We start from the raw sequence: 56733 nt of genomic DNA on the forward strand, positions 1-56733 counted from the left end.
GGACGTGATCGGCTTTATCCGCATAGGTTCGGTCCTGCTTCCCATTCTCGCCGGCAGGTCCGGTTTGCTGGCCAGGCAATTGGTGGAGCCCGAAACCTTGGTCGGATTCGGGGATCCTCTGTTCGAAATCGAGCCGCTGTCATGATTGCCACCTCGAACACCGTCACATCGTCGCGCGAAATCGTTCCTGCCACTAAGGGCCGGGCCAGGATCTCCTGCATCGGCACCCGATCTTTCCTGCTCGAAGCGCCTGGCGAATTCGATCTGCCTGCGCAGCGGTGGATCTGGGCTCTGGCGCAAACGGTGAAGGGCTGGGCTGATATAGCGGAAGTGATCCCGGGGATGACCAATCTTCTGGCGATCTTCAAGGAGACGCCTGAGGACCCCGAACTAGTGACGGGTCGGCTTCTTGAGGCATGGAACAAGGCCGGGAGCCTCGACCTGGCAGGAAAGATCATCGAAATCCCCGTTCACTATGGCGGCACCTCTGCGATCGACCTTCCCGCGATCTGCGATTTTTGCGGCTTGAGCGACCGTGAGGTCGTGCGCATCCACTACGAGGCCAGTTACCGCGTCTTTGCCTTGGGAAGCGCCCCAGGTTTCGGCTACCTGCACGGGCTTGATCCGCGCATCTACATGCCGCGCAAGACCGTTCCGTCGCTCAGGATGGAGAAGGGCAGCGTGACGATCGGGGGGATGCAGACAGGCGTTGCGATGCTGACAGGTCCGAACGGGTGGAACTCGCTCGGCCACGCGAATCTGCAGATGTTCGATCCGGCCTCCGCGACGCCAGCCCTGATGGCGCCCGGCGATACGGTGCGCTTTCTGCCGGCAAGGATCGAGCTATGATCGAGATCATCGAAACCGGTCCGTTCAATACCATCCAGGATCTTGGTCGTCCCGGCTATCGCGACATCGGCGTCACGGCCAGCGGTGCGATGGATCCCCTTGCCGTGAAGATCGGCAATATCCTCGTTGGCAACGACGACGACGCGGCAGCGATAGAGGTTCAGACCTTTCCGTTCAAGCTGCGGTTCGAGACGGGTGGCATCTTTACCGTCACGGGCGCGGATAGCAGCCCCACGCTGGACGGACGGGAGCTGCGTTCCTGGTACACCCACGTCGCCGAGCCGGGTCAGTTCCTGGAGGTAAGGCAGCCGCCCAGGTTAGCGCGCGCCTATATCCTGTTCCGCGGAGGGCTGGACGTGCAGGTGCTCATGGGCTCGCGCAGCACATCCCTGCGCGGTGGCTTCGGCGGCAATGCCGGTCGAGCACTCGTCAAGGGCGATCAGATTGAATTCGGCATGCCTTCGGACGCACTCCCCCCGCCGCCAAGCGGCCTTGCGGTCATCGAGCCGGCGGTGGCTCTGCGTGATGTCTTTCCGGCCCTGGCCGACGGCGTGCTATCCATCCGTGCGATCGTTGCCGGCGAACATGAGCTGTTCGCCTCGGAAGGCGAGGCCTTCTGGGGCCAGATCTGGCGCATATCATCAAGCAGCGATCGCACCGGTTATCGACTGTCCGGCGAACCCATAAGGCCGATGGCAACGGTTGAGATGCGTTCGCATGGCGTGGTGCCTGGCGTGGTCCAGGTCCCGCCCGGCGGCGAACCGATCATTCAGATGAGCGACGCCAATACCGCGGGCGGCTACCCCAAGATCGCCGGCGTCGTCGAATGCGATCTCTGGCGGCTCGGTCAGGCACGGATCGGAAGCCGGTTGCGGTTCGTCCGTTCGACGCATGCCGAGGCACGTGCGGTGGAGCAGGCTGTAACCCGCTACGTCGAGGATATCAGGCAGACGTCGCAGATGGTCAAGCGTGCTTTGAGGGCAATGGCCTGACGGCAATTTCAACGATCAAGGGGAGGAAGCGGTGAAGATCGATCTGAATTCCGACATGGGTGAAGGTTTTGGTCCCTATCGGCTATGCGATGACGAAGCGATGATGAAGATCGTCTCATCGGCCAACATCGCCTGTGGTTTTCATGGCGGTGATCCGGAGACGATGGCGCGCATGGTTCGTCTCGCCAAGGAGAATGGCGTGGGCATCGGCGCGCATCCGGGCCTGCCGGATCGCGCCGGCTTCGGCCGCCGCGAGATGCCGTTCCAGCCGGACGAGCTTCGGCAGCAGATGCTCTATCAGCTTGGCGCATTGACCGCCATCGCCCGAAGCGAAGGCATGACCGTCGGACATTTCAGCTTTCATGCGGCCATGGGCAATATGGTCAATCGCGATCCAGCGCTCGCCGATCTGATGATGAACGCCATTGCCGCGGTCGATCCGCGCCTCGTCGTGTTTGTGACGCCTGACAGCGAAATCGAAAGGGCGGCAAAACGCGCGAAACTTAGGACGTTGGCGTTGTTCCTGGCCGACCGCGCCTATGATGCCGCTGGCAGGCTCGTTTCCCGCGGTCTGCCGGGCGCGCTGGTCAAGGACGAAGCTTCCGTACGGGCGCGAGTACGCCGTTTCCTCACCGATGGAACCGTCGAGGCAATCGACGGCACGGCGCTTAAAATGCCGGCGAGATCGGTCCTCGTACACTCCGATACGCCCGGTTCGCTGGAGCTTGCCCAAATTATCCGCAACGAAATCGAGGCCTCCGGAGCCAGCCTCGCGCCTGCCGCTGAGCTTGCATCCTGATTGCCTCCGGCCACCAAGTTTTTCATTTCCACCGAAAGAACACGCCAATGCCCTCTACAGCCGATCGCCTGAAGAATGTTTCCATCTCCGCTTCCGCCGCCATGACCCAACGCGCCCGCGAACTGGCCGCCAAAGGCATCAAGGTCGTCAGTCTTTCATCCGGGGAGCCGGATTTCCCGACACCGGCCCATGCGGTCGAGGCAGCGCATGCTGCCGCACTCGGCGGAGATACCAAATATCCGCCGATGGATGGTACGCCGGCGCTGAAGGCTGCGATTAGCCGAAAATTCAAGCGCGACAACAACCTCGATTACGATGCAAGCCAGATCGTCGTTTCCGGCGGCGGCAAGCAGGTGATTTTCAACGCGATGCTGGCCACCTGCAATCCGGGCGACGAGGTCGTCATTCCCACGCCGTCGTGGGTCAACTATGCCGATATCGTCAAGTTTGCCGGCGGCGTGCCGGTCGCCGTGCCGTGCTTGGAGCAGGCCGGGTTCAAGTTGCGTCCGGAAGACCTCGAGGCGGCGATCACGCCGCGCACCAAATGGCTGCTCCTGAATTTTCCGAACAACCCGACTGGTGCTGCCTGCTCGCGCGCGGAAATGGCAGCGATTGCGCAAGTCATGCTGCGCCATCCCAATGTCTGGATACTCACCGACGATATCTACGAGCACCTCGTTTACGACGGGTTCGAATTCTGCACGATCGCCGATGCTGAACCCAGGCTCTACGAGCGGGTCCTGACGATGAACGGTGTCTCCAAGGCCTATGCCATGACCGGCTGGCGCTTAGGATACTGCGCCAGCGGATCGAAGGAATTGATTGCCGCGATCAGCAACGTCAACGGTCAGAACAGCGGCGGTATCGCAACCGTCACGCAGGCGGCGGCGATCGCAGCGCTGGACGGGCCGCAGGATCTCCTGAAGGAGCGGGCGGCGATCTACAGGGAAAGACGCGACTTCGTGCTCGATCAGCTGTCGAAGGTCGAGGGACTGCGTTGCCACAAGCCGGAAGGCGCCTTCTACATCTATCCCAATATATCCGGCCTGATCGGCAAGACCACCAGAGGCGGACGCAAGATCGAGACGGACGTCGATTTCGTCATGGCGCTGCTCGATGAGCATCATGTCGCGACCGTGCAGGGCTCCGCCTACGGCATGAGCCCCTATTTCCGCATCTCCTACGCGACGAGCATGGAAAAGCTTGGCGAGGGCTGCGCCCGTATCGCTGAATTCTGCCGCGATATGCGCTGACCAATGATTCCACACGCTTCCGACCCGGTTTACGGGTCGGAAGGAGGCGTTCCAAAGCTCTAAAACTTCAATTGCTCTGTCAGTTCGACGAGGATGTCTTTGACGGCGAATGCCGGCTCCGACAGCGAGTTCTGATCGGACGTGCAAAGCGACAGCGTTTCCTCGATTCGCGGAGAGATCAGCCGGCAGACGAGAGGCTCGCTCGATTCCGAAACGATGCGGTCGGCGATCGCTTTCGGCATGATGGTCGCGCCAAGCCCGCTTCCGACGGCGCGCGCCAGGGTGCGCACGATCTCGACTTCGGCCACGACCTTCAGATTGATGCGGCTGCGCGTAAAGGCGGCATCGACGGCGCGGCGCACGAAATTATAAGCCGGCGGCAACAGCATCGGCATCCCATCGAGGGCACTGACGGGCACGGGTTTCTGGTCTGAATCAATTGCGAAATTGCGATGGGCAACGAGGTAGAATTCCTCCCTCAGGATCGGCTCGAACCGCACACCCTTGATCGGCCCCGTGCCGTGGATCAATGCCATTTCCAGCCGGCCGGTCATGATCATCTGGCTATAGGTCTGACCAACGCTCTCCGTCAGATGAAGCAGAATGCCGGGGTGCCTCTTTCGTGTCTCCGCCAGAAGATCGACCGAAAGCGTGGCGGCGCTGCTGAAAGGCACAAGACCGACCGAGACGCGTCCCGCAAGCGAATTGCCGGCGGCGGCGGCATCGGCTTGCGCCTGTTCCATCTGACGCAGAATGATCTGCGCGTGCCGATAAACCGCGTGTCCGGCATCGGTCATGCTGACGCCCTGCTGGCTTCGGATCAGGAGTTTCTGGCCGAAATGTTCCTCGAGCGCCGCCAATTGCTGACTCAAAGCCGGCTGCGCGAGATGCAGGATATCGGCGGCCCGCGTGATGCTGCCGCTATCGACGATGGCGATGAAGGATTTGAAGCGTCTGATATCCATGGCATTCGTACTGTTCTGTCTTGCCGGGCATGTTTGCAGACACGGATCTCTTTTGCAACGCGGGCCAATGTCGGCAACTCTACGGATCGCTGCAAAAGTGACGCAATGACCTTCGGCTTTAGCCGGCTTGCTAGCGGCCGGCACGTCTCCATAAAACTTGCTTATTACTCCAAAAGTAATCGGTCTTAGGCAAGGAGTTGAAGCTCCGCTAATGTCCACAGCAACAAAAAGGGGATCATAATGCCATTCTCCGATTACAAGACCGCGCTGGTCACCGGCGCTTCCTCCGGTATCGGTGCCGCAGTGGTCGAGCGACTTTGCCGCGAGGGTATCGAAGTGCATGCGATCGCCCGCAGCGCCGGTGCCCTGAAGGAACTGGCCGAGCGCACGGGATGCATCGCACACGTCATCGATGTCACGGATCGTGCCGCAATCGCTGCTCTTGCGAGCAGCGTAGAGTTCGACATTCTGGTCAACAACGCCGGCGTCGACCGACCGAAGAAATTCCTTCAGGCTGACGAAGAGGACATCGATCTCCTCATCGATGTCAATCTTCGCGCCGTGCTGCACATCTGCCGTCTGGTCGTGCCGGGGATGGTCGCTCGCGACCGCGGGCATGTCGTCAACATCTCCTCGATCGCCGGAAACTACAATTTCGGCGGCAACTCCACTTACCATGCCGTCAAGGCTGGCGTTGCCATGCTGTCGAACCAGCTGCGCATCGATGCATTCGGCAAGCGTGTCCGGATCACCGAGATCTGCCCCGGCCGCGTCGCGACCGATATCTTCAACCACGTCCATGGCGATGACCCGAGCGTGCGCGAGCGTTTCATCGACGGGTTCGAGCTGCCTCAGGCGGCCGATATCGCCGATGCGATCGCCTTCGCGATTTCGGCGCCGGTCGCGGTCAATATCGGCCACATGGAGATTACCCCCACATTGCAGGTGATGGGCGGCCTGCAGACGGCAAAGCCCGAGACATCCGCCGCCACCTATGATGCGGAAGGTGCGAAGCGGTGAGCGGATTCGATCTGTCGGCCATCCTGAAGAATCCGGACTACGTTGCGATGCTCTTGCAGGGCATCGAGATGACTTTCTTCATCTATATCGGCTCCTGGCTCCTTGCGATGACGCTGGCCATTCTGCTTTTTGCCCTTCGCGTCTCGCCGCTTCGCATCGGTGATCCGATCGTGAAAGCCTACGTCTCATACCATCGCAACGTGCCGACGCTGGTGCAGCTGATGTTCTGGTATTTCGGGATCTATACGCTGATGCCGCAAGGCGTCACCGAATGGCTTGCCGACCACAATGCCGAGGCGATCTTTGCCGTCATAGGTCTAGGACTGTGCCAGGCCGCCTATTTCAGCGAGGATTTGCGCTCCGGGCTACGATCAGTCAGTCCAGGACAGATGGAGGCGGCCAAAGCGCTCGGGCATGGCTACATCTCGGCCATGCGCTTCGTCATAATGCCTCAGGGCATACGCAACTCCCTGCCGCCGCTCATCAATCATAGTGTGTCGCTGTTCAAGAACAGCAGTCTCGCGATCGTCATCGGTGCGTCGGAACTTACGCATGCCGTCAAGGAAATCGACAATGTCAGTTTCCGAACCTTCGAGATCTATCTGATCGGTACGGTCATCTACCTGTTCTTCTCCCTCATCATCATGGCCTTCGGCGCATATATCTCCTTGCGCAGCGATCCGGTGCGGAGGGCGCGCGCGTGATCCAGGATATCATCAAGATCATCCATGATTATTGGCTTCTGCTGCTGATCGGCCAGTATCCCAATGGCCCGCTGGGCGGCCTTACCAATACGCTGATCCTTTCAGCGCTGGCCATCGCACTCGCGTTCCCCGTCAGCATTCTGCTTGCCATGGCTCGCCTTTCCAGATGGGCGGTGCTCAGATGGCCCGCAACTGGCCTCGTCTACATCACGCGCGGCGTTCCTTTGCTGATGCTGATCCTGTGGTGCTATTTCATCGTTCCGCTTTGGACGGGGGCGGATGTCCCGAGCTTTCTGATCATGCTGGTAACGCTCGTAATCTATGAGGGCGCGTTCTTAAGCGAGGTCGTGCGGGCCGGCATCGTCTCGCTCGGTCAGGGGCAGATGGATGCTGCGAGAGCGCTTGGTCACGGTTACATCGGCGCGATGCGCTTCGTGATCCTGCCGCAGGCGCTCTACAACATGATCCCGAGCATGATCTCGACCTTCGTCTCGACGATCAAGGACACGACGCTCGGCTACATCATCAACGTGCCGGATCTGACTTTCGCGGCAAGCCAGGTGAACAACCAGCTTCTGTCGCAACCCTTCCAGGTCTTCTTCATCCTCGCCGTGGTCTATTATGCGCTCTGCTGGAGCCTGACCCACGTCGCAAACAGCGTCGAACGGCGAATTGCTCGCCGGCGAGCCGGGCCCCGGAAGATACGCCTGCGCAGCGATGTCGTTCCCTTAAAAACATTCACGGAGCAGCTATGAGCATCCCAGTTCCCGCACCGCAGGACGGCGCTCGGGAGATCCGTCTTCACGCGGTCTGCAAGAGCTACGGTCATTACCAGGTGTTGAACAACATCAATGCCGATGTCAGCCGCGGCGAAGTCGTCGTCATTTGCGGGCCGTCCGGCTCCGGCAAGTCGACCCTGATCCGCACGATCAACCGGCTGGAGGAGATCAATAGCGGTTCGATAGATTTTGAAGGAAAGAATATCCATGCCGCGATGGGTGCCGCCGAGCTCAATCGGCTGCGCAGCCGGATCGGTTTCGTCTTTCAGAATTTCAACCTTTTTCCCCATTTGTCCGTCGTCGACAATGTTTCGATGTCGCCGATCCGGGTCAAGGGCGTGCCGGCGAAAGTGGCGCGCGACAAGGCGCTTGCATTGCTGGATCGCGTCGGTCTTGCCGAAAAGGCGAATGCCTATCCAGGCCAGCTCTCAGGCGGCCAGCAGCAACGCGTGGCCATCGCCCGCGCCCTCGCAATGGAGCCGCCCGTCATGCTCTTCGACGAGCCGACGAGCGCGCTTGATCCCGAGATGGTCGGCGAAGTCCTTAGTGTCATGAAAAGCCTGGCGGCCGAAGGAATGACCATGCTCTGCGTCACCCATGAAATGGGCTTTGCCCGCGACGTGGCCGACCGGATCTGGTTCATCGATGCCGGCGAGATCCTGGAGACTGCGCCTCCAGAAGAGTTTTTCAAGAATCCATGTCATCCCAGGGCTCAGCGCTTTCTTTCGGATCTGCGCCACTAAGCACCTGAAATCAATAACAAGGAGAACAGCAATGAACTGGAAATGCTTCACCGTGACATTGGCGCTTTCCGGCGTCGCCATTGCCCAGCCTGCCAAGGCAGATCAGCTCGACACCATCATATCGGCAAAGACGCTGCGGTGCGCGACCTATGCCGACGTGCCGCCGTTTTCCTCGCCCGACCCGAAGACCCGGGAAATGGTCGGCTTCGACGTCGATCTGTGCCGGGCGATTGCAAACGAACTGGGCGTGAAGGCCGAGATCAAGCCGATCTCGGTCGAGGCGCGTGTTCCCGAAGTGAAGCTTGGCCGCGTCGATATCACGGTTGCCAACCTTGCCTATACGCTGAGCCGCGCGGAACAAATCCAGTTCAGCGACCCCTATTATATCGCCAAGGAAATGCTCATCGTTCCGGCGGATGATGCCGGCAAGACGAAGGCCGATTTCGAAGGCAAGCGCCTTGCCTCGACCAAGGGCTCGACTTCGGAACTGGCAATCAAACTCAACAAATCCGACCCACTGACCTTCCAGGATACCGGGTCCGCCTATCTTGCCGTTCAGCAGGGCAAGGCGCGCGGTCTCGTCGCCAATACCATGACGACGACGCTGCTTGTCAACGAATCCAAGACGAAGGGCAAGCAGATGCGCATGATCGAGGAACCCATGCTGCTGGAGCCAGTTGGCATCGGTATGCAAAAGGATCAGCCCGCGCTGACCGCAAAGATCAACGAAATCCTGCACACGCTCGACGGTAAAGGCGAGATCAACAAGATCTGGGAAAAATGGCTCGGTCCGAACACCGAGTACAAAATGACCCGTACCGAAAAGGTCGTCCCAATCACCGAATTGAAGTTCGACCCTATCCCCTGACGACGAGCGGTTTAGCCCGTCAGTTCATCCATCAAAATTGTCATCAATAACAGGCGGTGGGCGCGCCCGCCGCCGGCTTAACCATGGGAGGTTTCCGTGACCCACATCAAAGATATTGCTAAGCGCCCGAGCAAGGCCGATATCGACGCGCTCGCCAAATTCTCGCCCGCAACGATTCATGAGGCTCAAGGTCGCCGTGGTGCGCTCTCCTCGCGGCTGAAGCCGGTGGACTACCGAATGAAGCTTTGCGGCCCGGCATTCACGGTCAAGTGCGCGCCGCGTGACAACATCATGCTGCAGCTTGCGATCAACTATGCCAAGCCGGGTGATATCATTGTCGTCTCCGCGGGCGAATACGAGGAAGCCGGCTCCTTCGGCGATGTGCTCGCCAATGCCTGCCTTGCCAAGGGCATCGGCGGTCTCGTGACCGATACCGGTGTGCGTGACACGCTGCAACTGAGAGAACTTGGATTTCCGGTGTTCTCGCTCAGCGTCTGCATCAAGGGCACGGTCAAGGAAACGATTGCTGCCGTCAACGATTCGGTCATCGTTGGCGGAGAGATCATCAATCCCGGCGACATCGTCATTGGCGACGCCGACGGACTGGTCATCGTTCGCCAGGAGGAGGCGCAGGAGGTCGCCCGGCTCTCACAGGCTCGCGACGAGGCTGAGGCTGGATACATCGAGGCCTATAAGCAAGGAAAATCGGTCATCGAAGTCAGCAAGCTTGAACCCGTGCTGAAGGCTAAAGGCCTCATCGTGGGTATCTGAGCGGCCGGCGTTTGAAGTTTCTACAGCCAACCGCATAGGCGGCGATTCCATTGGCGGCAGATTGCCGCCGCCGTGGCCGCCTATGACTCTATAAGGCGCTCGGCGCTGAACTTGTCCGTTATCAGCGTATCGATAACTCCAATCCTCAGGGCGCCGGCGATTGCCGCGGTCTTCTTCGCTCCGCCGGCAAGCGCGATAACCCGATCGACCCGTTCGAGATCTTCAAGCGGGAAGCCGATGACACGCTCGTCGAGTGGTGTCTTGACAGGTTTTCCGTCCTTGTTGAAGAACCGCAGCGATATATCGCCGACGGCACCTGCTTCGGCAAGATCGGCGAGCTCCCGCGACGAGAAGATGTTGCCGGATCTCGCCAGAAGTTCCGACGGCTCCACGGCCCCTATGCCGACGATGGCGAGCGTGATGCTGCCGAAAAGATCCATGGTCTCCCGCACGAACGGATCCGCCTGCATCAGGAGTTTGGCCTCGCGGGAGGTCGTGACGCCCTGTACTGGAAGAAGCTTCGGCTCGGCGCCGGTCAGTCGGGCGAGGCGGGTGGTCAGCTGGGTGGCATGGGTTTGGACCGACGGGTCGCCCATGCCGCCAAGCGTCTGCACGACGTACTTGGCCTGGGCGCTCTTCTGCGGATGAATGTTTTCCACCATCCTGAAGATCGTCTGGCTCCAGCTCGACACGCCGATGATTTCGCCGGGCGCAAGCGTCACCTCCAGAAGATGCGCGGCAGCTTCGCCGATCCGGGCCATGATGGCACCGTCCCGGTCCTCGGTGCATTCGACGACGATCGCCTCCGGGAGCCCGTACTTCTCGCGCAGCGCTCCTTCGAGATCGCTGTAGGTGCCGACGGGCGGAATGACGCTTGTGCGCACGATGTCTTCCGCCTCGGCCCGCTTCAGCATTCGCGACACGGTTGCCTGCGACAGGCGAAGGTGCTGCGCGATGTCCGCCTGCCGCTTGCCCTCTATGTGGTACATCTGGGCAACTCTTGAAATGAGGCGGAGTTCGTTAAGGCGAGCCATCGTTGATCCCGGGGTGAATTTTTATTCACCTTTAACCGGAGTTGTGCGCAACGTCGAGCGGGCCAGCGCATCATTCCACCTGTTCAAGAGGCCCGTACTTTCGATGTTTTCCGGCTCAATGACCTTATTGTTTCTCGGAAGCGCCGCGATGGCATCGAGATCCGGCCACAGGCCTATCGAAAGACCTGCAAGATAGGCTGCCCCAAGCGCCGACGCTTCCGGCGCCTCGCATTGGATGACAGCGTGTTTTACCAGGTTTGATACGCACTGCATGAGAAAGCGGTTCTGGCTCGGGCCGCCGTCGACGTAAAGCGTGCCGAGGTCGCCACCGCTCTGTGCCCGCATCGCCGCAATCACGTCATGAACCTGGAAAGCGATCGAGTCGGTGACCGAGCGCGCCATCTGCGCGCGGGTTGTGCTGAAGTTGATCTGCGAGAAAAGGGCGCGGGCGTCGGAATTCCAGTAAGGTGCGCCCAGTCCGACGAAGGCTGGCACGAATCCCGGGCCGTCCGGTTCGGCGGTGGCTGCAAGGTCAACGAGGGCAGCAACATCCGGGAGGCCCAGAATGCCGGCCATCCATGGCAGGCTCGCGGCGCACACGAGGATATTGCCTTCGAATGCGAAGGTCGGTTGTCCGGCGATGCGCCAGGCGACCGTTGTGGTGATGCCATTGCGCGGTCCGATGAAGCGCGGAAGAGTGGTCATGACAGAGGACCCCGTTCCGAAGGTCGCCTTGCCGTCGCCCGGGGTGAAGGCTCGGTGGCCAAACAAGGCGGCGTGACTGTCGCCGATGGCCGACCTGATTGGCGTGCCGTCCGGAACGCCGGCAAGACCAAGCGTCGTTCCGAAGTCCGAGGAGCTGTCGAGCACCTCGGGAAGGAGCCGGATATCGACCCCGAAAATCGCGCCCAATTCCCTGCTCCAGGCTTGGGCCTCAAGGTCGAACAACTGGCTTCGCGCGGCATTTGAAGCATCACAGACATGCTTGCGACCGCCGGTGAGGCAGTGAATGAGCCAGCTGTCGATCGTGCCGATGCGGACCTTTTTTCCGTGCGCGACCCGATCGAGAAGCCATCGGAATTTCGGGCCGGGAAACATCGGATCAAGGGGGAGGCCGGTCAGCGCCTCCACGCGCTTGAGATGTCCATCCGCGATGAGACGTTCGCAGTCCGGCGCCGTGCGCCGGCATTGCCAGCTCAATACCGGTCCAAGCGCTTTGCCCGTTTCGGCATCCCAAATGGTGACGGATTCCCGTTGATTGGAGATTGCTATCGCTTCGATTGTCGCGTTGGGCGCGCCTTGCAGGCATAGTGCGATCGCTTCACAGACGGATGCGTAAATCCGATCGGGATCCTGCTCGACCCAACCGGGCTGCGGATAGGAGATGCCTACCGGAGCCGAGCCTCTAGCAATGATGTCTCCGTTCTCGGAGACCAGTACCGCCTTGGAATTGGTGGTTCCCTGGTCGATTGCCAGAATGGCCCGCATCATATCCTCCACCGGAGCATGGTGCCGAAACGTGTGAGTGGTTCTCGGGCGACATCATGCTCTACTTCTTTGATTTTGGAGCGGATTCAGATTCTAGGCGGATTCGGCCTAAAATCATCCGGCTCTAACGATAAGGCCGGGGCGGCAAGCCGCCCCGGCTTGAATGCACGCTGTTCGTCTACTTGCGCTTGATAAGCGCTTGCGCGGCATCCGCAATAGCCGAGGGGGCCATGCCGAATTCGTCGAGCAGGAATTCGGCCGAGCCGGTCGGCGCATAGATGCCGGGAACGCCGAGGCGCGTCATCGGCACGGGGACGTTGTCGACGACAACCTCGGCCACGGCGGATCCCAGCCCGCCAAAGATCGAATGTTCTTCCGCCGTCACGATGGCGCCGGTTTCCCTGGCGGCCGCAATGATGGCATCCTCGTCGATTGGGCGAACCGTGGCGAGATTGAGCACCCTGGCCTCAATGCCGCGTTGTGCGAGAATATCGGCGGCCTTCATCATGCGATGGGTCAGCGTTCCGTTTGCGATCAGCGTGACATCGGAACCTTCACGCAGGAGATTGGCCTTTCCAAGCTCGAACTTGTGGCCTTCCGGCAGGAGGTCGGGCACGCCGACGCGCGACAGGCGCAGGAAGCAGGGGCCATTGTAGCTTGCCGCCCATTCCACCGCCGCCGCTGTCTCGATGCGGTCGCAAGGCGCGATCACGGGGAGGTTGGGCAGAACGCGCGTCCAGGCGAAATCCTCGATCGAGTGATGGGTCGGGCCAAGCTCGCCATAGGCCATTCCGGACGAAATGCCGACGAGCTTGACGTTGGCATTCGAGTAGGAGATGTCGGCCTTGATCTGCTCGAGCGATCTGCCTGTGAGGAACGGCGAGGCGCCGCAGACATAGGGGAGGCGTCCGCCGTTTGCGAGACCCGCGCCGACGCCGACCATGTTCTGCTCGGCGATGCCGACATTGACCAGGCGATCGGGGAATTTCGACTTGAAGCCGCCAAGCTTCGAGGATCCGACCGAATCGTTGCAGACTGCCACGATCGTTTCATTCTCGACCGCGAGGCGCTCGAGGGTCGATGCGAAAGCGTCTCGGCAGTCATGGAGCTTGGGTGCATTCACAGGCGCGTTCATTAAAGTGCCTCCGACAATTCTGCCAATGCGACTTCGTATTGTTCTTTATTCGGAACCTTGTGGTGCCAGTCGACACGATCCTGCATGAAGGAGATCCCATGCCCCTTGTTGGTATGGGCCACGATGCAATGGGGGCGATCGCTTCGGTGTTCGAGCGCCGGGACGACCTCATGCATGTTGTTGCCGTCGATTTCGCTGACGTTCCAGCCAAAGGCTTCGAGCTTCGGACGAAGAGGTGCTATGTCGTTCGTATCCGAGAGCGCGGCACCTTGCTGGAAACGGTTATGGTCGACAATCAGGGTGAGATTATCCAGCCGGAACTGCGCCGCGGCCATGATCGCTTCCCAATTGGAGCCCTCCTGCATCTCGCCGTCGCCGGTGATGACATAGGTATGGTAGCTAGCGCCCGATAGTTTGGCTGCCTTGGCCATGCCGACCGCGACCGGCAGGCCGTGCCCAAGAGGACCAGTATTGGTTTCGACGCCCGGCACCTTGTTGCAATTGGGGTGGCCATTGAGCCGCGAATGCGGCTTCAGGAAGGTCGAGATTTCGTCTTCCGGAATGAAACCGCGTTTTGCCAGCGTGACATAGAGCGCGCATGCCGTATGTCCCTTCGACAGCACAAACCTGTCCCGATCGGGATGTTTCGGCTGATCCGGCCAGACGCGCAGCACGCGGAAATACAGTGCGGTCAGGAGATCGATCACGGACATCTCGCCGCCGACATGTCCGGCCCCTGCCTCGTAGACTGCCTGGAGGTCTCGCAGACGTATCTGGCGAGCAACGCGTTCAAGTTCGGAAGGCTCCATCATTTCCTCGTGTGAATAAATATTCATCTATTTATATTTTTGCACAGAAGGATCGTTAGTCAAGCCCCCATGGAGAGCTTGTTGTCAAAACAGGTCGAAAAGACTCGGTTGACAGGGCTAATGCGAGTTGGTAATGAATTTTCCAGCATATGTGAATAAATATTCTAGCTTGAAAACCTAGCCGGCAGGCATGGCAGCTAGCCGCAGGTCCCAGGGAGGAATGATGGTGGCGATCGACGTCAATGAACACAGCCGTCCGTCCGTGGCGTGGCTGAGAAAGCTCGCCGGCGCGACCGGACCGCTTGTCGGATTGCTCGCTCTTTGCGTTTTCTTGAGCCTCAGCACCGATGCGTTTCTGTCGCTCCGCAACGGCCTCAACATTCTCGATCAGATCACCGTGCTCGGAATCATGGCTGTCGGTATGACCTTCGTCATCCTGATCGGCGGCATCGACCTTTCCGTTGGTTCTGTTCTTGCGCTGGCCATGATGGTCATGGGCTGGACGGCAAATATTGCCGGCTTGCCGCTTGTAGCCGGGATTGCAGTCGCACTTGTCGCCTCTGCGGTAAGCGGACTGATCGTCGGACTTCTCGTTACCCTTTTCAGGGTCCCGGCCTTTATCGCGACATTGGCGATGATGTCGGCTGCGCGCGGCGTCGCGAACATGATCACGGACGGCCAGCAGATCGTCGGATTTCCCGACTGGTTCATGATGCTCGCGATCGATCGGCATTTCGGTGTGCTGACGGCAACGGTCTTCCTGATGCTCGCGGTCGTCGCCGTGGCCTGGGTGTTCCTTCACTTCCGCTCCGAGGGGCGCATGCTCTATGCCGTGGGCGGCAATCCGGAAGTGGCTCGTCTTGCCGGCATCAATGTCCAGCTCGTGACGATTGCGGTCTATGTCGCAAGCGCAGTGCTCGCCGGTCTGGCCGGTATCGTGCTGGCGGCTCGTCTCGATTCCGTTCAGCCGTCCAGCGGCTTTGGATACGAACTCGACACGATTGCGGCCGTCGTCATTGGCGGCACTTCGCTCTCCGGTGGATCCGGTGGTATCGGCGGCACGCTGATCGGTGTCCTGATCATCGGTGTCCTGCGCAACGGCCTCAATCTGCTCAACGTCTCGCCATTCCTGCAGCAGGTCATCATCGGCATCGTCATCGTACTTGCGGTCGGTGCGGAAACGATCCGCAGGCGGCGGGCCTGATATTCGGATCCACGTCCGGCGGATCCCAACGATTTCCTCTCCGAAAGGTTTGGAGCGGATCATTTGCCCGAGGGGGAGGATAGCCCAAGGGTTCACAAAAAAAGGAGGAAATGAAATGAAACTTGCGCGCATTCTTCTGGCCTCGGCCGCCGTGCTGGCGATGTCATTGGGCTCTGTTCAGGCAAAAGACACCAAGAAGATCGGCCTGGCCGTCGCAAATCTGCAGGCAAACTTCTTCAACCAGATCAAGCAGTCCGTCGAGGATGAGGCCAAGAAGCGTGGCATTCAGGTCGTGACCGTGGATGCCAAGGGCGATGGTCCGACGCAGATCAACCAGATCCAGGATCTGCTGACCCAGAATATCGATGCTTTGATCTATATTCCGGCCGGTGCCGCGGCTGCAACCGTTCCCGTCAAGCTTGCCAAGAATGCCGGTATTCCGGTCGTCAACGTCGACCGCAACGCCGACGGCGCGCCTGGCGACACCTTCCTTGCAACAGATTCCGTCGCGTCCGCCAAGGGCGTTTGCGACTACATCCTCAAGCAGGCCGGCGGCAAGGGCAAGATGGTGATCATCCACGGTCAGAAAGGCACCACGCCTGAAGTCGACCGCAGCAAGGGTTGCGCTGAATCGTTGAAGGCAAATCCAGGCGTGAAGGTGGTTGCCGAACAATATTCCAACATGTGGGCCCAGGACGAGGGCTTCCAGATCATGCAGAACATGCTGCAGGCAAATCCGGATGTATCGATCGTATTTGCTCAGGCCGATGCACTTGCGCTCGGCGCCGCACAGGCGATCAAGGTTGCAAACCCATCCCAGAAGATCGTTGTCGGCGGCTTCGACGGCGATACGGCAGCTCTGGAAGCGCTCAGCAAGGGTGTTTTCGACGTGACCGCGACACAGCAGACGCAGAAGATGGGCCGGGATGCGGTCGCCAATGCCGTCAAGCTCGTCGCCGGCGAGAAGGTGCCTGCGGTGCAGCTGATGGACGCCACACTGACGACCAAGGAAAACGTGGCCGGCTTCATCGCCAACCATCCGTAATCGTGCTGAAATCTCGAGGAGGTGTGCCGTGACTGAGCCCGTTCTTTCCCTGAGGGGCATATCCAAGCGCTATGGACCGCTTCAGGTGGTGAAGAATGTCAGCCTTGATGTTTATCCGGGCGAGGTGGTCGCGCTTCTCGGCGAAAACGGCGCCGGCAAGTCGACCTTGTCGGGCATTATCGCAGGTTCGCGCATACCCTCCGAGGGAACAATGACATGGCTGGGGCAGCCCTATGCCCCAGCCACTCCACGTGAGGCGATCGACAAGGGCGTCGTCCTGATCCATCAGGAATTGCAGCTCCTGCCGCATCTTTCGATCGCCGAAAATGTCTTCATCGGGCGATGGCCGATGAAGAGCGGAGCTGTCGATCGCCCCCAGATGGTTCGGCGTGCGCAGGAACAGCTTGCCCGCCTTAATTTACATATACCGGCGACGCGAAAGGTCGCGGGCCTGTCGACTGCCAATCAGCAGCTCATCGAAATCGCCAAGGCATTGGCGCTCAATGCCAAGCTGCTGATCCTCGACGAACCAACCGCCGCTCTTGGCGGGGCGGAGACCGAGGCCCTGTTCGAGCAGGTAAGAAAGCTTCGGTCCGAAGGCGTCGGCATCATCTACATCTCCCATCGCATGGAAGAGATCAAGCAGATCACCGATCGCATCGTCGTCCTGCGCGATGGCGAGCGCGTCCAGGAGTTTGCCGACAGTGCCACCCCCGTTCGTACCATCGTCGAAAGCATGGTCGGCCGTTCGCTGGACCGGATGTTCCCGGCTCTTCCCGAACCGACGGATCGCCCTGTTCTGCAGGTCGGTGGACTGAGTTCGCCTGACGGCTCCTTCCGGGACGTGACGTTCGATGTTCGCGCCGGCGAGATCCTCGGCATTGCCGGGCTGGTTGGTGCCGGCCGCACCGAACTCGTCCGCGCCATTTCCGGTGCCGATCCGATCAGCGCCGGCTCGATCAAGCTGGAGGGTGAAGAGCTCAAGCTCCGCGATCCCGCCGATGCGATCGCCAAGGGCATCGTCATGGTGCCCGAGGATCGCAAGGAGCAGGGCCTCGTCGTCGGCCATCGCATCAGCGAAAACATCATCTATGCCAACCTCGACAAGCTTGGCGGGCGTTGGATCACATCGCGCATCAAACGTGCTTTCGCCGAAAAGGCTGTGGCGAAATTCGGCGTCAAAGGCCGGGCCGAGCAATATGCCTCGGACCTGTCGGGCGGCAACCAGCAAAAGGTCGTCATCGCAAAGTGGCTGATGCGTGACCCCAAGGTCGTCGTCCTCGATGAGCCAACCCGAGGCATCGATGTCGGCGCGCGCGCCAGCATCTACGACATCATCGTCAACCTCGCAAAGCAGGGGGTGGCCGTCATCGTCGTCAGCTCCGATCTCGAAGAGGTTCTCGGCGTATCGAACCGCATTCTCGTGCTCGCCCAAGGCAAGCAGGCAGGTATCTTGAACCGTGACGAGGCCAATGACGTCTCGGTCATGGAACTGGCGACAATCTAGACAAACAGAAAGGAAGAGCGGTGTCCGACATCACTCTGAATGCCTCGAAGCTTTTCGATCTCAGTGGACAGGTCGCGCTCGTGACCGGAGCCGGAAGCGGGATCGGGCAGCGTATCGCCATCGGTCTTGCCCAATGCGGCGCCGACGTCGCGCTTCTGGACCGTCGATCCGACGACGGCTTGGCGAACACGGCTTCGCATATCGAGGCGGCCGGCCGCCGCTCTCTCCAGATTGCGGCCGATGTCACCAGCAAGTCCTCTCTCGGGGAGGCGGTTGCGCGCACTGAAGCGGAACTTGGAGCCTTGACGCTTGCAGTCAATGCCGCCGGCATCGCCAATGCCAATCCCGCGGAGGAAATGGAAGAAGACCAGTACCAGACGCTGATGGACATCAACCTGAAGGGCGTTTTTCTGTCCTGCCAGGCGGAAGCGCGCGCGATGCTGAAGAACGGACGCGGATCGATCGTCAATATCGCCTCCATGTCCGGCGTCATCGTCAATCGCGGCCTGAGCCAGGCCCATTATAACGCCTCCAAAGCCGGCGTGATCCACATGTCGAAGTCGCTGGCGATGGAGTGGGTCGGTCGCGGCATCCGCGTCAACACCATCTCGCCGGGATATACGGCGACGCCGATGAATACGCGTCCGGAAATGGTTCACCAGACCAAGCTCTTCGAGGAACAGACGCCCATGCAGCGCATGGCAACGGTCGATGAGATGGTCGGACCTGCCGTCTTCCTGTTGTCGAATGCCGCGAGCTTCGTGACGGGCGTCGATCTGCTCGTCGATGGCGGCTTCTGCTGCTGGTGATGCGATGAAGAAACTGATTGCCGGCAACTGGAAAATGAACGGTCTCGCCTCCTCCCTGGCTGAGATCGAGGCGCTGAAGGGAATAACGGGCGAGGCGGCGTGCGACATCGTTGTCTGCCCGCCCTTCACGCTGGTGGAAAAGGCGGTCGAACGGGCGCGAGGGTCGAGGATTGCCGTTGGGGCACAGGATTGCCACGCGCAGATCTCAGGCGCCTATACCGGAGATGTTTCTGCCGAGATGCTCGCCGAAATCGGCGCTCGCTTCGTCATCCTCGGACATTCCGAACGCCGCTCCGCCTACAAGGAAATGGATGCCGTAGTCGCGGGCAAGGCTGCTGCGGTTCACAGGGCGGGGCTGATGAGCATTATTTGTGTCGGCGAGGCGCGCACAGAACGGGACGACGGAAGGGCGATCGAGGTGGTTCGTGCTCAGCTTGAAGGCTCGATTCCCAACACCGCAACCAGTTCGAACACGACGATCGCCTATGAACCAGTATGGGCGATCGGAACAGGACTGGTTCCGACCCTCGAGCAGATCGAGGAGATGCATTCATCTATCCGCCAGGCGCTTGAAAAGCGGCTGGGAGAAGATGGACAGGGTGTCAGGATCCTCTATGGCGGCTCGGTCAAAGCGTCGAACGCAAAGGCGATTTTCGGCGTTCGCAACGTTGATGGCGCTTTGGTCGGGGGTGCGTCTCTGAAGGCATCGGAGTTTGCCGGGATTATCTCGGCTGCCGTTTGAAGTCGCCAGTAACAGGCAGGGCGATCGGCCATTGAGCTGACGCCTGCTGTGGCTGTCACCGCGAAAGGAATAGGAAATGCAGCGTTTCGAAAACAAGACCGTCGTCATCACCGGTGCAAGCCGCGGCATCGGGGCTGCGATCGCCCGGCGGTTCGCACGCGAAGGTGCCAATCTAGTGGTCTCGGCCAACGAGGATTCCGTCCATGCGGTCGCCGATGCGATCAAGGCTGACGGCGGAAAGGCGATTTCCTTCGTCGGCGACGTGACGGACAAGGCTAGCGTGAAGGGCCTTTACGACGCTGCCGAGGCGGCTTTCGGCGCCGTCGATGTCTCCATCCAGAATGCCGGTGTCATCACCATTGCCCGCGTCGAGGATATGACCGAGGGCGAATGGGATAAGGTCATGGCGGTCAATACCAAAGGCGTCTTCCTCTGCGCCCAGGAGGCGATCGCCCGCATGCGCAAGCATGGCCGTGGCGGCCGCATCATCAATACCGCCTCCGGCCAGGCGCGCGACGGCTTCATCTACACACCGCATTATGCGGCATCGAAGATGGGTGTCGTCGGCATTACCCAGAGCCTTGCCAAGGAAGTCGCGACCGAAGGCATTACCGTGAACGCCTTTTGCCCCGGCATCATCGAAACCGACATGTGGGCCTATAACGACCAGGCTTGGGGCAAGCTTTTGGGCAATTACGGCCCCGGCGAACTCATGAAGGAATGGGTCGAGGGCATTCCGATGAAACGGGCCGGATCGGGCGAAGATGTCGCCGGTCTCGTCACTTTCCTTGCCAGCGACGATGCGGCCTATATCACCGGCCAGACGATTAATGTCGATGGCGGCTTGATCATGTCGTAGTTCGACAACGAGGAACGGTGCGTTCATTGGGCGGATCGGATTCTCGACGATTCGGCGATCAAAGCCTCTTGCGGAATGAGGCATTGATCCCTTATCTTCCACTTGTTCTCAGGGCGGGGTGTAATTCCCCACCGGCGGTATGGGGAGTTTCCTCGAGCCCGCGAGCGCCTTCCGAGCTTTCGGAAGGGTCAGCAGATCCGGTGAGATGCCGGAGCCGACGGTCATAGTCCGGATGGAAGAGAGCAACGCAGGAGACGCCGCGTCGTGGTGGCGTTCACATGCTTGTTCGCCCAAGGGAAAATGGTGGCCTTAACCGGCCATGCACGCCGCTCCAAACGGCAACCCTTGAAAGGCAGGAAAATGGCAATTTCGAAAATTGAAGATGCGATCGCTGCGATTGCGCGGGGCGAGATCATTGTGGTTGTCGATGATCGCGACCGCGAAAACGAAGGCGATCTGGTGATTGCCGCGGAAGCGGTCACACCGCAGGCGATCGCGTTCATGATGAACCATGCCCGCGGTCTCATCTGCGTTCCGATGGAGGGCGAGAGGCTCGACGAACTCGACATTCCGTTGATGGTGCCGCGCAACACGGAAGTCCTCAAGACCGCTTTCACCGTTTCGGTCGACTACATCCCGGAAACCACGACCGGAATATCTGCCGCTGACAGGGCGGCAACCGTTCAAGCCCTTATCAGGGATGGATCGCGTCCGGAGGAATTTGCCCGTCCCGGTCATATCTTTCCGCTTCGCGCGCATCCAAACGGCGTCCTGTCGCGTCCGGGGCACACGGAAGCAGCCGTGGATCTGGCCCGGCTTGCCGGCCTTTCGCCGGCCGGCGTCATCTGCGAAGTAGCGAATGACGACGGCACGATGGCCCGCCTTCCAGAGCTCGAAGTTTTCGCCGAGCGGCATGGCCTCCATCTTGTGACGATCGAAGATCTGATTGCCTACAGGGCTGCAAGCGCTCCCTTCAAGGCTGCCTGATCGTTCTGATACAGCCTATCCCGATCCTGCTGGGTCGATGCTTGTGGAAGGCTCTCCTACGCTCGTCGAGGATAAAGGAGGGCCTTCTTCAGCCGATGGATATGCCCGGCGCCGATCCCGCAACAGCCGCCGACCATCGTCGCGCCGGCATCGACCCACGAGCAGGCGAAGCGCGAATAGGCGTCATCATTCAGATCCTCTCGGGTCTTATGAAGGCCTTCGTTGGCGGCCGACTCGCCTTGTTCTCCCTCGAAAGCATTGGCATAGACGCCGATCTGGAGATTGTTGCCGCCCTGCTTGAAAACCTCCGCTGCCGCATCGACGGCCTTTCGCATGACTTCCGGTTTGCTGCAGTTGAACAGGAGTGCGTCGGCGCCGGATGAGGCAGCCCAGCGAGCCGCATCCTCGACCGACTCGCCGGAGCGGAGCTTGGGCGAGGCGCCGTTTCTTTGCGCGGCATCATCCGCCAGCGTGAAGGAAATCCAGAACGGCTTTCCTGTTTCAGCGACCGCAGTCCGAACCGCGTCTGCCTCCGCGATCAGGCTGAGGGTTTCGCCGAGCCAGACATCGACATAGGGGTCGAGGTTCTCGACCAGAACCTTGAGATAGTCCTGTACCCGTGACGGATCGAAATTCTGCGGCTCGTAGGAGCCGAAGATCGGGGGCAGCGAACTGGCGACCAGGACCTTTCGATCCTTGCAGGCATTGGCGGCGTCGCGCGCCAGCCGTCCGGAAAGGGCGATGAGATCGGCTCCTTCCTTCCAGAACCGCTCCTCGCCAATATGGAAAGGGACGAGTGCGTAGCTGTTCGTTGTAATGACGTCCGAGCCGGCGGTTATGAATTCGTCATGCACTTGCCGGACAATGTCCGGCGAATTGACGAGCGCCAGCGCCGACCATTCCGGTTGCTTCAGTTCCGCGCCGAGACGCAACAGTTCGCGGCTCATGCCGCCATCGAGGATCAAGGGTTTGCTCATGAATGGGATCTCCAGAATGACTCGGATCTGCAGAGAGGTTTGATCTCTCCTTCGCGCCGTGGGTTAGCGCCGCACCGGCACCTGCGCCTCCAGGAAACGGAAGCTTCGCGCGATGATGGCTGTGATGATGAGATAGAAGACGGTGACGACAACAAGCGGTTCGTAGACCAGCAGGGTGTCCTGGCGAACTTTTGTGGCAACGGCGTAAAGGTCCATCACGGTGACGGTGAAGGCGAGCGGTGTTGCCTTCAGCTGCATGACGATTTCGCCGCCGATCGTCGGCAATGCGATGCGGATGGCGCGCGGCAGCCAGATGCGTCGGGTGAGCGTCAGGGGGCGCATGCCGAATGCGCGGCCGGCTTCCAGCTCGCCTTTTGGAACGGCAAGCAACGCGCCGCGCAAAACCTCCGCCTCATAGGCTGCATAGTTCAGCGTGAAGCTGACGGCTGCGAAGAAGAAACCTTCGCGCAGGATCGGCCAGAACAGGCTCTGACGGATACCCGGGATCATTGGCAGAAGAGAGCCGATGCCGTAGTACAGCAGCCAGAGCTGTATCAGCAGCGGCGTGCCCCGGAAGAAGGTGCAGTAGCCGCGGGCAAGGGTTCGCAGGAGAGGGCCGCCGCTGACCTGGGCGAAGGCTAGGCCGATCGCGATGATGAAGCCGAAGACGACCGAAATCGCAAGCAGCGACAGCGTTTGCACGGCTCCCGTCAACAGAAGCGGCCAATAGGATGATATCCATGAGAAGGTCATGCCCGGCACTCCTCAGGCCAGCTTCGGTTGGCCGCGCCGCACACGCCGCTCCAATAGGTTGAACAGGAGGTTGGAAACGAGTGTAAGGGCGAGATAGATGAAAGCGGATGCCAGGAAAAAGATGAAGTAGTGTTTGGTGCTTGCGCCGGCGAGACGCGTAGCGAGGGCCAGTTCCTGGTAGCCGACGACTGCGACGAGAGCGCTGTCCTTGGTGACCGACATCCACAGATTGGCAAGACCGGGCAGAGCGTTCGGCAGTAGGGCGGGCAGGATGATGCGACGGAAACGCAGCCGCGGTCCCATGCCGAAAGCCTTGGCCGCCTCGATCTGGCCGACGGGGATCGCCAAGATCGCGCCGCGCAACACCTCCGTCATATAGGCGCCCTGCACGAAACCGAGCACGGCGACCGCGACAGCGAAGCCATTCAATTCGAAAGCCGGCAGATTGAGCGCAACGAGGAGCCGATTGAGGCCATCCATGCCCGCGTAATAGAGGCCGACGATCAGGATCAGCTCGGGAACGGCACGGACTGCCGTCGTATAGAGTTCGAGCAGTAGCCGGAGCGGCCTTATGCCCGAAAGCTTGCCCAACGCGCCGCCAGTACCAAGCAGAAGGCCGATCAGAAAAGCGCCGGCGGAGATGGCGACCGTGGAGGCGGCCCCGCTCAAGAGCACTCCGCCCCATCCGGGAGGATAGGGGGAGAGCAGCTCCAGAATGCCTTGTTGGGAGGTCGCCATCGCCGCGATCGTTTACTTGGCGCCGTAGATATCGAAGCTGAAGTACTTCTTGGTGATCTCGTCGTATTTGCCGCTGGCGCGCACCGCGGCGATTGCCGCGTTGAGCTTTGCCTTCAGCTCGGTGTCTTCCTTGCGAAGGCCGCCGGAAACGCCGGCTCCGAGGACTTCCTTGTCGTCGGCGACATCTCCCATCTTGGCGCAGCAATCCTTGCCGCTGTCGCTCTTCAGGAAGGCATCAAGTGCAAGCGAATCGCCAAAGACATAGTCGATGCGGCCGGCGGCAAGATCCTGAAACGCCTCGTCGAGCGTCTGGTAGGTCTTCTCGTCGGCGATCTTGGCGAAATATTTCTTGTAATATTCCGACTGGATGGTCGAGACCTGGATGCCGATGGTCTTGCCCTTGACGTCGTCTGCAGTCGCGCCGGGCTTCTGGTCCTTCGGGCCGATCAGCGTGCTGGGCGTATTATAATATTTGTCGGTGAAATCGATGATCTTTGAACGCTCCGCCGTGTTCGACATCGACGACCAGATCACATCGAACTTCTTGCTCTGCAGCGCTGGAATGAGGCCATCCCAGGAAAGTTCGACGATCGAGCATTTCTCTTTCATCTGCTCGCAAACGGCGTCCATCATATCGATTTCCCAGCCCTGCCATTTGCCGGAGGCATCCTTGGCGAAAAAGGGCGGGTAGGATTCGTTCATGATGCCGAAGCGAACCTCGGCCTGCGCCGTCATCGAAGAGAGCGCGAGCGTAAGTCCGGCGAATAGAGCGGAAACCAGTCTCATTTAAGGGATTCTCCTAATGATGTTGTCTGTGAATGGGATGTGGATCAGGTCGTCAGCATGCCGGTAAATTCCCGGCAGCGGGTGCTGATCGGGGCGTCGAAGATCTGCCTGGGCGGTCCTTCCTCCTCGATCCGTCCCTGATGCAGGAAGAGGACATGGTTCGAGACATCGCGGGCAAAGCGCATCTCGTGCGTGACCAGCAGCATGGTTCGGCCCTCCTCGGCGAGGTCACGGATGACCTTGAGGACTTCGCCGACCAGTTCGGGGTCGAGTGCCGATGTCGGCTCGTCGAAGAGCATCACGGCCGGATCGATGCAAAGTGCGCGCGCGATCGCTGCGCGTTGCTGCTGACCGCCGGAGAGGAAGGCCGGATAGGCGTCGCGCTTGTCGTAAAGTCCGACTTTATTGAGAAGCGCCTCTGCCTTTTCGATCGCCTCGCGGCGGGGAACGCCGAGGACATGCACCGGCGCCTCGATGATATTTTCGAGAACGGTCATGTGCGCCCAAAGATTGAAGCTCTGGAATACCATGCCCAGCCCGCTGCGCATCCGCTCGATCTGGCGCCAGCTTTTCGGCTGCATCTGCCCTTGGCGCCCGCCCTTCAAGGCGACTTCCTCGCCGTTGACGACGATGCGTCCGCGATCGGGCATCTCAAGCAGGTTTATGCAGCGCAGGAACGTGCTTTTCCCGGAGCCGGACGAGCCGATGATGGAAATCACGTCCCCTTGATTGGCGATGGTAGAAACACCCTTGAGGACCTGATGTGACCCAAAGCTCTTGTGGAGATCTTCCACGCAAAGAGCCTGGGAGGGCAGCTCTGTCATATAAAATTCCGATGAAAAACAATTTGCGGAGAATATCGCGAAGGGGAGCGGAATTTGCGCGCAATTTCCGATTATTTTGCATATAAAAAGCAAAAATGTATTTCTTGTGCATCTTTTGTGATGGAATAGAGATGTCGTCGCCTAATTTCATCGACGCCGAACGGAGTGGGAATGGAAAATCTGGATCGCTTCGATCGCGATATTCTCGATATCGTCCAGCGCAATTGCCAACTCACCGCCGAAGCAATCGCCGATGAGGTCGGCCTTTCGACTTCAGCCGTGCAGCGGCGCCTTAAGCGGCTGCGCGAGGACGGTATCATCAAGGCGGAAATCGCAGTTGTGGACCGCAAGGCGACCGGGACGCCGATGGTGTTCATCGTCGGCATGGAGATCGAGCGGGACAATTACGATGCGCTTGCCAAGTTCCGCCTTTGGGCGGAAAAGCAGGACCATATCCAGCAGGTCTATTATGTCACGGGCGCCGTCGACCTCATTGCGATCGTCACCGCCAGGGATGTCGAGCACTATGACGACATCGCCGCCGTGATCATGGCGGAAAATCCGCAGATCCGGCGCATGCATACGAATGTGGTGCTGCGTGACGTCAAGCTTGGATTGTTCGTGCCGCTGGCAGATGGCAACGAGGCCGGCCGGTAACCCGCGGGTCGCGGGATGATCTGTGGGCGCGCCGTACTCGCCTATCTTCTACATGTACCAGGCGAGAAGGAATTACCCTTGGTCCGGCTCATATTGCCTGACCTTCAAGATTTTCAACGAATAATGATGCGGCCGCTGCAGGCGCGCTCAGTCCGACTGCAAGGACTTCACCGCCTCAGGCTGTGACGTAACAAGCTGCTTCAACGCATTGTTTCTATTGCTCGCAACAACGCGCTGCGGGATGGCAGGTTGCCGGCGCTTTACACAACGAACTAGTTCGTACATTATTGTTGGCGAGGAGTGACGGTGCTGCGTTGTGCAGCATCGAAGACTGTCAGGATGATCTCGGATGTCCTTGCAAGCGGGTGCAGGCGGAGGCCGGATGCGCTCGGTTGCGATATGTCCTTGACATCCGAATGCTCTGGGGAGGAACGACCATGAAAACACAAATCGAACATAAAACACCCAAGCGCGCAGCTCTTGCGAGCTGGTTGGGAAGCGCCGTCGAATATTATGATTTCTTCGTCTACGGTACGGCAGCGGCCCTCATTTTCCCGAAGATATTCTTCTCGGCGGAAGACCCGCAAACGGCGGCCATCGCCTCCTTCGCGACCTTTGGCGTTGCCTATATCATGAGGCCCCTGGGCGCAGTGGTCCTGGGTCATATCGGCGACAAATTCGGCCGCAAGAAGGTGCTTACCTTCACCCTGCTCCTTATGGGTTTTTCGACTTTCATCATCGGGTGCCTGCCAACCTATAGTCAGGCTGGCATCGTGGCGCCCATTCTTCTGGTTCTGGCGCGCTTGCTGCAAGGCATTTCGGCTGCCGGCGAGCAGGCCGGCGCCAGCTCCATGACGCTCGAGCACGCGCCTGAAAATAGACGCGCCTTCTTCACCAGCTTCACGCTGAGCGGAACTCAGGCCGGACTGATCCTTGCAACATTGGTCTTCATTCCGCTTGGAAAGCTCGATGAAACCGCATTGATGTCATGGGGTTGGCGTATTCCCTTCTTTCTAAGCTTCGTGGTGGTCATCGTCGGATTCTGGGTTCGCCGCACGCTTGCGGAAACACCTGCCTTTCTGGAGGAAACCAAGAGGGGCGAGGCCACAAAACTGCCGCTTGTCTCGCTGCTCACCAATTATTGGGCGGATGTCCTGCGCATCATCTTTGCGGCGCTGATTTCGGTCGTCAGCACGATCTTCAGCGTCTTCACCCTGTCCTATGCCGTCAACACGATGCATATCGATCGCTCGACGATGCTGACCGTTCTGGTGCTTGCCAATATCGTGGCGCTGGGCGCGATTCCCGCATGGGCCATTCTCGCAGACCGCATCGGCCGCAAGCCCGTGTTCATCTTTGGCGCCGTCGGCTGCGCGGTGCTGATCTGGCCCTACATCTGGGCCATCAGCCAGAACAACCTCATGCTCGTCTTCGTCCTCGGCATCCTGCTTTCAGGCGTGGTCTACAGTGCATCGAACGGCATCTGGCCGGCGCTCTATGCGGAAATGTTCGACACCCGTGTGCGTCTGTCAGGTATGGCGGTCGGCACACAGATCGGCTTTGCGCTCGGCGGCTTCGCGCCGACCATCAGCGCAGCTGTGATGGGCACAGGGCCGATGGGCTGGGTGCCGGTTGCCGTCTTTACCTCGATCACAGCCTTGATTGCCGCCATTTCCGCCGCAACCGCAACAGAGACCTACCGAACGCCGATCGATCAACTTGGCAGGGATGAACGACGCTTGGCAGCTTCCGTTCGCCACGCCGATCGGGCGATCTAGCGGCCAGTCCTGATCTGAGCAGCAATGACGTGTCGCGATCGCGGATGAGTTTGTTGAAAATCGTCAAGTAACGGGATGAAACAATGAAAACCTCGATTGCGACCGTTTCGATCAGCGGTGATCTCAAAGAAAAGCTTCAAGCCATTGCCAAGGCAGGTTTCGATGGCGTCGAAATCTTCGAGAACGACTTCCTCGCCTTCGATGAATCACCACGCCAGGTCGGTCAGATGGTGAGGGATCATGGACTGGAGATCACGCTCTTTCAGCCCTTCCGGGACTTTGAAGGCATGCCCGAACCCTTGCGCAGCCGAACCTTCGATCGCGCCGAGCGCAAATTCGACCTGATGCAGGAGATGGGGACCGACCTCGTTCTCGTTTGTTCGAATGTCTCGTCCGTCGCGCTGGGCGGGATTGATCGCGCCGCAGCCGACTTCTTCGAGCTTGGCGAGAGAGCGGCCAAACGCGGCCTGCGGGTTGGCTATGAGGCACTCGCCTGGGGTCGGCATATTCACGATCACCGCGATGCCTGGGAAATCGTCCGTCGCGCCGATCATCCGAATATCGGTCTTATTCTCGACAGCTTCCATACGCTTTCGCGCAAGATCGACGTCAATTCGATCCGGTCGATCCCGAAAGAGAAGATCTTTATCATTCAGCTTGCCGATGCGCCGCTGATCGACATGGATCTGCTCTATTGGAGCCGTCATTTCCGCAACATGCCAGGGGAAGGCGACCTTCCCGTACTCGAATTCATGAAGGCCGTCGCCGCGACGGGCTATGATGGCTATCTCTCGCTGGAGATTTTCAACGACCAGTTTCGCGGCGGCTCGCCGACCGCCATCGCCGTCGATGGCAGGCGCTCTCTCATCTATCTCGGTGACCAGGTTCGTCGCACGGAAAGCAGTAGCCTCACCTTGCCGCCGATGCCGGCGCGCGCCGAGGTGGAGGGCGTTGCCTTTATCGAATTTACGATCGATGAAGCGGAGGCGTCCGGCCTTTCTGATCGGCTGCGCGCACTGGGCTTTCGCCATGTCGGGCGCCACAAGAGCAAGCGCGTCGATGTCTTCCGGCAAGGCGACATCAATCTGGTCGTCAATACCGATCCGGACGGGTTTGCGGGCGCTTCTTACGCTTTGCACGGGCAGTCGGCCTATGCGATGGGGTTATGGGTGGATGATGCCGAAGCCGCAGTCGCGCGGGCCGTGGCGCTGGGTGCCGAACGTTTTGAACAACCACTGAATCCCGGCGAGATCGAAATGCCTGGCGTCAGGGGCGTTGGCGGCGGCATCCTGTATTTCCTCGATCGCAGGAGCGCGCTCGGCCGCATATGGGAGATCGAATTCGATCCGGTCAATGACGATACCGATTTGCGGCCTGTCGGGCTGACGGGCATAGACCATGTTGCGCAAACGATGAAATATGAGGAGTTGCTGACCTGGCTGCTCTTTTATACCGCGATATTGAATGCACATAAGACGCCGATGGTCGACATTATTGATCCCGCCGGCGTCGTTCGCAGCCAGGTCGTCGAAAACGAGCCGGGCAGCTTGCGCATCACGCTGAACGGCGCTGAAAACCGCAACACGCTCGCCGGGCATTTCATCGCCGAAACGTTTGGCTCCGGCATCCAGCACCTGGCCTTTGCGACCGATAATATCTTTGCGGCTGCGGCTGCCTTATCGGATAACGGCTTTGCCACCTTGGTGATCTCGCCCAACTATTACGACGACCTGGAGGCGAGGTTCGGCCTCGAGCCGGCTTTCACGGACCGCCTGAAGGCGCACAACATCCTCTATGACCGCGACGATCACGGCGAATATTTCCAGCTTTACAGCCCCACTTACGGCGAAGGCTTCTTCTTCGAAATCGTCCAGCGCAGCGGCTATCGTGGATATGGTGCGGCGAATGCCATTTTCCGCATCGCAGCGCTCAGGCGTCACCTGCGGCCGATTGGTCTGCCGAAACTTTAGGCTCTCCCCATTCGCGTGAAGCCTGTGTTAAAGCTTTGATCTTCAATGTTGGGCAGGGACAGACCCAGGAAGACGGGCAAGGCATGACCAAAGCGCAAGCGGCCAAGATCGAGCGTCTTACGCGAAAGAACGATCCAGACGCGACCAAGGAAAATATTCTCAAGATCGCCACCGAGGAATTCGTTGCAGCCGGTTTTTCCGGTGCGCGCGTCGATGAGATCGCCGAGCGCACCAAGACGTCCAAGCGCATGATCTACTATTATTTCGGCAGCAAGGAAGGGCTTTATCTTGCCGTTCTCGAACAAGCCTATACGAAGATCCGCACGCTGGAGAGCGAGCTCGATCTCGAAAACATGCCGCCCGTTCAGGCTATGGCGCAATTGATCGCAAGCACCTTCGATCACGATGATCAAAATCCGGATTTCGTACGGCTGGTCAGTATCGAAAACATTCATCGCGCCGAACATATGAAGCGTTCGGTCGTCCTGTCGCAGATGAACATCGCCGTCATCGATATCATCACGGACATCCTTGAACGGGGCTACGCCGATGGCAGCTTCGTGCGCAGGGTAGACCCGGTCGATCTGCATATGATGATCAGCGCCCAATGCTTCTTTCGTGTTTCCAATCGGCATACTTTCGGGGCGATCTTCGAGCGTGACCTGTCGTCCGAAGCTCTGAAGAAGCGGCACAAATCCCTCATCGTCGATGCGATCCTTGCATTTCTGAGGCATCCTTCCTTCGAAATGATCTGACGAGGCGCGGCGTCATTTGATTGGCTTTGGCGTTTTGCTGCGGCCCTTGATCATGCCTCATATTGACTTTACGTACTAGTTCGTACATTTTGCAGGCAGGCCTGCAGCATGGCTTTGTTTTGCTGCTCGGGAGGAAAGATTGAACACTCAAGCCGCCATTGTTCCGCGTCAACTTCATGTCGGATTGATCGGCGCCGGGATCGGCCGATCGCTGACGCCAGCCATGCATATGCGCGAAGGCGAGCATTGCGGCCTGTCCTACCGCTACGATCTCATCGACTTGGATACACGTGGTCTCTCCGTGTCGGATCTTCCGGCTTTGATCAACGAAGCCGAGGCGCGGGGGTTTGCCGGCCTCAATATCACTCACCCCTGCAAGCAGGCTGCCGTCGCGCTGGTGGACGAGCTTTCGCCCGATGCCCAGACGCTGCGATCCATCAATACGGTCGTTTTCCAAGGGAACCGCAGGATCGGCCACAATACCGATTGGTGGGGTTTTGCCGAAAGCTTTAGGCGCGGGTTGGCCGGCGTTTCGCTCGCCCGTGTCGTGCAGCTGGGCGCTGGCGGCGCCGGCGTTGCCGTTGCCCATGCGGTGGCTGAAATGGGCGCGCAGTCCCTAGAGATATTCGATCTCGACCCCTCGCGCGCGCGGGCGCTGGTCGACCAGCTTCAGCCGGCACACGTCGCTTGCCGTTTCTCGGTCGGTCATGACCTTGCTGCGGCACTGGATGCAGCTGATGGTCTGGTTCATGCAACGCCGACCGGCATGGCCGCTCATCCCGGGTTGCCGCTCGACGCGCAACTTCTATCCGATCGTCTCTGGGTCGCGGAAATCGTCTATTTCCCGATCGAAACCGAGCTGGTGAAATGCGCCCGACAGACAGGGTGTCGCGTTCTCGACGGCGGTGGCATGGCGGTATTCCAGGCCGTGAAGGCTTTCGAACTGTTCACCGGCATCCGTCCGGCAGCTGAGCGTATGATGCGGCACTTCAATTCGCTGCGCGCCTAAACGTCGGCGCCGAAGTTGCATCCTCGGCGCCGGAGGCGTCACAGTTGGTATCAGACTGATTGCTCGATCACCAATACGGCGTAGCCGGCGAGTTCGGTCGTGCCCGATATGGCTTTACCGGTCAGCAGGTCGTTACCGGACGGTAGATTGACGATCTTCGTTTCATGCTCTGTATTGAGCACAAACAGCAGCCTCCTGCCATCACCTTCGCGCAGGGACACTTCGACACCATTAGGCAGATCCTGTACCAGTGGTGCGGCAACACCCTTGCTGACGAGAAGCTCGCGAATGACCTCCGCAAGCGGCGCCGTGAGATAGGTGCCGAGGTAGTAGACTTGGCCATTGCCATGCCGGCGGCGCGTTAGCATCGGCGTGCCTTCCAGGAACCGGTCGGACCAGCGGCCAACGGTCTCTGTATCAGCCGTTATCTCCAGCTTCTCGTAAAGGTGCCCGGCCTCGAGCTGGCGATTGCCGATCGTATAAGCGTATTTACGCGAGGCCGAGGTTGCCGCCGGACGTGGCGACGGTTGATGGCTGCCGATGCCGCTCTCGCGGAAGCCGGTGAACAGTCCATCCGCTCCCGGAGCGGAGACAGGACCGAATTCATAGACATGCACGCCCGAAAGCTCCGAGAGCGCTTTGCCCGGTGCCTGGGTGCGGATGATATGATTGTTGTCGTCGCGGGTGCCTGTCATCGCCGACAGGATGAGCGTGCCGCCATCGGCGACGAACTTTTCCACCGCCGCCGACCACTCTTCCTTCCACATGACCCAATGGGGAACATAGAGCGCCTTGACGCGCGAGAGATCATCTTCCGGATGGATGAAGCCGCAGGCGATACCGGCCTGATAGCAGGCCCGGTGCAGATGGGCGGCATCTTGCATCGGGCTTGGCAGGCCGATCGCATAGGTCTTGTAGGCTTCCTGATTGTCGAAATCCGCGCCGGCGATGGCAATATCCATGCGGACGGTGGTGCCGAGCAGCTTGTCCTCGATCTTGCGGATGTCGGACGCGAATTGCGTGGCTTCTTCGTAGCGGCGGCGCGGGATGTCATCGTGGTCGATAATACCGTTCCAGTAGATCTCGGCGCCGAAATGCGCCGGCCGCCAACGGAAGAACATCAGGCCATCAGCGCCGCGCGATACGGAGGTCATCGCCATGCGACGCATCTCGCCGGGCTCCGGCACGGATGAGGAGAAACCCGGCTGGCTGCCGAGGCCGGAAGCCTGTTCCGGAACGATGAAATTGCCGGAATAGGCGCGGCATTGGTCGAGATGGAAGGCCTGCGTGATCGCATGTCCGCCGCCACGGCGCATCTCGTCATAAAGGAACGGATAGATGTCGAAGCCGATGAAATCGAGATCCTGACCGAACTGGCCGCGGAAATCGATGTCGGCAAGGTTGCCGAGATTGTGGAAGATGAACCATGCGGGATTGGTCGACCTCAGGATCTCCACCTGATCGTGCTGGAAGAGCGCCGTCGCGAAGGCGAGGAAGCGATGATAGTCCTGCACGTGTCCGGGGCTGGAGAAAGACGGGTTCATCGGCTTCGGGAAGACGATCTGGTCGAATGTCTGATAAGCCGTCGCCCAGAAGTCGCCGCCCCAGGCAAAGTTCAGGGCTTCAATCGTGCCGTATTTCGCGCGGCAGAACCTCTGGAACTCGATGAGCGCGGATGGCGAATAGCTTTCGGAAGTCGTCGTATTGAGCTCGTTATCCGTCTGCCAGCCGATGACATCAGGATTATACCGATAATGCTCGGCCATGGCACGCGTGATGCGTTGGCTGTGCCGGCGCAGCACCGGGCTCGTCGTATCGCAATGCTGGCGCGATCCATGGCTTGCCTGCCTGCCATTGGCATCGACGCGCAGGACTTCGGGGTACTTCGCCGTTAGCCAGCGCGGCGGCGTTGCCGTCGGGGTGCAGAGAATGGTCTTGATGCCGTGCTTGGCCAGGCCGGCAATCGCCTTGTCGAAGAGCGAGAAGTCGAAATGGTCTTCATGCGGCTCCATGATATGCCAGGCGAATTCCGCCATGCGAACCGTATTGAAACCGGCAGCGGCCATGCGTTCGGCATCGCGGTCCCAATAGCTCTCGTCGACATGTTCGGGATAATGCGGCACACCGACCATGAAGCTGTCGAGATTGAGCGTCCGCCAGACAGAGAGCGGCTTTCTTTCCAAAACTTTCATGAGGTCACAAGCTTTCTTACAGAGAGGCAATGATTGACTTCGGCCGGCTGAGGGTTCTGCCATCGGGGCCGAAGAGGTAAAGGGAGGATGTCGAGGCGGACAGCTTGACCTGCTCGCCAGCCGAAAAGCTCGTGGCGTTACCGAGCTGAACGGTGAAATTGCGCGTGCCGCTTTCCGAGCCGATCGTGGCAAGAGGGCCTGCATCGACATAAAGAACGGTTTCGCGGCCGAGCTGCTCGACCAGCCGGACCTTGCCGTCCAAGGAGATGGCGACCTCCTCGGTGGAGGGGCCGATCTTCAGCGATTCCGGCCGAATGCCCAGGGTGAGATGGGACTCAGCCTTAAGATCGCCGACATCGGCAACGGGAACCATGACCGTCGCGCCGCCGCCTTCGAGTGCTACTTCAGCCACACCGTCGCGAAGGGAAACGAGCTTTGCATTGATGAAATTGATCCGTGGCGCACCCAGGAAGCCAGCGACGAATTGGTTTGCCGGATTGTGATAGAGATTGAGCGGCGCGCCTTCCTGCTCGATGATACCCTTGTTGAACACAACGATGCGGCTCGCCATGGTCATTGCCTCGACTTGATCGTGCGTCACATAGATCATCGTCGAGCCGAGCTGCTGGTGTAGGGTCGAAAGCTCCACGCGCATTTGCGTGCGCAATGCCGCATCGAGATTGGAGAGCGGCTCGTCGAAGAGGAACACCTCCGGTGCGCGGGTGATGGCGCGGCCGATGGCGACGCGCTGGCGCTGGCCGCCCGAAAGCTGCTTCGGGCGCTTGTCGAGCTGATCGGATATTCTGAGGATTTCGGCCGCGCGCTTGACGGCTGCGTCGATCTCGACTTGCGGGCGCTTCGCCATCTTCAGGCCGAATCCCATGTTCTCGGCAACCGTCATATGCGGATAAAGCGCGTAGGACTGGAAGACCATGGCGATGCCGCGATCGCCCGGCTCCTCGCGCGTGACGTTGCGGCCGTTGATCCAAATCTCGCCCGAGCTGATGCTTTCGAGGCCGGCGATCGTCTTCAGCGTGGTGGATTTGCCGCAGCCCGACGGGCCGACCATGACGATGAATTCGCCCTTGTCGACGGAAAGATTGATTGAACGCAGGGCATGATAGCCGCCATAATGTTTGTCGATATCGATCAGCTTTACATGGCTCATGAGTGATACTCCAAATCTGTTCGCGCGGTGCGGGACATGTCAGCCCTTGACGGCGCCCATGGTCAGGCCCGCGATGAAATGCTTCTGCATCAGGAAGAACATCAGGACCGGCGGGACGGCGACGAACAAGGTTGCCGCCGCCACGATATTCCAGGCGGACGTCCACTCGCCTCTGAGATTGTTCAGGCCCGCCGTTACCGGTTTCACGACGTCGCTCTGTGTGAGCACGATCGCCCAGAAGTAATCGTTCCAGACGAAGGTGAAGATCAGGATCGCAAGGGCGGCGAGCGCCGGCCGCATCAGCGGTAGAACGACGTGGCGCATCGTCTGCCAGGGGGAGGCGCCTTCCGCGCGCGCCGCCTGGAACAACTCGTCCGGCAGAGCCGCGATGAAATTGCGCATGAACAGCGTCGCAAAGCCGGTCTGGAAGGCGACATGGAAGATGATTAGCGCGAAATAGGTGTCGTATAGGCCGACTGAAACCATGAGATCGCGTACCGGGATCATCATGATCTGCGCAGGCAGGAAGTTGCCGCCGACGAAGAGCGAGAAGAGCAGGGCATTGCCGCGAAAATTATAGCGGGCAAGCACATAGCCGGTCAGCGTCGAGAATACGAGGACCAGCAGCACCGAGGGCATGGTGATGATGAGACTGTTGATGAAATAGCCCCACATGTTCGTCTGCTGGAAGACGGACTGGAAGTTCTCGACGAGATTGAAATGCTCGGGCCACGTCCAGTATTTGCCTGCCATGATTTCATCGGCCGTCTTGGCCGCCGTCAGCATGACGGCAAAGAGCGGCAGCAGCCAGAGTATGAGGATCAGGCCGACGAAGGCGGCATAAAGGCCGCGAAGCGCGGGCTTTTCTTCGGGGATCGGGCGAGGATACATCAGCGTGTCTCCCGTTCCATGCGTATCATGACGCGCAGATACCAGGTGATGAAAACGATCATGATTGCAAAGAGGATGGTGGCGATCGCCGCGCCGTAGCCGAAGCGATAGGAGAAGATCGACTGCTCGTACATCTGGTAGGCCAACACCTCCGACGAGCCGAAGGGACCGCCCGATGTCATCACCGCGATCATGTCGAAGGATCGCAAGGCGCCGACAACGGTCACGGCAAGAGCGATGAAACCCACCTGGCGCAATTGCGGCAGAACGACGTGCCAAAGCATGTTCCAGCCGCGGGCGCCATCGACACGTCCGGCCCCGATGATATCGGAACTCAGATTGTTGAGGCCTGCAAGAAAGAGCACCATGCAAAATGCGATCTGCGGCCAGAGCGCGGCGGCGACCACGGCGAAAGTGACGAAATGTTCGTCCGCGAGCAGGGCAGGCGCCGTCGCGCCGAAGAGATTGAAGATGAGAGCAAGAAGCCCGTAGTTCGGATCATAGACCCAGCCGAACACGACGCCGACCGTGACCGTCGCAAGCACGAGCGGGATGAAGAAAAGCGACTTCAAGATCCGCATGCCGGCGATCTGCTGGTTGACGAGCAGCGCCAGCGCCAGTCCAAGCGGCGGCGCCGCCATGAACATGACGAGCCAGATGATGTTGTTCTTCAGCGAGACGTAGAATTGCGGATCGGCAAAGAGTTCGGAATAGTTTGCCAGTCCCACCCAGCTCTTCTGCCCGACGCCATCCCAATTGAAGAATGAAATCCAGATCGATTCCACCGAGGAAGCGATGATGATCGTTCCGAATAGGATGCATCCCGGCACGACGAAGAGGACAGGCGTCAGCCAGTTCCTGTGTTTTTTCCACATGGCTCAGACTTCTTGGTTCGATAATTCGAGGCACTTCGCAAGGTGCGGGCTTTTCAAGGCAGGCGCGGCGGGGTGAGGGCTTAAAGCCGATGCCCGCCGCGCCTTGGTCCGGGAGGACTATTTGAAAATGCGCGCGCGGGTCTTTTCGAGCCGCGCCAGGATTTGGTCGCGACGCTCGGGCTTGACCGTGAACTCCTGGAAGCCCTTCATGCCGTCCTGCGCCATGTCCGGATCGGTGTCGCGGTCATAATATTGCGAAGTACCTTTCACGCCCTTGAGCGATTCCACGGCGATGTTGACCAAGGGGTCCTTGCTCGGCGGGCAATCGTTGCGCGGCGGAATGGTGCCTTCGGCTTCGAGGAATGCGCCGAGATTGTCAGGCTGGTAGAAGTAGGCGAGAAAATCGCGCGCACCTTGCCGGTTCTTCGCCTTGGCCGGGATGTGCACCGAGTTGACCGAGAAATCCTCATAGCGTTCGACGCCGGATACGATTTCCGGGAAGGGGGCGAAGGCGATCTGGGCCTCGTCGCCTGCTGGGAAGGCGGACTTGATAAAGCCTCCGAGATCCATCATCGCCGCCTTCTTCTGTGCGAGAGCCGCGCCCGCCTGTTCCCAGCCGAAGGATGGGCCGCTTGCGGAGAAGAAATTGGCCTTGATGAGTTCTTCCCATTTGTCGAAGACCGGCTTCAGCATCGGGTCGGTATAGGCGATCTTGCCTTCCATGAGGGCGAGATGCTTGTCGAGACCGTTGATACGCAGGTTCATGTGGTCGAACCAGCCGCCGGTCGGCCACAGTTCCTTTGTGCCCATGCTGATCGGGGTCATGCCGGCGGATTTCGCCGCCTCGCCGAATTTCAGGAATTCGTCCCAGTTCGTCGGCGCTGTCCAGCCCTTCTCGGCAAAAACGTCCTTGCGATAGAAAAGACCCCAGAGAATGCCGCCAAGCGGCAGACCGTACTGCTTGCCGTTGACGGTGACTGCCGTCATCGTGGCACCGAGCTTGTCGCTATAGCCTTCCTTCACAAACAGGTCGGAAATGTCGTCGAACAGTCCGCGATCGACAAAAGCCTTCATTCGATTGCCGGAGAACCAGAAGCAGATATCGGGGGCGCCGACGACGAGGTAGCTGCGGATAGCGGTCTTATGCGCCTCGTGATCCATATTGTTGATGGTGACTTTCGTCCCCGTCTTCTTGGTAAAATCAGCGGCGATGCGGTCAAGGACGGCCCGCTGTCCGGCATTGCCGATATCCGAAATGATCGTCACCTCGCCGCCATTGGCAATTGCCGGGCGATAAAGCGCCGTGGTCGCCAGGGCAGCGCCCGTGCCGATCATGAACTGGCGCCGAGACGCCTTGATTGCATTGATAAGTGAAAGTTCGTTCTTCGATGCCATCTTTTTCCTCCCGAGGCACATCAAATCCAGGCCCGCCTACAGATGCAGGCAGCCTCTAACCTTCAGAAATTACGCAATAAACCGGCAATTCTGCCTGTGCTGATACAAGCAGACATTCCTCCATTGCCATGTGCTATTGCATACCGTATCTTCCGAGAAGCGACAATAGTTAATTTACAAAATTAATTTAAGGATCTCCGTGCGCGGCAACCCTGGTACCTCCCGAGCCCTTAATCGGCGGCTCATTCTCAACCTGCTGCGAAGCCGTGGAGCGATGCCGCGTGCCGAAATCGCCACGGTGACAGGCCTCAGCCCGGCGGCGGTGACTTTCGTCGTCACGGAACTGGTCGAGGAGAGACTCGTCGTCGAGGGAAAAGCTCAGACCGGCGCGACCGGGCGGCGGCCCGTGCCCGTCGATATCAATTATGATGGGCACCTGGCTGTTGGCTTCAAGCTTCGCCACGACAGCATCGACTGTGTTCTGACCGACCTCGCCACGACGCCGATTGCCTCCTTCGATATGCCCGTGCCGAACACGTTGCCGGAAACGATGGTCGAGGCGATTGTGGCGGCGATCCCGAAGCTTCTTGCTGATGCCGGCCGCACCGGATCGCCGGTCATGGGGGTCGGCGTGTCCATCCCCGGCGAGGTGGATGCGGTCAAAGGCATCTGCGTTCAGAGCCCGCGCTTCGGCTGGCGGGATCTTGCTTTTCCCGAACTGCTGCGTGAGCGGGTCCATGTCCCGGTCTGGATCGACGACGACATCAGCGCCTTCACCGTCGCACAGCGGCTCTTCGGCGCAGGCCGCAATTATAGCAATTTCGCGACGATCGCCGTCGGTACCGGTGTCGGATCGTCACTGGTCATGGGGGGGGAAATCTATCACGGAAGCCATGGCTTGGCCGGGAAGCTCGGCCACATCATCACGGTTCCCGGCGGACGGCTCTGCGAATGCGGCAGACGGGGTTGCCTTCAGGCTCATACAGCCGAGGCTGCCATGATCGAGGACTGGGGCCGACAAAGGGGCGCAAAGGCCAATCGCGACGAATTCGCAGCCGCAATCGACGGCGGCGATCCGGCGGCCCTCCAGGTCATGGCAGAGGCGGGGGAGCTGATCGGGCGCCATCTGGCTGATCTGGTGAACCTGTTCGATCCCGAGGTTCTTATCGCCGGCGGCGAAGCCATGCAGTTTGGTGAGGCGATCCTCGAGCCGATCCGCCGTTCGATGGCGAAATATGTCTTTTTGAATATGCCGGAATTACTTCCCGATTGGGTGCCGGGCTCCTGGGCGCGGGGGGCCGCAGCTCTGGCGACTCAGCATTTCTTTGATCTGGATGTTGAATGATGCCGCTGCGCGCATGATCCACATATGCGCGCCGTGTCGCCGAGAAACCACCTACCTGAGTTCAGGCTCCTTCCTCATCGGGCGTCCCTTTGGCGAACCTGGCAGTCATCGCCCCTTCTGATTCCCACGGCAACTTCAGGCATGCGCGCGCCGTAACTCCGTGGGCGATTGTCCGTAGAGCCGGCGAAAGAGCCTCGCAAAATGGGAGGCGCTGTCGAAGCCGACCTCCAGTGCGATTTCAATGAGCGGCGCCTCTGTCTGGAGAACCAGCTGCTTGGCCCGTTCCATGCGAATGCGGGTGTAGACGGCGCCGGGAGAGGTTTTCATTTCCTCGGTGAACAGACGTTCGAGCTGCCGCCGGGACAGCCCGACCGACGCGGCAAGATCTTCGGTCGGCACCACGTCCTCGATATGGCTCTCCATGGTAATCAGCACGGCCTTGAGGCGTGGGTCCTGGCATTCGATCGCGAGTGGCTTACGCGGCTGAATATCCAGCCCGGATCGGGCGCGCTCGATCTGCAGCACTTCAAGCGCGTTTCGTTCGGCGTCACGGCTAATGTGCCGCCTGACAAGAAAGGCAGCCATATCGGCGGCGCTGCTTCCGCCAGCGCACGATCCGCGGCTCCGGTCGAGATTGAACAGGCGATCGGAGCGAACGGGGTTTTCGGGGAATTGCTCGCGGTAGGCCTGGTAGTGCAGCCAGCTCACGCAGGTCTGGTGTGTTTTCATCAGGCCGAGGCGCGCCAGAATGAAGGTGCCGGTGCAAACGCCGATCAGCGGGATTTTTTGAGCCGCGGCTTTCTTCAGATAATCGGCGGTCTGATTGTCAATCGTGATGTCCGTGTTCAAAAGTCCACCGACGACGACAATGTAGTGGAATTCCTTTGGGTCGATAAAGTCCGAGGTCGGCGCGACCTGAACGCCGCAGCTCGACGTAATGAGATGCCGGGTGCTACCCAATACCTGCCAATCGGCCAGCACCCTGCCCGATCTATCGGCTTCGTCGCTCGCCAATCTCAGCGTATCCACGAATAGAGCGAAGGCGGAAAGCGTAAATGATCGCGCGAGGATGAATCCGACCTTCAAGGGATCGTGCTTAGCTTCTTGTTTGACGGATTTCATGCAATGCCTCGACGGACAGACCTCTTTTATTTGATCTGGAAACCATAGGCCAAAGGATCTCGATCGTCGACGAAGATCGTATTGCGGCCGATGATCCGCGCCCAGCCCCGACGCTGGGCCTGATGTCGCGGAAATCTCCGATTTCAACGTCGGACTCGATATATGCTTGGAATACCGTGCCGATATCAGTGGCTCAGTGGTACCCCGTAAACTGGAGATAGGCCGCAAGGCTGACGGCGGAAAGCGCCACAATGGCAGCCGGGTGGGAAAGGCTCTTGCTGATGGCCGCGAGCAGCAGGCCGAGCAAGACGATGGCACTTCCCAGCAACGGTCCCTTATCGGCAAAGGACAATGCAAGGGCCGTCAGACTGACTGCCGCCGCGACCATCGTAACCGGCATCTGGTTTTGAAGACTGTCACCGCGGCTTGCGAAGGTCAGCAGAAACCTGTTCCAGCTCAAACCGAGGGAAATGCTCAAAAGTAGCGGCAGGAGAATGGACAGCATGAATATCGTCTCTTCCGATGGATCGATCGTAGAGACGCAATTCATGTGCCAATAGGTGCAGGTGTTGATCCGGCCGGGTATATCGGAGCCCAGGCATGAACCGCTGCCCGTTTGTGCGGCGATCTGCCGCTCCGTTCAGCACCCCGGCGGAATCGGCAGGCTCGATGCCCGCCAGGAAAAGGGAATTGAGATCATCGATAGCGCAGTCCCGCTTGCGTGACGATCACGTCCATCGGAATGTCATGAGCGAGCGGACGGATGGTATCGATCTTCTGCGATTCGAAGCCGACGCCGATGACCAAAGGTTTGCGCTCGAGGGCCGCAAGGGTTCTGTCGAAAAATCCGCCTCCATAACCAAGTCGGTAGCAGGCTGCATCAAAGCCGACCAGGGGCGCGATGACGATATCGGGAACCGCTTCCTTGCCCTCTGCCGGCACGGGAATGTTCCATACCCCGCGTTCAAGCCGCTCTCCCGTTTTCCATGATCGGAATATCAAGGGTTCTGCCTTGGCGACAACGACCGGCAACAGGCAATCCGCGCCGCGTGCCGCCAAGGCCACCATCCATCCTCGCAAGTCCGGCTCTCCCGAGAAGGGCCAGAACAGGCTGACATGTTTGCCGTCGATATCGGTGATAATCTGATCGAGATAGCTGGCAATCGCGCCTGCATATTCTTCTCGCTTTGCGATTGGCAGCGCTATTCGCGCGCCGATCAGCCTCTGCCGTTCGGCCTTTCGCCACGCGAAAATATCCGAGATCCGGTTCTCATTGGGTGAAATGCCGCTATAGGCTGGGTCGACCTCGTGCAGCATGCAGGCAGGCGACGCGTATTCGCGGATTGCCTCGCCGGTTTCATGTCGATCTGATTTTGCCATCTGCCCGTCAGAACTCCATTCCCCGGCTCGATGCGGAAACATGCTTGAGCTGCGACAATGATTTTTATATAGGGAATGATAAGATAACTTAATTCCTGAATCGAGATCTTTTCGTTGGACCTTTCATCAATCGAGATCTTCCTTGCCGTGGCCAGCGACCGCAGCGTGACCAAGGCTGCGAAGGCCGTGGGACGGGTGCCGTCGAATGTGACGACGCGTATCCAGCAGTTGGAGGACCATCTGGGCGTCCTCCTCTTCAGCCGCGACGGCAAGAAGATGACGCTGACGAAAGAAGGCGAGACCTTTCAGGTCTACGCCAATCGACTTGCCGCGCTCGCGCTCGAGGCGCGTCAGGCGGTCAGGCCCCAGCGCCCGTCGGGTACATTGCGCCTGGGAACGATGGAAAGCACGGCAGCAAGCCGACTGCCCGCCGCACTTAGCCAGTTCAATCATATGTGGCCGGATGTATCGCTCCAGCTGACGCTTGGCGCTTCCCGCGATCTTGCTCAAGATGTTCTGCGCGATGTTCTGGACTGTGCGCTGATCGCCCGGCCGCCAAAAGCAATGCTGAATGAAGATCCAAGTTTCGCGGCTGAACTCAAGCAGCTCGAGGCGGAACCGGTATTTGTCGAGGATCTGCTGCTCCTGCTGCCATCCGGGCATCCATCGATCCGGTCGGCTGCCGATTTGCGCGTCGGATCGATTGCTGCCCTCGAGCCCGGATGCACTTATCGCAGGATTGCAGAAGGCTGGGCGCGCAAGTCGAGCTCTCTGCCGACGACCGAACTTGGCTCCTATCATGCCATTCTGGCCAGTGTGGCGACCGGCAGCGCAGCCGGCGTCATGCCAAAGTCCGTTCTCGATCTCATGCACTGGCCGGCGACATCGGCGACGCACCAGCTCGCCATCGTGGACACGATCCTTATCTTCCGCAAGAATAATCGCCCGAGTTCCTTCGATGCGTTTCATGAAGTCCTCGGCGCCACCAAGGGCAAGAGCTTGCCGCTCGTGCCGAACTAGCCCGCGTCCTGCCATTCATCCAAGGGATACCCTTCTCTAAAACTGGTTTCATCATGCAGCATCCAGAGTCCCACAAGGCGGAGGCCAGCCGGTTCCGCCTGTTTTCCCCGATACTCGCCGGAGCCACCTTGCGCGAACGGCTGATCGCATGCCTTGGTGCCTTGATCGGCATTGGCCTTACCGGAGTCATCAGCGGCTATCTCTTCGGGCAGGGGCCGCACCTTCCGCTCATCGTCGCGCCGATGGGGGCGTCTGCGGTGCTGCTTTTCGCGGTTCCGGCAAGCCCTCTTGCCCAGCCCTGGTCGATTATCGGCGGCAACACCATTTCCGCCATGATGGGTATCATTGCCGCCTATTTCATCCGCGATCCGATCATTGCGATCGGGGTCGGTGTTTCGCTTGCGATAGGAGCGATGTCATTTACGCGATGCCTGCATCCGCCAGGCGGTGCCGCCGCCCTGACCGCCGTTCTCGGCGGCCCGGTCGTCGCAGGCTGGGGTTTCCTGTTTCCGTTCGTGCCGGTTGCCTTGAACTCCTGCATACTCGTGGGCCTCGGACTTGCGTTTCACAAGCTCTCCAGGCGCAATTATCCGCATGTCGTCGCAAAGCCTGCAGAGAATACCCATCAGACACGCGATCTGCCGCCGCCCTTGCGGGTGGGCTTTCGAGAAGAAGATGTCGATGCCGCCCTGGGCGTGCTGGACGAGACCTTCGATATCGATCGCGCCGACCTCAGCCGCCTCTTGCGGCAGGTCGAATTGGAGGCAGCGGTGCGATCGCATGGAGACATAAGCTGCGCCGACATCATGTCGCGCGATGTCATTGCCATTGGTGAGGATGCCGAGCCGGATCACGCGAGACACCTTCTGCTGAAGCACAATATTCGAACATTGCCGGTCAAGGATCGGGAAGGCCGTCTGATCGGTACGGTCGGTTTGCGCGAGCTCTCCGTCGGCCTCGATGCCATCACGCACGCCATATCGAAACCGGCTGTCGCCGATGCGGGCGATCCTGCTCTTTCGCTCCTGCCTGTTCTGACGGACGGACGCACACACGCGGTCATCGTCATTGATGCCGATCGGCGCGTTCTTGGTCTGATATCGCAGACGGACCTGTTGAGCGCGATGGCACGACTTCTACCGACTGACGATGCCCTGGTTCAGGTCGTCGCCTGAAACCCGCGCGGAGGTTTCGACATACTTCCATCTTCGGGCGATGACAATGCCGGTCAATGATCTACCGATTGGTGAGGAAGTCCATGAGCACGACAGCGTTATTGTGCTCGGTGTCTCTCGCACCATAAAGAAGCGTGACGGTCGATTGCCCGATTTGCTCTCTAAGCTCTTTCACGGCCTTCGAATTCTTCTCGAGTTCATCCTGGTAGCGCAGGCGAAACTCATCCCATTTTTTGGGATCGTGACCGAACCAGCGTCGCAGCTCAGCGCTTGGCGCAAGGTCTTTCAGCCAGGCGTCTATATGAGCGTCGTTCTTGCTGATGCCGCGAGGCCATAGACGGTCAACCAGGATGCGCTTGCCGTCGCCGTCATCAGCGGGTTCGTAAATTCGTTTGATGTGTAGAGGCATGTCCATCACCTTTCCGGGGCGGCTGCCCCTTGCCGATGATAACATCCGTCTGCGGAAGCCTGGCCGATAATCGGAGATCGGCGCAGCTTTCGCATTCTAGAAATCAGCGACCTTGCCCCAAACGGATGAGGCGAAGCGGCTTGGATGATAGGGCGTCGGATCGACGACAGGCGCAGCGCCGGTGACGATGTCGGCAATCAAATGACCGGCGCCGGGTCCGATCCCAAAACCATGACCGGAAAATCCGGCGGCCAGGATGAAGCCGGGAAGGCTCTGGATTTCCCCAATGCCGGGAACACCGTCCGGCGTGCTGTCGATATAGCCCGCCCAGGCGGCCGTGATCTTCGTCTTGCGAAGCTCCGGCAGGAGTTCCAGGGCTCTCGCATGCGTCAGTTCGATCGTGGCATGGTCCGGTCTTGGATCGAGAATGCGCATATGCTCCATCGGCGTCGCTCGGTCGAGCCGCCAACGCTTCAGTGATTCATGACCGGAGCGAAAGCCTTCGAGGCCTCCGGGCGACAGGCTTTTTCGCCGCTTGAGGAACATGGGAATAAATTGCGATGAGAACCGCAATTGTTGCGGCGTCACGTCGACTCGCCCACGGCCGCTGATCGCCAGCGTATAACCGCCGTCGCCGCGACGCGTAACCGACACGCCGCTGGTGTGCAAGGCATCGGGCAATCCTTCGGCGCCGGCCGAAACAGCCAGAATGGACGAGCGAACGGAGGCCTGAGGAAAGCGGATGTCCAACTGCCGGCAGAAAGAGGAGGCCCAGGCGCCACCTGCGAGAATCGCGGTCTTGGTGCGGATCACGCCGCTTTCGGTGATCACGCCGCTGACGCGTCCCGCTTCCGTTTCCAGGCCACGGGCAGCGCAATTCTGATGGATCGTGCCGCCGAGCTTCATGATTGCGCGTGCCACCGCCGGCGCCGCGTTGGCCGGATTGGCAGTGCCATCGGTCGGCGAGAAGACCCCGCCTTTCCAGATGCGCCCCGTGGCGCGGCCCCGTTCGCTCGCTGCAGCGCTGTCGAGCATATGCGTCGTGACACCGACTGTTCTGGCGAAGTCCTGCCAGCGCGCCCAACCGGCGATCTCCTGTTCGTCATTGCTGAGATAGAACAGGCCGCAGCGGCGGAAGCCTGTGTCCTCGCCGCTATCGGCGGCAAATCGCTCCCAGAGATCGAGGCTTTTCGTCGCGATCGGCAATTCTCGCCCATCGCGGTTCTGCTGTCGGCACCATCCCCAATTGCGGCTGGATTGCTCCGCACCGATCCGGCCTTTTTCGACAAGGGCGACGCGCAGGCCCGATCGCGCCAGATAATATGCGGCGAAAACGCCGACAATCCCGCCGCCGATCACAACGGCATCGGCGGACTTCGGCAATATCGGCGAGCTTTCGATAAGGCAAAGCGGTGCAGGCATGCGCAATCTCCCGGTTCACCCAAATCTACTCCATTGCTTCGCCACACGTTGCCGGAGATGGTCGAGCTGCCAAATTTTATGCCGTGATTGATGCAGTCTATAAACTATTGTGCTTCAAAGGAGATTTGTCTTGCCGATAGACATGCTAGGGCGATGTGCTACGCTCCATTTTGCGTAATAACAGCATTTTGTGCCGTCTTTCCCCGGCACTCTTTCAATGGCGGACCTCTGATGAAACTGGATCGGATCGATATCAAAATCCTCTATGAGCTTCAGAGAAACGGCCGCATCACCAATGTCGAGCTGGCGGACCTGGTGGCTCTTTCACCCAGCCCATGCCTGATGCGCGTCAAACGGCTGCAGGCGGAAGGATATATCGAAGGCTATTCGGCTCAGATCAACCTCGCCAAACTCGGCCAGACGCTGACCGTCTTTACCGAAATCACCCTGAAAAACCACCGGCAGATCGATTTCGCCCGCTTCCTGAACGTGGTCGAGAAAATCGACCAGGTGATCGAGTGCCATCTCGTCTCCGGCGGTTACGACTATCTCATCAAGTTCGTCACTGCCGGGATCGGTGAGTACCAGACCATCATGGAACGGCTGACCGACATGGATATCGGCATCGACAAGTATTTCAGCTTCGTCGTGCTCAAATCACCGATCGTCAAGTCGCATATGCCGCTGACCAGCCTGTTTCCCATGTGACAAGCCTTCCGAGGCAAGGTCGGCGGCTAGAGCCGATGATTTTAGGTCGAGTCGACCTAAAATCTGAATCCGCTCTAGAATCAAAGAAGTAGAGCGTGATGTCGTCCGAAATCCCCTGACAATTTTCGGCATCACGCTCTAGCCATGCCCATATTCGCGCTTGAGCTCCGGGTCCTGAACGAGATTGTCGAGCCAGGTCGGATCGAGCTTCGGAACCGACCCGAACAGCAGCTGCGAATAGGGGTGGCGGGGCGCATTCGCGGTCTCGCGTGTGATTTGCTCCACCTTCTTGCCGCCATACATCACGACGATCTCATCGCAGATTGCCTCGACGACCGAGAGATCGTGGCTGATGAAGATGTAGGACAAATGCAGCTCACGCTGCAGTTCCTTGAGGAGATCGATGATCGCGGCGGCAACGACGGTGTCGAGGGCGGAAGTGATCTCATCGCAGATGATCAGGCGTGGTTCGGCGGCAAGGGCGCGGGCAAAATTCACGCGCTGCTTCTGTCCGCCTGACAATTCCGACGGATAGCGATAGCGAAGCGCGCGCGGCAATCGCACCATATCCAGCAGTTGATCGACTCTCGCCTCCCGGCCCTTGCGATCCATCCCGTGATAAAATGCCAAAGGCCGCTCGAGAATATCGGCGATCGACTTTGCCGGATTGAGCGCGGTGTCGGCATATTGAAAGACGATCTGCATCTCTCGCAATTGATCGCGCGTACGCGATTTGGCGGCGCGATGCATGTCGCTGCCATTGAAGCCGATGGTGCCGGACACGGCCGGCAGTATTCCGGCGATTGCACGCGCCAACGTCGACTTTCCACATCCGGATTCGCCGATGATGCCGAGATTTCTGCCTTTCTCCACCTCGAGGCTTACCGATTGAACTGCGCAGACTGCCGGCAGGCCGTTGGGTTGGAGATCGCCATAGCCGGCGACCAGGCTGTCGATCCTCAGTACGGGCGCAATCGACCCGCTTGTTTTGCTGTCGCGGATGGCCTGCTTCGGCTCGAAGGCTGCCAACAACTCGCGCGTATAGGGATGGCTCGGCCGTGTCAGGATCGCTTCAGTCTTCGCCAATTCCTGAATTTCACCACCCTTGAGCACGGCGATGCGATCGGCGATCTGCGCCACGACCGCCAAGTCGTGGGAGACGTAAACGCCAGCAATATCACCGGCGCGAATGACGGATTTGAATGCTTTCAGCACGTCGATCTGTGTCGTTACGTCGAGCGCGGTGGTCGGTTCGTCAAAGATGACGAGCTTGGGTTCGCCGATCAGCGCCATGGCTGCGGCGAGCCGCTGCAACTGACCGCCGGAGACCTGATGCGGGTATCGTTCGCCGATCGTTTCCGGACTTGGGAGCGACAGCGCCCGGAAGAGCTCGATCGCGCGATGACGCGCTTGTTCGGGAGACATCAGCCGATGAATGCGGGTGACTTCGATCACCTGCTCCATGATCTTCGTGGCCGGGTTGAAGGCGGCGGCCGCGCTTTGCGGGATATAGGCAACCGTCGTGCCGCGGACCTTTGCGCGCTCGCTCTCGGAGAGTGCGGCCATGTCCCGGCCGTCGACCTGGATCTTGCCGGCGGAGATACGACAGCCCTCCCGCGCATGTCCCATGAGCGTCAGCGCAATCGTCGTCTTGCCCGAGCCGCTTTCGCCGATGAGCGCGATGATTTCGCCCTTTGCTATGTCGAAGCTGACATCCTTGATAATCTCGATGATCCGGCCGGAGTCTGTCCTGGCCTCGACTTTCAAGTTCCTGATTTCAACAAGGTTGGTCACCGTCATGCGCTCCTGTCCCTGATCCTGCGTGGCAGGTTGTCGATCAGCAGGTTGACGCTGATGGTGAGGCTGGCAATGGCGAAGGAAGGCACGACCACGGCAGGGGCGGCGAAGGGCAGGCCGCCGATGTTTTCGCGGACCAGGGCTCCCCAATCGGCATAGGGCGGCTGCAGGCCGAGGCCGAGAAAGGAAAGGCCCGACAAAAGAAGTACGACAAAGACGAAGCGCAGGCCGAAGTCCGCCAGGACCGGCCGGATAATGTTCGGCAGGATTTCGGAGGTGATAATATAGCCCACCTTCTCGCCGCGGGTACGTGCCACGGTGATGAAGTCCATCGTGTTGATGTTGACGGCAAGGGCGCGGGCAAAGCGATAGGCGCCGGGCGTATAGATGACGGCGAGCGTGATGATCAGCACAGGAATGGACGAGCCGACAGCGGCAACGACGACAAGGCCGAAAAGCTTGCTCGGGATCGAATTCAGGGCGTCGAGAAACCGGCTCAGGATCGTGTCGAACCATCCGCCGATGACCGCTGCCGTCATGCCAAGCGCCACGCCGCAAAAACAGCAAAGTGCCACAGCAGCCAAGGAAATGCCGACCGTGTAGCGGGCGCCCATCAGGACGCGCGAAAGCATGTCGCGGCCGAGATAGTCCGAACCGAGCCATAATTGACCGCTTATCGGACCGAAATAGTCTGTATCGACAATGTCACCGACGGAGTAGGGGACGATATAGGGCGCGAACAGGGCGATGATCGTCCAGCCGAGAATGATGGCGAAGGCGACGACGCCAACGAGGCTGACGTTGTAACCAAACAGAGATGAAGGGCGGGGAGCCAAGCTTTTCGTGATCATCGCAGCCTCGGATTCGACAGGATTGCAATGATGTCGGCGGCGGTGATCAGCAGGAGATAACCTAGGCAAAAGATCATCGCGCAGCTCTGGATCAGCGGCAGATCGCGGGTCGCGACCGCGTCCACCATCAGTTTGGCGATGCCCGGATAGTTGAAGATGGTCTCGACGATGATCACGCCGCCGACGAGATAGGAAAGCGAAAGCGCAATCGCATTGACGATCGGCCCGAGAGCGTTGGGCAATGCGTGCCTGAACACCATGCGGCTGCGTGAAGCGCCTTTGAGCAGAGCCATTTCGACATAGGGAGTCTTCAGCGTTTCGATAAGCGCTGCCCGGGTCATGCGGATCATTTGCGCGGAGATGACGAAGGTGAGCGTAATGACCGGCATGGCATAGATTTTCATGAGATCGAAGAGCGTATGGGCCTCGCTCGTCGACGACAAGGCCGGCAGCCAGCGCAGATAGACGGCAAACAGCAAGACCGCGAGCGTCGCGACCATGAATTCGGGCACCGATATGACGCCGATCGAGATGACGGTTACGAGCCGATCATAATAGGAACCGCGAAGCATGGCGGAGGTAATGCCGAGCAACAGTGCCAGCGGTACGGAGACGAGAGTGGTGATGGCCGCAAGTTCCAGCGTCGCCACCAGGCGGCCGCCGATCAGCTGCGCGACGGGCATGTTATTCGCATAGGAAATGCCAAGGTCGCCCCTTATCAGACCCAAAAGCCATCCCATGAACCGCAGGATCGCTGGCTCGTCGAGGTGCATGGCCTTGCGCAAGCCCGCAACCGCCTCGGGCGTGGCCGCCTGGCCAAGCAGGATCGAAGCAGTATCTCCCGGCAGCATGCTGGTTGCGAAAAAGACGGCGAAGGACACGATCAGCAAGGAGATGATCGCAATGAAAAGCCGGTTCAGGACAAGAATAGAAACCTCGGATCTCAAATAAGTTGCTCCTGCGGCGTTCTAAGGAACGAATGGCATTTGCGGGACGAAAATCCCCCGAGGCGGCGCCAGCCGTCCCCGGGAGAGATGTCCAGCGGCGGTCAGGCCTGGAGCCAGAGATATTCCGCCATCGCGTAACCCATCATGCCACCGAGCGGATTGGCTTCCAATCCGTGTACCTTGCTCGAAATGGCATCCACATTCGAGATATAGGCAGGGATGATGGTGCCCGCTTCGTCGGCGATCATCACCTGCATTTCGTCGTAGATCTGCTTGCGCTTTGTCTGATCGAGCAAACCGCGGGCTTCGATCAGCATCTTGTCGAATTTCTCCGACTTGTACTGGCTCTCGTTCCATGGAGCATTCGAGGCATAGAGGAGCGAGAACAGGATGTCGGGCGTCGGGCGCGGATTGATGTTGCCGAAATGGATCGGCGCCTTCAGCCAGTAATTATCCCAATAGCCGTCGGACGGAACGCGCTGGACATCGAGCTTCATGCCGATGTTTGCGCCTGCGGCCTGGATGATCATTGCCATATCGATCGACGAGCCTGCCGCGTCGGAGGCGATCACCGGAATGGACTGTCCGAGCACGCCCGCCTTCTGGAAATGGAACTTGGCCTTGTCCGGATCAAAGGCTTTCGGCTTCAAATCGTTGTTATGGTAGATGTTCGCCGGGGAAACGGGCTGATCGTTAGCCACTTCGCCAAAACCGCGCAATGCCGATTTGACGATCTGCTCGCGATTGACCAGGGACTTCATCCCGTCGACGAAGTCCTTCTTGTTCCCCGGCGTCATGTCGAGGCGCATGTTGAGGTTGGTGTAGTTGCCGCTTGTCGTTTTCGAAAGGGCAAAGCCGGACTGGCCATCGACCAGCTTCACGGCGCGGGGATTGATGGCAGCGGCAAGATGGATGTCGCCCGAGAGCAGGGCATTCACACGGGCATTGTCATCGCTGATCGCGAAGAACTCGAAGGAGTCGAGATAGGGCTGGCCCGACTTCCAGTAGTTCTTGTTCTTGACGACGACCGAGCGATTACCCGGATCGAAGGTTTCGAGAACGAAGGCGCCGGTGCCGTTGCCTTTCGAAAAGTCCGTCGTGCCGTTGGCAACGATCATGAAATGATGCAGCGCCAGAATGGTCGGGAGGTCGGCATTCGGGTCGGCAAGCGCAATTTCGACCGTCGACTTGTCGACGGCCTTGAAGCCGGTCATCTGGGCGGCGATCTTGGCAACCTTGGAGCCGACGCCCGGGTCGAGATGGCGCTTTAGCGAGAAGACCACGTCGTCGGCTGTCAGTTCCTTGCCGTCATGGAACGTCACGCCCTTGCGCAGCTTGATCGTCCAGATCTTGGCGTCCTTGCTTTCGATGCTCTCGGCAAGCTCCATTTGCGTCACGCCGGCCTTGTCGATGAAGGTCAGGCGATTGTAGAGCGAGCAGCAGCGCACATAGTCGGTCGACAGGGACGCCTTTGCGGGATCCAGCGTGTCGGCAGTCGAGGATGACCAGCCGGCACCCTTGAATGCGCCGCCGGAAACCGGCGTGGCTGCGACGGCCTGCGTGGCACGGCCGAGAATGATTCCCGCCGATGATACTACAACGCCTCCCGCCAGCATCAGTTTGAGAAGATCGCGCCGCGTTGCGCCGCGTCGGATGGCGTTCTCCACCATTGCGTCGTCGGCGGTGGTCCAGTTCGTAATTCCGTCAGTCATCTCATTCCCCTTTTTCTGTTGATTGATGGGATGCCCGTCTTGGTCGCAAGCTCTCCCGGGTTGGGTCACTGTCTTTCGGTCAGCCTTTCCTTGACCGCCGAGGCGAAAGCCGCCATCGACGTGAAGTGGTAGTCGGGTTGAGTGAAGTTTTCTGGCTCTATCGTGCCGCCATAGCCATTCTGCGCATGACGGCGCTCGATCCAGCAATTGGTCAGCCCAAGCTTTCGCGAAATGCCGATGTCGTGGTACTGGCTTTGAGCGACATGCAGGATGTCGTTCTTGCTCGCCCCTTTGCGGGCGACGAACTCGAATACCTGTTCGAAGAAGGCGGGATCTGGCTTTTCCGTGCCGGTATCGTCGGCCGTAAAGCTTGCAAAGAACGGCGAGCCGAGCTTCTTTTCGAAGTGATCGAGCGCCCAGCGGCGAGCATTTGTCATCGCGACGAGACGATGTGTTTTCTTGAGCTCTGCAAGTGCCGCCGCGCTGTCGTCGAACGCGTTCCAGTTGGCGACGGAATCACGCAGCCGCCGCGCATAACGATCTTCCGCCGGCAGGCCGAGTGCGGGTGCGATGACCATGTAGACCCGGGAGAGATCGTCCGGAAAGAGATCCGCCTCCTCGTTGTAGCGTGCCTGGCGATAGAGCCTCAGCGCTTCCTCGCCGTCGATGGAGGTGCCGGCTTCCGCCGCAATCTCGGCGAGGCAAGCCTTTATGCCGCCTTCGAAGTCGATGAGCGTGCCGACGACATCGAAGGTAAGATATTTGAAGTCCTGAAAGTCTTTGGCCAAGTCATGCTCTCCTTCATGATCTGCTGCGGACACGCCGCTTGCAGCATAAAATTCTGGCCCAAAGGGCGGAAATTCGTCCTGCCAAGGCCCGGAAAAGCCGGCTTTCAGCCGTTCTAGGAGGCAGTTTGGCAGTTCCTGAACGGCGAAGTCGCCGAATCGATAGTGTGCCGCGGCACAAAATTCCGAATTTCCGGCTCTGTCCGACATTTCACCAACGAAGCAGGCATCTGCCGCTTCAACGCATGGCTTCCCGAACGTCGGGATCTTCCAAGGTCTGGTCGAGGGTCTTTCGCGTGCGGTCCAGGATCGCATCGATATCATCGTCCGTGCAGCAAAGCGGAGGGGCGTATCCAAGCACGCCATGGGCGAATGCGCGGATGACGAGGCCATTGTTCCAGGCGCGATCGAAAATCCGGCGCGCCGGCGCGGCAGCACTTGGCAATGGTGTCTTCTTGACCTTGTCAACGACCAGCTCGACGGCCGCCAGCATCCCGCGACCGCGGACATCGCCAACCAGCGGATGGTCACGCAGGCTTTCGAGCCCCTCCATCAGGCGCGCACCGGCCTTGACGCCATTTTCGAGAAGGCCGCCCTCATAGAGCTTCAGCACTTCGAGCCCGACGGCGGCGCTGACGGGATGGGCCGAATAGGTGTAGCCATGGCCGACCGCCGCATTTCCGGCGCTGTCAGCGATGACATCATAGACACGATCGGACATGAATACAGCACCCATAGGCACGTAGCCGGAGGTCAGGCCCTTGGCCGTTGTCATGAAATCGGGAACGATTTCGTCATACGAACAGGCAAACAGCGGACCAGTTCTACCGAAGCCGGTAATGACCTCATCGGCGATGAAGAGAATACCATATTGGCTGCAGAGATCGCGGATCGCCTTCAGCCAGCCTTTCGGCGGCACGATGACGCCGCCCGATCCCTGGATAGGTTCGGCATAAAATGCCGCTATGCGCTCGGCGCCGATCGCTTCGATCTTTGATTTGAGGTCCACGATCGAGGCGGCAATGATCGTATCCGCCGCTTCGCCGGCCGGATTGCGGTAAGGATAGGGCGAGGGAATCTTGTGCTGCCAGTCGAAGGGGACGCCGAAGCCGGCATGGAAGCCGGGTAGCGCCGTGAGGCCGGCCCCAACGGTTGAGGAGCCGTGGTAACCCTGCTCGATCGAAATGAACTGATCGCGCTCCGGCTTACCTTTGGCATGCCAGTAGTAGCGGACGAAACGCACCGTGCTGTCGACGGCATCCGATCCGCCGAGCGTGAAGAAGATGTGATTGAGATCGCCAGGCGCCCGGTCTGCAAGTTCGGCGGCAAGGCGAATGGCCGCCTCGCAACCGATATCGAAGTAACCCGTCGCATAGGGCAGTTCACGCATCTGGCGGGCTGCTGCTTCAACGATGCTCTCATGCCCATAGCCTGCGTTCACGCACCAGAGGCCGGCAAATCCATCGACAAGCTGATGGCCCGATGCATCGGTGACGGTTGCACCCTTTGCAGATCGCAACACCCGCACGCCCAGTTTTTCATGGCCGCGATAAGATGAGACCGGATGAATGAGGTGCGCGCGATCGAGTTCGATGAGCGAGTTGGCGAGCATGATGATCTCCAGATTATCCGAGAGCCTGATTGGCCAATGCAAATATTCTCGCGTCCTGGCTGAGGGCTCCAGCGCCGGCCGGACGTCGCATCGCGATACCGCCACCCACATGGTTGAGGCCGATTTCCGCCAGCCAGCCGGTCAGCCCCGAGCTTTCGTTCGTATCGACGCGCAGGAATCCCCTCGGCTTGCGAAGGGCAAGCGCCGTTATCAGCGATTTTGCATCCTCGGCATTCGATGCGACGACAGGCCCGATCACATCGCCGCGCCCAAAGGCGCGCAGCGCGCCGAAAGCCTCGATACGGCCATGCCGCCGAATGACGAACATTTGCGCGACCTCTGTGAGCGCGTCGATCAACGTGCAGCGATCCGCACCGAAAGCCGCGTGATCGAGCGCCTTGATCGCGGAAGAATCATCGCCGGTCGCGGCCTCGACATCCCCAGCCGGCGCGAGGTCCGCCAGATTTCCCTGATGCTGAAAGATCTCGCCCCCGGCGACAAAGCCGAGCTTGCGATAAAGCGGCAGTCCGTCCGCGGTTGCAATGAGCCTCAGAGGGCGGTCGCCAGCAACCGCTATTGCGGCATCCATGAGCTTGCGGCCAAGCCCGCGGCCGCGCAGGTTCTCGTCGACGATCACCATATTGATCGTCGCGCAGTCTTGCCTATAGGGGGTCATCAGGATGGTGCCCACGACACGACCCGTCTCGTCCGTGGCTGCTACGCCTTGGCTCAAACGCAAGGCCAAATGCCAGTCCTCGGCACGATGAGGCCATTTGGCTTGACGTGAGAGGGCGAGTGCGCCGTCTATATGCTCCGGTGTGAAGCTGACCAAATTTATGCTGTCGGTTCGCATGGGGCATCCTTTCCTTGCCCCAAGTCTCGGCGATCCCCGCACGGCAGATTATCTGAAGGCGCGGTTCGTCGTGATATCTTTCGCCGTAGCGGACGGGCTTGGCCGCATCTTATGCTGAGGATGCCTTTCCGGCCGCTCTGCAATGGTCCAAAAACAAGGTTGCGACGCATCTCCGCTGCAACACTCTGCCAAAGGATGCCGCGCATACGAAACAATATGCTTTCCGGAGACGCCAATTCGATCATGTCCGTCGCGGGACTTCGGCCTATGATCGTCTCAGTAAAGAACGCAGATGCCCCTTAGATAAAGGACGAACGGACATGGCGCCTTTCCGGCCGAAATACATCACCTTCGATTGCTATGGCACGCTCACCAATTTCGAGATGGCCGAAGCTGCACGCGACATCTATGGCTCGGAGCTCGATGAAGCGAAGATGCAGCAGTTTACAAAGAACTTCGCCGCCTATCGGCTGGACGAGGTTCTCGGTGATTGGAAGCCCTATGCCGAAGTCGTTCACAATGCGGTCGAGCGGACCTGCCGCGCGAATGGCGTCAAGTTTCGCGCTGATGACGCCAAGGCGATCTATGAGCGTGTGCCCGGCTGGGGGCCGCATCCCGATGTGCCGGCCGGATTGGCGAAAGTTGCCAAGGAAATCCCTCTGGTAATCCTCTCCAACGCGATGAACAGTCAGATCATGTCGAATGTCGAGAAACTCGGCGCGCCTTTCCATGCCGTCTATACGGCAGAGCAGGCCAATGCCTACAAGCCGCGCTTCAAGGCGTTCGAATATATGTTCGACATGCTGGGCTGCAGACCGGAGGACATCCTGCATTGCTCGTCCTCCTTCCGCTACGACCTGATGTCGGCGCACGATCTCGGCATCAAGAACAAGGTCTGGGTCAATCGCGGCCATGAACCTGCAAATCCCTATTACGGCTATGTCGAGATCGCGGACATATCCGGCCTGGCCGGTGTCGTCGGGCTATAAGGGAAGGGCGGTCTCATGAAATTTGTCTCCTATTGGCACGATACGGCGCCGGCCTTTGCCGGAGGCCGGCAAGGCCCGGTCGAGGGGCGATACGACGCCTGTGTCATAGGAGCCGGTTTCACCGGATTGTCTGCGGCCCGGCAACTGGCCAAGGCCGGTGCGAGGGTTGCCGTTCTCGAAGCCGAGCGCGTCGGCTGGGGCGCGTCGGGTCGTAACGGCGGTCATCTGAACAACGGTCTCGCCCACAGTTATCCGGCCGCCAAAGCCGAACTCGGCAAGGAGAGGGCGATCGCGCTCTATAAGGCGCTCGATGCTTCCATTGATACGATCGAGGCGCTTGTCGCCGAAGAGGGAATCGACTGCAATTTTCGCCGGGCCGGAAAGTTGAAACTGGCATCGAAGCCCCAGCATTTCGCATCGATTGTCAGTAACTTCGAGGCTGTCCATGCCGAGGTGGATCCGGATACGGCACTGCT

At 59.6% G+C, this 56733-nt stretch carries 56 protein-coding genes, 1 pseudogene and 1 riboswitch (2 of these 58 running past the window's edge); of the genes and pseudogenes, 29 read left to right on the forward strand and 28 right to left on the reverse strand.

Translation table 11 applies throughout. The features are described 5' to 3' along the window. The 5 genes in view from AC13RM_RS01755 to AC13RM_RS01775 are tightly spaced (at most 47 nt apart) and all read left to right on the forward strand, a layout consistent with a single transcriptional unit that may run on beyond the window. Positions 1–145 carry the final stretch of an acetyl-CoA carboxylase gene (locus AC13RM_RS01755; RefSeq protein ID WP_488554515.1) on the forward strand. Its footprint begins 275 nt before the window's first position, so only the last 145 of its 420 coding nucleotides appear in the window; its start codon lies off the left edge, out of view; it ends in the stop codon at positions 143–145. Next, entirely contained in the window at positions 142–849 is a 708-nt protein-coding gene (gene pxpB, locus AC13RM_RS01760; protein WP_440477820.1) for a 5-oxoprolinase subunit PxpB, read from the forward strand. Before AC13RM_RS01755 ends, pxpB begins: the two co-directional genes overlap by 4 nt. Continuing rightward, positions 846–1841 (forward strand): 5-oxoprolinase subunit C family protein, encoded by a 996-nt coding sequence (locus AC13RM_RS01765; RefSeq protein WP_440477819.1) that lies wholly within the window; start codon positions 846–848, stop codon positions 1839–1841. The genes pxpB and AC13RM_RS01765 overlap by 4 nt, the downstream gene beginning before the upstream one ends. Positions 1842–1872: 31 nt before the next feature. Continuing rightward, positions 1873–2640, forward strand: coding sequence for a 5-oxoprolinase subunit PxpA (locus tag AC13RM_RS01770; protein WP_488554516.1), 768 nt, complete (start codon positions 1873–1875; stop codon positions 2638–2640). A 47-nt stretch (positions 2641–2687) separates the two neighbouring features. Then, positions 2688–3893, forward strand: coding sequence for a pyridoxal phosphate-dependent aminotransferase (locus AC13RM_RS01775; protein ID WP_488554517.1), 1206 nt, complete (start codon positions 2688–2690; stop codon positions 3891–3893). A 59-nt stretch (positions 3894–3952) separates the two neighbouring features. Here AC13RM_RS01775 and nac read toward each other — a convergent pair whose 3' ends face one another. Beyond that, entirely contained in the window at positions 3953–4858 is a 906-nt protein-coding gene (gene nac, locus AC13RM_RS01780; protein WP_113229123.1) for a nitrogen assimilation transcriptional regulator NAC, read from the reverse strand. A gap of 240 nt (positions 4859–5098) precedes the next feature. Here nac and AC13RM_RS01785 point away from each other — a divergent pair, with 240 nt between their 5' ends. The 6 genes from AC13RM_RS01785 to AC13RM_RS01810 all read left to right on the forward strand — a co-directional run bounded on the left by AC13RM_RS01785 (position 5099) and on the right by AC13RM_RS01810 (position 9743). Further along, the gene (locus AC13RM_RS01785) at positions 5099–5878 is read left to right on the forward strand and encodes an SDR family oxidoreductase (RefSeq protein ID WP_440477816.1); all 780 of its coding nucleotides are present in this window, start codon (positions 5099–5101) and stop codon (positions 5876–5878) included. Further along, positions 5875–6582, forward strand: a complete 708-nt coding sequence (locus AC13RM_RS01790) for an amino acid ABC transporter permease (RefSeq protein WP_488554518.1) — start codon at positions 5875–5877, stop codon at positions 6580–6582. Before AC13RM_RS01785 ends, AC13RM_RS01790 begins: the two co-directional genes overlap by 4 nt. Next, positions 6579–7337, forward strand: a complete 759-nt coding sequence (locus AC13RM_RS01795; RefSeq protein ID WP_440477814.1) for an amino acid ABC transporter permease — start codon at positions 6579–6581, stop codon at positions 7335–7337. The genes AC13RM_RS01790 and AC13RM_RS01795 overlap by 4 nt, the downstream gene beginning before the upstream one ends. Next, the gene (locus AC13RM_RS01800) at positions 7334–8104 is read left to right on the forward strand and encodes an amino acid ABC transporter ATP-binding protein (RefSeq protein WP_440477813.1); all 771 of its coding nucleotides are present in this window, start codon (positions 7334–7336) and stop codon (positions 8102–8104) included. Before AC13RM_RS01795 ends, AC13RM_RS01800 begins: the two co-directional genes overlap by 4 nt. A gap of 31 nt (positions 8105–8135) precedes the next feature. Beyond that, a complete protein-coding gene (locus AC13RM_RS01805) occupies positions 8136–8972 on the forward strand; it encodes an ABC transporter substrate-binding protein (protein WP_440477812.1) in 837 nt (278 codons plus the stop codon). Positions 8973–9068: 96 nt separating this feature from the next. Continuing rightward, positions 9069–9743, forward strand: a complete 675-nt coding sequence (locus AC13RM_RS01810) for a 4-carboxy-4-hydroxy-2-oxoadipate aldolase/oxaloacetate decarboxylase (RefSeq protein WP_374816645.1) — start codon at positions 9069–9071, stop codon at positions 9741–9743. Between the two features lie 80 nt (positions 9744–9823). Here the strand turns inward: AC13RM_RS01810 and AC13RM_RS01815 are convergent, their stop codons facing one another. The 4 genes from AC13RM_RS01815 to AC13RM_RS01830 form a co-directional block, all read right to left on the reverse strand. After that, positions 9824–10777 carry a sugar-binding transcriptional regulator gene (locus AC13RM_RS01815; RefSeq protein WP_095438174.1) on the reverse strand — a complete coding sequence of 318 codons (954 nt, stop codon included), beginning with the start codon at positions 10775–10777 and terminating at the stop codon, positions 9824–9826. 21 nt (positions 10778–10798) lie between these two features. Then, positions 10799–12265 (reverse strand): FGGY family carbohydrate kinase, encoded by a 1467-nt coding sequence (locus AC13RM_RS01820; protein ID WP_374816644.1) that lies wholly within the window; start codon positions 12263–12265, stop codon positions 10799–10801. A 178-nt stretch (positions 12266–12443) separates the two neighbouring features. Next, a complete protein-coding gene (locus AC13RM_RS01825; RefSeq protein ID WP_374816643.1) occupies positions 12444–13400 on the reverse strand; it encodes a transketolase family protein in 957 nt (318 codons plus the stop codon). After that, positions 13400–14209: a transketolase gene (locus tag AC13RM_RS01830; RefSeq protein WP_374816845.1), complete on the reverse strand. Its 810-nt coding sequence runs from the start codon at positions 14207–14209 to the stop codon at positions 13400–13402. Before AC13RM_RS01830 ends, AC13RM_RS01825 begins: the two co-directional genes overlap by 1 nt. Positions 14210–14432: 223 nt before the next feature. Between AC13RM_RS01830 and AC13RM_RS01835 the strand changes: the two genes are divergently transcribed. The 7 genes from AC13RM_RS01835 (at position 14433) to ribB (ending at position 21362) form a co-directional block, all read left to right on the forward strand. Beyond that, positions 14433–15413: an ABC transporter permease gene (locus AC13RM_RS01835; RefSeq protein ID WP_374816641.1), complete on the forward strand. Its 981-nt coding sequence runs from the start codon at positions 14433–14435 to the stop codon at positions 15411–15413. 115 nt (positions 15414–15528) lie between these two features. Continuing rightward, a complete protein-coding gene (locus AC13RM_RS01840) occupies positions 15529–16458 on the forward strand; it encodes a sugar ABC transporter substrate-binding protein (RefSeq protein ID WP_095438171.1) in 930 nt (309 codons plus the stop codon). Between the two features lie 28 nt (positions 16459–16486). Further along, entirely contained in the window at positions 16487–17965 is a 1479-nt protein-coding gene (locus AC13RM_RS01845) for a sugar ABC transporter ATP-binding protein (protein ID WP_374816640.1), read from the forward strand. 20 nt (positions 17966–17985) lie between these two features. Beyond that, on the forward strand, positions 17986–18774 hold the full coding sequence (locus AC13RM_RS01850; protein WP_374816639.1) for an SDR family oxidoreductase: 789 nt from the start codon (positions 17986–17988) through the stop codon (positions 18772–18774). Positions 18775–18778: 4 nt separating this feature from the next. Then, positions 18779–19516, forward strand: a complete 738-nt coding sequence (gene tpiA, locus AC13RM_RS01855) for a triose-phosphate isomerase (protein ID WP_374816638.1) — start codon at positions 18779–18781, stop codon at positions 19514–19516. Positions 19517–19592: 76 nt separating this feature from the next. After that, complete coding sequence (locus AC13RM_RS01860; protein WP_374816637.1) at positions 19593–20375, forward strand: glucose 1-dehydrogenase; 783 nt, start codon at positions 19593–19595, stop codon at positions 20373–20375. A 100-nt stretch (positions 20376–20475) separates the two neighbouring features. Next, a riboswitch (FMN riboswitch) is annotated at positions 20476–20623 on the forward strand. A 112-nt stretch (positions 20624–20735) separates the two neighbouring features. Beyond that, on the forward strand, positions 20736–21362 hold the full coding sequence (ribB, locus tag AC13RM_RS01865) for a 3,4-dihydroxy-2-butanone-4-phosphate synthase (protein ID WP_095438167.1): 627 nt from the start codon (positions 20736–20738) through the stop codon (positions 21360–21362). 56 nt (positions 21363–21418) lie between these two features. Here ribB and AC13RM_RS01870 read toward each other — a convergent pair whose 3' ends face one another. The 5 genes from AC13RM_RS01870 to AC13RM_RS01890 form a co-directional block, all read right to left on the reverse strand. After that, entirely contained in the window at positions 21419–22339 is a 921-nt protein-coding gene (locus tag AC13RM_RS01870; RefSeq protein ID WP_488554519.1) for a homocysteine S-methyltransferase family protein, read from the reverse strand. Between the two features lie 63 nt (positions 22340–22402). Further along, positions 22403–23092 (reverse strand): ABC transporter permease, encoded by a 690-nt coding sequence (locus AC13RM_RS01875; protein WP_285172454.1) that lies wholly within the window; start codon positions 23090–23092, stop codon positions 22403–22405. A 12-nt stretch (positions 23093–23104) separates the two neighbouring features. After that, positions 23105–23830 (reverse strand): ABC transporter permease, encoded by a 726-nt coding sequence (locus AC13RM_RS01880; protein ID WP_374816635.1) that lies wholly within the window; start codon positions 23828–23830, stop codon positions 23105–23107. Positions 23831–23842: 12 nt separating this feature from the next. Next, a complete protein-coding gene (locus tag AC13RM_RS01885) occupies positions 23843–24616 on the reverse strand; it encodes a transporter substrate-binding domain-containing protein (protein ID WP_440477808.1) in 774 nt (257 codons plus the stop codon). Between the two features lie 44 nt (positions 24617–24660). After that, the gene (locus AC13RM_RS01890; protein ID WP_440477807.1) at positions 24661–25440 is read right to left on the reverse strand and encodes an ABC transporter ATP-binding protein; all 780 of its coding nucleotides are present in this window, start codon (positions 25438–25440) and stop codon (positions 24661–24663) included. Positions 25441–25611: 171 nt separating this feature from the next. On the opposite strand from AC13RM_RS01890, the gene AC13RM_RS01895 reads away from it, so the two are divergent. The 5 genes from AC13RM_RS01895 (at position 25612) to AC13RM_RS01915 (ending at position 31609) form a co-directional block, all read left to right on the forward strand. Then, positions 25612–26097 carry an Lrp/AsnC family transcriptional regulator gene (locus AC13RM_RS01895; protein ID WP_285172462.1) on the forward strand — a complete coding sequence of 162 codons (486 nt, stop codon included), beginning with the start codon at positions 25612–25614 and terminating at the stop codon, positions 26095–26097. A gap of 437 nt (positions 26098–26534) precedes the next feature. Then, the gene (locus AC13RM_RS01900) at positions 26535–27875 is read left to right on the forward strand and encodes an MFS transporter (RefSeq protein ID WP_440477806.1); all 1341 of its coding nucleotides are present in this window, start codon (positions 26535–26537) and stop codon (positions 27873–27875) included. Between the two features lie 83 nt (positions 27876–27958). After that, on the forward strand, positions 27959–29845 hold the full coding sequence (locus AC13RM_RS01905) for a bifunctional sugar phosphate isomerase/epimerase/4-hydroxyphenylpyruvate dioxygenase family protein (protein ID WP_440477805.1): 1887 nt from the start codon (positions 27959–27961) through the stop codon (positions 29843–29845). Positions 29846–29928: 83 nt separating this feature from the next. Beyond that, complete coding sequence (locus AC13RM_RS01910) at positions 29929–30600, forward strand: TetR/AcrR family transcriptional regulator (protein WP_440477804.1); 672 nt, start codon at positions 29929–29931, stop codon at positions 30598–30600. A 139-nt stretch (positions 30601–30739) separates the two neighbouring features. Further along, a complete protein-coding gene (locus tag AC13RM_RS01915; RefSeq protein ID WP_488554520.1) occupies positions 30740–31609 on the forward strand; it encodes a shikimate dehydrogenase in 870 nt (289 codons plus the stop codon). Between the two features lie 50 nt (positions 31610–31659). Here the strand turns inward: AC13RM_RS01915 and AC13RM_RS01920 are convergent, their stop codons facing one another. From AC13RM_RS01920 to AC13RM_RS01940, 5 genes are all read right to left on the reverse strand, one after another. Further along, positions 31660–33801 carry a beta-galactosidase gene (locus AC13RM_RS01920; RefSeq protein WP_440477802.1) on the reverse strand — a complete coding sequence of 714 codons (2142 nt, stop codon included), beginning with the start codon at positions 33799–33801 and terminating at the stop codon, positions 31660–31662. A gap of 16 nt (positions 33802–33817) precedes the next feature. Next, positions 33818–34969 (reverse strand): ABC transporter ATP-binding protein, encoded by a 1152-nt coding sequence (locus AC13RM_RS01925; protein WP_440477801.1) that lies wholly within the window; start codon positions 34967–34969, stop codon positions 33818–33820. Positions 34970–35008: 39 nt separating this feature from the next. Further along, positions 35009–35860, reverse strand: coding sequence for a carbohydrate ABC transporter permease (locus AC13RM_RS01930; RefSeq protein WP_113229150.1), 852 nt, complete (start codon positions 35858–35860; stop codon positions 35009–35011). Continuing rightward, on the reverse strand, positions 35860–36735 hold the full coding sequence (locus tag AC13RM_RS01935; RefSeq protein WP_285172476.1) for a carbohydrate ABC transporter permease: 876 nt from the start codon (positions 36733–36735) through the stop codon (positions 35860–35862). The genes AC13RM_RS01930 and AC13RM_RS01935 overlap by 1 nt, the downstream gene beginning before the upstream one ends. A gap of 117 nt (positions 36736–36852) precedes the next feature. Then, complete coding sequence (locus AC13RM_RS01940) at positions 36853–38130, reverse strand: ABC transporter substrate-binding protein (RefSeq protein ID WP_285172477.1); 1278 nt, start codon at positions 38128–38130, stop codon at positions 36853–36855. A 199-nt stretch (positions 38131–38329) separates the two neighbouring features. Here AC13RM_RS01940 and AC13RM_RS01945 point away from each other — a divergent pair, with 199 nt between their 5' ends. After that, a complete protein-coding gene (locus AC13RM_RS01945) occupies positions 38330–39475 on the forward strand; it encodes an ROK family protein (RefSeq protein ID WP_113229152.1) in 1146 nt (381 codons plus the stop codon). A 135-nt stretch (positions 39476–39610) separates the two neighbouring features. Here the strand turns inward: AC13RM_RS01945 and AC13RM_RS01950 are convergent, their stop codons facing one another. The 4 genes and pseudogenes from AC13RM_RS01950 to AC13RM_RS01965 all read right to left on the reverse strand — a co-directional run bounded on the left by AC13RM_RS01950 (position 39611) and on the right by AC13RM_RS01965 (position 41977). After that, on the reverse strand, positions 39611–40597 hold the full coding sequence (locus AC13RM_RS01950; RefSeq protein ID WP_285172478.1) for a GlxA family transcriptional regulator: 987 nt from the start codon (positions 40595–40597) through the stop codon (positions 39611–39613). A gap of 26 nt (positions 40598–40623) precedes the next feature. Beyond that, positions 40624–40781, reverse strand: a pseudogene (locus AC13RM_RS01955) (proline racemase family protein); the annotation flags it as partial. A 9-nt stretch (positions 40782–40790) separates the two neighbouring features. After that, positions 40791–41102, reverse strand: a complete 312-nt coding sequence (locus AC13RM_RS01960) for a hypothetical protein (protein WP_069614447.1) — start codon at positions 41100–41102, stop codon at positions 40791–40793. 191 nt (positions 41103–41293) lie between these two features. Then, the gene (locus AC13RM_RS01965; RefSeq protein ID WP_285172479.1) at positions 41294–41977 is read right to left on the reverse strand and encodes a 5-formyltetrahydrofolate cyclo-ligase; all 684 of its coding nucleotides are present in this window, start codon (positions 41975–41977) and stop codon (positions 41294–41296) included. A 114-nt stretch (positions 41978–42091) separates the two neighbouring features. Between AC13RM_RS01965 and AC13RM_RS01970 the strand changes: the two genes are divergently transcribed. Both AC13RM_RS01970 and AC13RM_RS01975 read left to right on the forward strand, forming a co-directional pair. Then, positions 42092–42997 carry a LysR family transcriptional regulator gene (locus tag AC13RM_RS01970; protein WP_285172480.1) on the forward strand — a complete coding sequence of 302 codons (906 nt, stop codon included), beginning with the start codon at positions 42092–42094 and terminating at the stop codon, positions 42995–42997. A gap of 53 nt (positions 42998–43050) precedes the next feature. Continuing rightward, positions 43051–44172, forward strand: a complete 1122-nt coding sequence (locus AC13RM_RS01975) for an HPP family protein (protein WP_285172481.1) — start codon at positions 43051–43053, stop codon at positions 44170–44172. Positions 44173–44233: 61 nt separating this feature from the next. On the opposite strand, the gene AC13RM_RS01980 is transcribed toward AC13RM_RS01975, so the two are convergent. After that, on the reverse strand, positions 44234–44581 hold the full coding sequence (locus AC13RM_RS01980; protein WP_285172638.1) for a DUF488 domain-containing protein: 348 nt from the start codon (positions 44579–44581) through the stop codon (positions 44234–44236). Positions 44582–44677: 96 nt separating this feature from the next. Then, on the reverse strand, positions 44678–46003 hold the full coding sequence (locus tag AC13RM_RS01985) for an NAD(P)/FAD-dependent oxidoreductase (protein ID WP_285172482.1): 1326 nt from the start codon (positions 46001–46003) through the stop codon (positions 44678–44680). 231 nt (positions 46004–46234) lie between these two features. Here AC13RM_RS01985 and AC13RM_RS01990 point away from each other — a divergent pair, with 231 nt between their 5' ends. Next, a complete protein-coding gene (locus tag AC13RM_RS01990; protein ID WP_095438144.1) occupies positions 46235–46711 on the forward strand; it encodes an Lrp/AsnC family transcriptional regulator in 477 nt (158 codons plus the stop codon). A 138-nt stretch (positions 46712–46849) separates the two neighbouring features. On the opposite strand, the gene AC13RM_RS01995 is transcribed toward AC13RM_RS01990, so the two are convergent. The 7 genes from AC13RM_RS01995 to AC13RM_RS02025 form a co-directional block, all read right to left on the reverse strand. Continuing rightward, complete coding sequence (locus AC13RM_RS01995; protein ID WP_285172639.1) at positions 46850–48505, reverse strand: ABC transporter ATP-binding protein; 1656 nt, start codon at positions 48503–48505, stop codon at positions 46850–46852. A gap of 2 nt (positions 48506–48507) precedes the next feature. Then, entirely contained in the window at positions 48508–49359 is an 852-nt protein-coding gene (locus AC13RM_RS02000) for an ABC transporter permease (protein ID WP_374816614.1), read from the reverse strand. Then, entirely contained in the window at positions 49356–50306 is a 951-nt protein-coding gene (locus AC13RM_RS02005) for an ABC transporter permease (RefSeq protein WP_374816613.1), read from the reverse strand. Before AC13RM_RS02005 ends, AC13RM_RS02000 begins: the two co-directional genes overlap by 4 nt. 101 nt (positions 50307–50407) lie before the next feature. Beyond that, the gene (locus AC13RM_RS02010) at positions 50408–52018 is read right to left on the reverse strand and encodes an ABC transporter substrate-binding protein (protein WP_374816611.1); all 1611 of its coding nucleotides are present in this window, start codon (positions 52016–52018) and stop codon (positions 50408–50410) included. Positions 52019–52083: 65 nt separating this feature from the next. Next, the gene (locus AC13RM_RS02015; RefSeq protein WP_374816610.1) at positions 52084–52806 is read right to left on the reverse strand and encodes an HAD-IA family hydrolase; all 723 of its coding nucleotides are present in this window, start codon (positions 52804–52806) and stop codon (positions 52084–52086) included. Positions 52807–53041: 235 nt separating this feature from the next. Continuing rightward, a complete protein-coding gene (locus AC13RM_RS02020) occupies positions 53042–54415 on the reverse strand; it encodes an aspartate aminotransferase family protein (RefSeq protein WP_374816608.1) in 1374 nt (457 codons plus the stop codon). Between the two features lie 13 nt (positions 54416–54428). Further along, complete coding sequence (locus AC13RM_RS02025; protein WP_374816607.1) at positions 54429–55268, reverse strand: GNAT family N-acetyltransferase; 840 nt, start codon at positions 55266–55268, stop codon at positions 54429–54431. Positions 55269–55588: 320 nt separating this feature from the next. Between AC13RM_RS02025 and AC13RM_RS02030 the strand changes: the two genes are divergently transcribed. Continuing rightward, positions 55589–56257, forward strand: a complete 669-nt coding sequence (locus tag AC13RM_RS02030) for a haloacid dehalogenase type II (protein WP_374816606.1) — start codon at positions 55589–55591, stop codon at positions 56255–56257. 15 nt (positions 56258–56272) lie between these two features. Then, positions 56273–56733 carry the start of an NAD(P)/FAD-dependent oxidoreductase gene (locus AC13RM_RS02035; protein WP_374816605.1) on the forward strand. 814 nt of this gene lie beyond the right edge of the window, so the window shows 461 of its 1275 coding nt (coding positions 1–461); it begins with the start codon at positions 56273–56275; the stop codon falls past the right edge of the window.

It is taken from the genome of Martinezella sp. CNPSo 3732, from assembly GCF_057784515.1.

Excerpts from the sequence above, each read along its gene's own strand:
- pxpB (WP_440477820.1), top strand. The coding sequence starts at position 142 with ATGATTGCCACCTCGAACACCGTCACATCGTCGCGCGAAATCGTTCCT.
- AC13RM_RS01765 (WP_440477819.1), top strand. The coding sequence starts at position 846 with ATGATCGAGATCATCGAAACCGGTCCGTTCAATACCATCCAGGATCTT.
- AC13RM_RS01775 (WP_488554517.1), top strand. The coding sequence starts at position 2,688 with ATGCCCTCTACAGCCGATCGCCTGAAGAATGTTTCCATCTCCGCTTCC.
- nac (WP_113229123.1), bottom strand. The coding sequence starts at position 4,858 with ATGGATATCAGACGCTTCAAATCCTTCATCGCCATCGTCGATAGCGGC.
- AC13RM_RS01785 (WP_440477816.1), top strand. The coding sequence starts at position 5,099 with ATGCCATTCTCCGATTACAAGACCGCGCTGGTCACCGGCGCTTCCTCC.
- AC13RM_RS01800 (WP_440477813.1), top strand. The coding sequence starts at position 7,334 with ATGAGCATCCCAGTTCCCGCACCGCAGGACGGCGCTCGGGAGATCCGT.
- AC13RM_RS01805 (WP_440477812.1), top strand. The coding sequence starts at position 8,136 with ATGAACTGGAAATGCTTCACCGTGACATTGGCGCTTTCCGGCGTCGCC.
- AC13RM_RS01815 (WP_095438174.1), bottom strand. The coding sequence starts at position 10,777 with ATGGCTCGCCTTAACGAACTCCGCCTCATTTCAAGAGTTGCCCAGATG.
- AC13RM_RS01820 (WP_374816644.1), bottom strand. The coding sequence starts at position 12,265 with ATGCGGGCCATTCTGGCAATCGACCAGGGAACCACCAATTCCAAGGCG.
- AC13RM_RS01825 (WP_374816643.1), bottom strand. The coding sequence starts at position 13,400 with ATGAACGCGCCTGTGAATGCACCCAAGCTCCATGACTGCCGAGACGCT.
- AC13RM_RS01830 (WP_374816845.1), bottom strand. The coding sequence starts at position 14,209 with ATGGAGCCTTCCGAACTTGAACGCGTTGCTCGCCAGATACGTCTGCGA.
- AC13RM_RS01835 (WP_374816641.1), top strand. The coding sequence starts at position 14,433 with ATGGTGGCGATCGACGTCAATGAACACAGCCGTCCGTCCGTGGCGTGG.
- AC13RM_RS01840 (WP_095438171.1), top strand. The coding sequence starts at position 15,529 with ATGAAACTTGCGCGCATTCTTCTGGCCTCGGCCGCCGTGCTGGCGATG.
- tpiA (WP_374816638.1), top strand. The coding sequence starts at position 18,779 with ATGAAGAAACTGATTGCCGGCAACTGGAAAATGAACGGTCTCGCCTCC.
- AC13RM_RS01860 (WP_374816637.1), top strand. The coding sequence starts at position 19,593 with ATGCAGCGTTTCGAAAACAAGACCGTCGTCATCACCGGTGCAAGCCGC.
- ribB (WP_095438167.1), top strand. The coding sequence starts at position 20,736 with ATGGCAATTTCGAAAATTGAAGATGCGATCGCTGCGATTGCGCGGGGC.
- AC13RM_RS01870 (WP_488554519.1), bottom strand. The coding sequence starts at position 22,339 with ATGAGCAAACCCTTGATCCTCGATGGCGGCATGAGCCGCGAACTGTTG.
- AC13RM_RS01875 (WP_285172454.1), bottom strand. The coding sequence starts at position 23,092 with ATGACCTTCTCATGGATATCATCCTATTGGCCGCTTCTGTTGACGGGA.
- AC13RM_RS01880 (WP_374816635.1), bottom strand. The coding sequence starts at position 23,830 with ATGGCGACCTCCCAACAAGGCATTCTGGAGCTGCTCTCCCCCTATCCT.
- AC13RM_RS01885 (WP_440477808.1), bottom strand. The coding sequence starts at position 24,616 with ATGAGACTGGTTTCCGCTCTATTCGCCGGACTTACGCTCGCGCTCTCT.
- AC13RM_RS01890 (WP_440477807.1), bottom strand. The coding sequence starts at position 25,440 with ATGACAGAGCTGCCCTCCCAGGCTCTTTGCGTGGAAGATCTCCACAAG.
- AC13RM_RS01895 (WP_285172462.1), top strand. The coding sequence starts at position 25,612 with ATGGAAAATCTGGATCGCTTCGATCGCGATATTCTCGATATCGTCCAG.
- AC13RM_RS01900 (WP_440477806.1), top strand. The coding sequence starts at position 26,535 with ATGAAAACACAAATCGAACATAAAACACCCAAGCGCGCAGCTCTTGCG.
- AC13RM_RS01905 (WP_440477805.1), top strand. The coding sequence starts at position 27,959 with ATGAAAACCTCGATTGCGACCGTTTCGATCAGCGGTGATCTCAAAGAA.
- AC13RM_RS01910 (WP_440477804.1), top strand. The coding sequence starts at position 29,929 with ATGACCAAAGCGCAAGCGGCCAAGATCGAGCGTCTTACGCGAAAGAAC.
- AC13RM_RS01920 (WP_440477802.1), bottom strand. The coding sequence starts at position 33,801 with ATGAAAGTTTTGGAAAGAAAGCCGCTCTCTGTCTGGCGGACGCTCAAT.
- AC13RM_RS01925 (WP_440477801.1), bottom strand. The coding sequence starts at position 34,969 with ATGAGCCATGTAAAGCTGATCGATATCGACAAACATTATGGCGGCTAT.
- AC13RM_RS01930 (WP_113229150.1), bottom strand. The coding sequence starts at position 35,860 with ATGTATCCTCGCCCGATCCCCGAAGAAAAGCCCGCGCTTCGCGGCCTT.
- AC13RM_RS01935 (WP_285172476.1), bottom strand. The coding sequence starts at position 36,735 with ATGTGGAAAAAACACAGGAACTGGCTGACGCCTGTCCTCTTCGTCGTG.
- AC13RM_RS01940 (WP_285172477.1), bottom strand. The coding sequence starts at position 38,130 with ATGGCATCGAAGAACGAACTTTCACTTATCAATGCAATCAAGGCGTCT.
- AC13RM_RS01950 (WP_285172478.1), bottom strand. The coding sequence starts at position 40,597 with ATGAAATCCGTCAAACAAGAAGCTAAGCACGATCCCTTGAAGGTCGGA.
- AC13RM_RS01960 (WP_069614447.1), bottom strand. The coding sequence starts at position 41,102 with ATGCTGTCCATTCTCCTGCCGCTACTTTTGAGCATTTCCCTCGGTTTG.
- AC13RM_RS01965 (WP_285172479.1), bottom strand. The coding sequence starts at position 41,977 with ATGGCAAAATCAGATCGACATGAAACCGGCGAGGCAATCCGCGAATAC.
- AC13RM_RS01975 (WP_285172481.1), top strand. The coding sequence starts at position 43,051 with ATGCAGCATCCAGAGTCCCACAAGGCGGAGGCCAGCCGGTTCCGCCTG.
- AC13RM_RS01980 (WP_285172638.1), bottom strand. The coding sequence starts at position 44,581 with ATGCCTCTACACATCAAACGAATTTACGAACCCGCTGATGACGGCGAC.
- AC13RM_RS01985 (WP_285172482.1), bottom strand. The coding sequence starts at position 46,003 with ATGCCTGCACCGCTTTGCCTTATCGAAAGCTCGCCGATATTGCCGAAG.
- AC13RM_RS01990 (WP_095438144.1), top strand. The coding sequence starts at position 46,235 with ATGAAACTGGATCGGATCGATATCAAAATCCTCTATGAGCTTCAGAGA.
- AC13RM_RS02000 (WP_374816614.1), bottom strand. The coding sequence starts at position 49,359 with ATGATCACGAAAAGCTTGGCTCCCCGCCCTTCATCTCTGTTTGGTTAC.
- AC13RM_RS02010 (WP_374816611.1), bottom strand. The coding sequence starts at position 52,018 with ATGACTGACGGAATTACGAACTGGACCACCGCCGACGACGCAATGGTG.
- AC13RM_RS02020 (WP_374816608.1), bottom strand. The coding sequence starts at position 54,415 with ATGCTCGCCAACTCGCTCATCGAACTCGATCGCGCGCACCTCATTCAT.
- AC13RM_RS02025 (WP_374816607.1), bottom strand. The coding sequence starts at position 55,268 with ATGCGAACCGACAGCATAAATTTGGTCAGCTTCACACCGGAGCATATA.
- AC13RM_RS02030 (WP_374816606.1), top strand. The coding sequence starts at position 55,589 with ATGGCGCCTTTCCGGCCGAAATACATCACCTTCGATTGCTATGGCACG.